Annotated in this window: 53 protein-coding genes (1 of these 53 running past the window's edge); 27 read left to right on the top strand and 26 right to left on the bottom strand. The window is 69.6% G+C overall.

The window, feature by feature from the left end:
* From AB0C21_RS08620 to AB0C21_RS08600, 5 genes are all read left to right on the top strand, one after another.
* Positions 1-837, top strand: partial view of an N-acyl-D-amino-acid deacylase family protein gene (locus AB0C21_RS08620; RefSeq protein ID WP_500203426.1) — the 3' portion only. The gene continues 726 nt to the left of window position 1, outside the view; the window shows 837 of its 1563 coding nt (coding positions 727-1563); its start codon lies beyond the left edge, outside the window; it ends in the stop codon at positions 835-837.
* A gap of 23 nt (positions 838-860) precedes the next feature.
* The gene (locus AB0C21_RS08615) at positions 861-1718 is read left to right on the top strand and encodes an IclR family transcriptional regulator (protein ID WP_500203425.1); all 858 of its coding nucleotides are present in this window, start codon (positions 861-863) and stop codon (positions 1716-1718) included.
* Positions 1715-2929: an alanine racemase gene (locus tag AB0C21_RS08610; RefSeq protein ID WP_500203424.1), complete on the top strand. Its 1215-nt coding sequence runs from the start codon at positions 1715-1717 to the stop codon at positions 2927-2929. The genes AB0C21_RS08615 and AB0C21_RS08610 overlap by 4 nt, the downstream gene beginning before the upstream one ends.
* 84 nt (positions 2930-3013) lie before the next feature.
* Positions 3014-3964 (top strand): sugar kinase, encoded by a 951-nt coding sequence (locus AB0C21_RS08605; RefSeq protein WP_500203423.1) that lies wholly within the window; start codon positions 3014-3016, stop codon positions 3962-3964.
* Positions 3965-3992: 28 nt separating this feature from the next.
* On the top strand, positions 3993-4250 hold the full coding sequence (locus tag AB0C21_RS08600) for a RidA family protein (RefSeq protein WP_500203422.1): 258 nt from the start codon (positions 3993-3995) through the stop codon (positions 4248-4250).
* Positions 4251-4253: 3 nt separating this feature from the next.
* Here the strand turns inward: AB0C21_RS08600 and AB0C21_RS08595 are convergent, their stop codons facing one another.
* The 5 genes from AB0C21_RS08595 to AB0C21_RS08575 all read right to left on the bottom strand — a co-directional run bounded on the left by AB0C21_RS08595 (position 4254) and on the right by AB0C21_RS08575 (position 8669).
* Positions 4254-4682 (bottom strand): DUF6069 family protein, encoded by a 429-nt coding sequence (locus AB0C21_RS08595; protein WP_500203421.1) that lies wholly within the window; start codon positions 4680-4682, stop codon positions 4254-4256.
* 58 nt (positions 4683-4740) lie between these two features.
* Positions 4741-5676, bottom strand: a complete 936-nt coding sequence (locus AB0C21_RS08590; protein WP_500203420.1) for a sigma-70 family RNA polymerase sigma factor — start codon at positions 5674-5676, stop codon at positions 4741-4743.
* Positions 5677-5689: 13 nt separating this feature from the next.
* Complete coding sequence (locus AB0C21_RS08585; RefSeq protein ID WP_149260619.1) at positions 5690-6073, bottom strand: SgcJ/EcaC family oxidoreductase; 384 nt, start codon at positions 6071-6073, stop codon at positions 5690-5692.
* Between the two features lie 89 nt (positions 6074-6162).
* Positions 6163-6528 carry an MmcQ/YjbR family DNA-binding protein gene (locus tag AB0C21_RS08580; RefSeq protein WP_500203419.1) on the bottom strand — a complete coding sequence of 122 codons (366 nt, stop codon included), beginning with the start codon at positions 6526-6528 and terminating at the stop codon, positions 6163-6165.
* Between the two features lie 50 nt (positions 6529-6578).
* Positions 6579-8669 (bottom strand): peptidoglycan recognition protein family protein, encoded by a 2091-nt coding sequence (locus tag AB0C21_RS08575; protein WP_500203418.1) that lies wholly within the window; start codon positions 8667-8669, stop codon positions 6579-6581.
* 211 nt (positions 8670-8880) lie between these two features.
* Between AB0C21_RS08575 and AB0C21_RS08570 the strand changes: the two genes are divergently transcribed.
* Entirely contained in the window at positions 8881-9888 is a 1008-nt protein-coding gene (locus AB0C21_RS08570) for an ATP-dependent DNA ligase (RefSeq protein WP_500203417.1), read from the top strand.
* Positions 9889-10254: 366 nt separating this feature from the next.
* Positions 10255-11421: a DUF4185 domain-containing protein gene (locus AB0C21_RS08565; protein ID WP_500203416.1), complete on the top strand. Its 1167-nt coding sequence runs from the start codon at positions 10255-10257 to the stop codon at positions 11419-11421.
* A gap of 123 nt (positions 11422-11544) precedes the next feature.
* Here AB0C21_RS08565 and AB0C21_RS08560 read toward each other — a convergent pair whose 3' ends face one another.
* Positions 11545-12135 (bottom strand): TetR/AcrR family transcriptional regulator, encoded by a 591-nt coding sequence (locus AB0C21_RS08560; protein ID WP_500203415.1) that lies wholly within the window; start codon positions 12133-12135, stop codon positions 11545-11547.
* Positions 12136-12209: 74 nt separating this feature from the next.
* Between AB0C21_RS08560 and AB0C21_RS08555 the strand changes: the two genes are divergently transcribed.
* From AB0C21_RS08555 to AB0C21_RS08545, 3 genes are all read left to right on the top strand, one after another.
* A complete protein-coding gene (locus tag AB0C21_RS08555; RefSeq protein WP_500203414.1) occupies positions 12210-13253 on the top strand; it encodes a hypothetical protein in 1044 nt (347 codons plus the stop codon).
* 357 nt (positions 13254-13610) lie between these two features.
* Positions 13611-14438 carry a TNT domain-containing protein gene (locus AB0C21_RS08550; protein WP_500203413.1) on the top strand — a complete coding sequence of 276 codons (828 nt, stop codon included), beginning with the start codon at positions 13611-13613 and terminating at the stop codon, positions 14436-14438.
* A 3-nt stretch (positions 14439-14441) separates the two neighbouring features.
* Entirely contained in the window at positions 14442-14801 is a 360-nt protein-coding gene (locus AB0C21_RS08545) for a hypothetical protein (protein ID WP_500203412.1), read from the top strand.
* A 40-nt stretch (positions 14802-14841) separates the two neighbouring features.
* Here the strand turns inward: AB0C21_RS08545 and AB0C21_RS08540 are convergent, their stop codons facing one another.
* Positions 14842-15471, bottom strand: a complete 630-nt coding sequence (locus tag AB0C21_RS08540; protein WP_500203411.1) for an LUD domain-containing protein — start codon at positions 15469-15471, stop codon at positions 14842-14844.
* Between the two features lie 158 nt (positions 15472-15629).
* On the opposite strand from AB0C21_RS08540, the gene sigJ reads away from it, so the two are divergent.
* Positions 15630-16568 carry an RNA polymerase sigma factor SigJ gene (sigJ, locus tag AB0C21_RS08535; RefSeq protein ID WP_500203410.1) on the top strand — a complete coding sequence of 313 codons (939 nt, stop codon included), beginning with the start codon at positions 15630-15632 and terminating at the stop codon, positions 16566-16568.
* Between the two features lie 6 nt (positions 16569-16574).
* Here sigJ and AB0C21_RS08530 read toward each other — a convergent pair whose 3' ends face one another.
* On the bottom strand, positions 16575-17654 hold the full coding sequence (locus AB0C21_RS08530) for an endonuclease/exonuclease/phosphatase family protein (RefSeq protein WP_500203409.1): 1080 nt from the start codon (positions 17652-17654) through the stop codon (positions 16575-16577).
* A 23-nt stretch (positions 17655-17677) separates the two neighbouring features.
* Complete coding sequence (locus AB0C21_RS08525) at positions 17678-18190, bottom strand: M15 family metallopeptidase (RefSeq protein WP_500203408.1); 513 nt, start codon at positions 18188-18190, stop codon at positions 17678-17680.
* Between the two features lie 259 nt (positions 18191-18449).
* Between AB0C21_RS08525 and vanR-Sc the strand changes: the two genes are divergently transcribed.
* Positions 18450-19136 (top strand): VanSc-type vancomycin resistance response regulator transcription factor VanR, encoded by a 687-nt coding sequence (gene vanR-Sc, locus AB0C21_RS08520; protein ID WP_500203407.1) that lies wholly within the window; start codon positions 18450-18452, stop codon positions 19134-19136.
* A gap of 33 nt (positions 19137-19169) precedes the next feature.
* On the opposite strand, the gene AB0C21_RS08515 is transcribed toward vanR-Sc, so the two are convergent.
* The 4 genes from AB0C21_RS08515 to AB0C21_RS08500 all read right to left on the bottom strand — a co-directional run bounded on the left by AB0C21_RS08515 (position 19170) and on the right by AB0C21_RS08500 (position 22119).
* The gene (locus AB0C21_RS08515; RefSeq protein ID WP_500203406.1) at positions 19170-19829 is read right to left on the bottom strand and encodes a response regulator; all 660 of its coding nucleotides are present in this window, start codon (positions 19827-19829) and stop codon (positions 19170-19172) included.
* A complete protein-coding gene (locus AB0C21_RS08510) occupies positions 19826-20980 on the bottom strand; it encodes a sensor histidine kinase (protein ID WP_500203405.1) in 1155 nt (384 codons plus the stop codon). Before AB0C21_RS08510 ends, AB0C21_RS08515 begins: the two co-directional genes overlap by 4 nt.
* Positions 20977-21810: a CPBP family intramembrane glutamic endopeptidase gene (locus AB0C21_RS08505; protein ID WP_500203404.1), complete on the bottom strand. Its 834-nt coding sequence runs from the start codon at positions 21808-21810 to the stop codon at positions 20977-20979. The genes AB0C21_RS08510 and AB0C21_RS08505 overlap by 4 nt, the downstream gene beginning before the upstream one ends.
* A gap of 141 nt (positions 21811-21951) precedes the next feature.
* Positions 21952-22119 carry a DUF8730 family Cys-rich protein gene (locus AB0C21_RS08500; protein ID WP_200841989.1) on the bottom strand — a complete coding sequence of 56 codons (168 nt, stop codon included), beginning with the start codon at positions 22117-22119 and terminating at the stop codon, positions 21952-21954.
* Positions 22120-22366: 247 nt separating this feature from the next.
* Between AB0C21_RS08500 and AB0C21_RS08495 the strand changes: the two genes are divergently transcribed.
* Both AB0C21_RS08495 and AB0C21_RS08490 read left to right on the top strand, forming a co-directional pair.
* Complete coding sequence (locus AB0C21_RS08495; protein WP_500203403.1) at positions 22367-23986, top strand: hypothetical protein; 1620 nt, start codon at positions 22367-22369, stop codon at positions 23984-23986.
* A gap of 33 nt (positions 23987-24019) precedes the next feature.
* On the top strand, positions 24020-24850 hold the full coding sequence (locus AB0C21_RS08490; protein ID WP_500203402.1) for a maleylpyruvate isomerase family mycothiol-dependent enzyme: 831 nt from the start codon (positions 24020-24022) through the stop codon (positions 24848-24850).
* Between the two features lie 55 nt (positions 24851-24905).
* Here the strand turns inward: AB0C21_RS08490 and AB0C21_RS08485 are convergent, their stop codons facing one another.
* Together AB0C21_RS08485 and AB0C21_RS08480 are read right to left on the bottom strand one after the other, a co-directional pair.
* Entirely contained in the window at positions 24906-25682 is a 777-nt protein-coding gene (locus tag AB0C21_RS08485; protein ID WP_500203401.1) for an IclR family transcriptional regulator, read from the bottom strand.
* 12 nt (positions 25683-25694) lie between these two features.
* Positions 25695-27431, bottom strand: coding sequence for an acetolactate synthase catalytic subunit (locus AB0C21_RS08480; protein ID WP_500203400.1), 1737 nt, complete (start codon positions 27429-27431; stop codon positions 25695-25697).
* Positions 27432-27587: 156 nt separating this feature from the next.
* Here AB0C21_RS08480 and AB0C21_RS08475 point away from each other — a divergent pair, with 156 nt between their 5' ends.
* From AB0C21_RS08475 to AB0C21_RS08460, 4 genes are read left to right on the top strand one after another with little or no spacing between them, the layout of a single operon-like run.
* Positions 27588-28355 carry an alpha/beta fold hydrolase gene (locus AB0C21_RS08475; protein ID WP_500203399.1) on the top strand — a complete coding sequence of 256 codons (768 nt, stop codon included), beginning with the start codon at positions 27588-27590 and terminating at the stop codon, positions 28353-28355.
* A gap of 20 nt (positions 28356-28375) precedes the next feature.
* Positions 28376-29860 carry an aldehyde dehydrogenase family protein gene (locus AB0C21_RS08470; protein WP_500203398.1) on the top strand — a complete coding sequence of 495 codons (1485 nt, stop codon included), beginning with the start codon at positions 28376-28378 and terminating at the stop codon, positions 29858-29860.
* Positions 29861-29879: 19 nt separating this feature from the next.
* Positions 29880-30851: a phosphotriesterase family protein gene (locus tag AB0C21_RS08465; protein ID WP_500203397.1), complete on the top strand. Its 972-nt coding sequence runs from the start codon at positions 29880-29882 to the stop codon at positions 30849-30851.
* Positions 30848-32464: an AMP-binding protein gene (locus AB0C21_RS08460; protein WP_500203396.1), complete on the top strand. Its 1617-nt coding sequence runs from the start codon at positions 30848-30850 to the stop codon at positions 32462-32464. Before AB0C21_RS08465 ends, AB0C21_RS08460 begins: the two co-directional genes overlap by 4 nt.
* Before the next feature lie 47 nt (positions 32465-32511).
* Here the strand turns inward: AB0C21_RS08460 and AB0C21_RS08455 are convergent, their stop codons facing one another.
* From AB0C21_RS08455 to AB0C21_RS08440, 4 genes are all read right to left on the bottom strand, one after another.
* The gene (locus AB0C21_RS08455) at positions 32512-34671 is read right to left on the bottom strand and encodes a hypothetical protein (RefSeq protein WP_500203395.1); all 2160 of its coding nucleotides are present in this window, start codon (positions 34669-34671) and stop codon (positions 32512-32514) included.
* Between the two features lie 136 nt (positions 34672-34807).
* Positions 34808-35365 (bottom strand): dihydrofolate reductase family protein, encoded by a 558-nt coding sequence (locus tag AB0C21_RS08450; protein ID WP_500203394.1) that lies wholly within the window; start codon positions 35363-35365, stop codon positions 34808-34810.
* Positions 35366-35674: 309 nt separating this feature from the next.
* Positions 35675-35989, bottom strand: a complete 315-nt coding sequence (locus AB0C21_RS08445) for a DUF397 domain-containing protein (RefSeq protein WP_500203393.1) — start codon at positions 35987-35989, stop codon at positions 35675-35677.
* Complete coding sequence (locus AB0C21_RS08440) at positions 35980-36789, bottom strand: helix-turn-helix domain-containing protein (RefSeq protein ID WP_500203392.1); 810 nt, start codon at positions 36787-36789, stop codon at positions 35980-35982. The genes AB0C21_RS08445 and AB0C21_RS08440 overlap by 10 nt, the downstream gene beginning before the upstream one ends.
* 137 nt (positions 36790-36926) lie before the next feature.
* Here AB0C21_RS08440 and AB0C21_RS08435 point away from each other — a divergent pair, with 137 nt between their 5' ends.
* Positions 36927-37325, top strand: coding sequence for an ATP-binding protein (locus AB0C21_RS08435; RefSeq protein ID WP_500203391.1), 399 nt, complete (start codon positions 36927-36929; stop codon positions 37323-37325).
* A gap of 547 nt (positions 37326-37872) precedes the next feature.
* Here AB0C21_RS08435 and AB0C21_RS08430 read toward each other — a convergent pair.
* Positions 37873-38412 (bottom strand): hypothetical protein, encoded by a 540-nt coding sequence (locus AB0C21_RS08430; RefSeq protein ID WP_500203390.1) that lies wholly within the window; start codon positions 38410-38412, stop codon positions 37873-37875.
* Positions 38413-39670: 1258 nt separating this feature from the next.
* Between AB0C21_RS08430 and AB0C21_RS08425 the strand changes: the two genes are divergently transcribed.
* Genes AB0C21_RS08425 through AB0C21_RS08415 form a run of 3 tightly spaced genes read left to right on the top strand, consistent with a single transcriptional unit; the run spans position 39671 to position 43311 of the window.
* Positions 39671-40996 (top strand): FAD-dependent oxidoreductase, encoded by a 1326-nt coding sequence (locus AB0C21_RS08425; protein WP_500203389.1) that lies wholly within the window; start codon positions 39671-39673, stop codon positions 40994-40996.
* On the top strand, positions 40993-41427 hold the full coding sequence (locus tag AB0C21_RS08420; protein ID WP_500203388.1) for a DUF7768 domain-containing protein: 435 nt from the start codon (positions 40993-40995) through the stop codon (positions 41425-41427). Before AB0C21_RS08425 ends, AB0C21_RS08420 begins: the two co-directional genes overlap by 4 nt.
* Before the next feature lie 24 nt (positions 41428-41451).
* A complete protein-coding gene (locus tag AB0C21_RS08415; RefSeq protein ID WP_500203386.1) occupies positions 41452-43311 on the top strand; it encodes a 5'-methylthioadenosine/S-adenosylhomocysteine nucleosidase family protein in 1860 nt (619 codons plus the stop codon).
* 54 nt (positions 43312-43365) lie between these two features.
* Here AB0C21_RS08415 and AB0C21_RS08410 read toward each other — a convergent pair whose 3' ends face one another.
* The 4 genes from AB0C21_RS08410 to AB0C21_RS08395 all read right to left on the bottom strand — a co-directional run bounded on the left by AB0C21_RS08410 (position 43366) and on the right by AB0C21_RS08395 (position 48683).
* The gene (locus tag AB0C21_RS08410) at positions 43366-44061 is read right to left on the bottom strand and encodes an HAD family hydrolase (protein WP_500203385.1); all 696 of its coding nucleotides are present in this window, start codon (positions 44059-44061) and stop codon (positions 43366-43368) included.
* A gap of 596 nt (positions 44062-44657) precedes the next feature.
* Positions 44658-46802, bottom strand: coding sequence for a hypothetical protein (locus tag AB0C21_RS08405; RefSeq protein WP_500203384.1), 2145 nt, complete (start codon positions 46800-46802; stop codon positions 44658-44660).
* Between the two features lie 103 nt (positions 46803-46905).
* On the bottom strand, positions 46906-47547 hold the full coding sequence (locus AB0C21_RS08400) for an SIMPL domain-containing protein (protein WP_500203383.1): 642 nt from the start codon (positions 47545-47547) through the stop codon (positions 46906-46908).
* 140 nt (positions 47548-47687) lie between these two features.
* Positions 47688-48683, bottom strand: coding sequence for a hypothetical protein (locus AB0C21_RS08395; protein WP_500203382.1), 996 nt, complete (start codon positions 48681-48683; stop codon positions 47688-47690).
* Positions 48684-49067: 384 nt separating this feature from the next.
* On the opposite strand from AB0C21_RS08395, the gene AB0C21_RS08390 reads away from it, so the two are divergent.
* The 3 genes from AB0C21_RS08390 to AB0C21_RS08380 all read left to right on the top strand — a co-directional run bounded on the left by AB0C21_RS08390 (position 49068) and on the right by AB0C21_RS08380 (position 52638).
* Positions 49068-49904 carry an LLM class flavin-dependent oxidoreductase gene (locus AB0C21_RS08390; protein WP_500203381.1) on the top strand — a complete coding sequence of 279 codons (837 nt, stop codon included), beginning with the start codon at positions 49068-49070 and terminating at the stop codon, positions 49902-49904.
* A gap of 241 nt (positions 49905-50145) precedes the next feature.
* A complete protein-coding gene (locus AB0C21_RS08385; RefSeq protein WP_500203380.1) occupies positions 50146-50646 on the top strand; it encodes a GNAT family N-acetyltransferase in 501 nt (166 codons plus the stop codon).
* 261 nt (positions 50647-50907) lie between these two features.
* Positions 50908-52638 (top strand): ABC transporter ATP-binding protein, encoded by a 1731-nt coding sequence (locus tag AB0C21_RS08380; protein ID WP_500203379.1) that lies wholly within the window; start codon positions 50908-50910, stop codon positions 52636-52638.
* Between the two features lie 61 nt (positions 52639-52699).
* Here AB0C21_RS08380 and AB0C21_RS08375 read toward each other — a convergent pair whose 3' ends face one another.
* Positions 52700-53227, bottom strand: a complete 528-nt coding sequence (locus AB0C21_RS08375) for a MarR family winged helix-turn-helix transcriptional regulator (protein ID WP_500203378.1) — start codon at positions 53225-53227, stop codon at positions 52700-52702.
* 121 nt (positions 53228-53348) lie between these two features.
* Here AB0C21_RS08375 and AB0C21_RS08370 point away from each other — a divergent pair, with 121 nt between their 5' ends.
* Positions 53349-54224, top strand: a complete 876-nt coding sequence (locus AB0C21_RS08370; protein WP_500203377.1) for an NAD-dependent epimerase/dehydratase family protein — start codon at positions 53349-53351, stop codon at positions 54222-54224.
* Between the two features lie 300 nt (positions 54225-54524).
* Here the strand turns inward: AB0C21_RS08370 and AB0C21_RS08365 are convergent, their stop codons facing one another.
* Positions 54525-54803 (bottom strand): hypothetical protein, encoded by a 279-nt coding sequence (locus AB0C21_RS08365; RefSeq protein ID WP_353820393.1) that lies wholly within the window; start codon positions 54801-54803, stop codon positions 54525-54527.
* Between the two features lie 542 nt (positions 54804-55345).
* Between AB0C21_RS08365 and AB0C21_RS08360 the strand changes: the two genes are divergently transcribed.
* A complete protein-coding gene (locus tag AB0C21_RS08360) occupies positions 55346-56863 on the top strand; it encodes a DUF4419 domain-containing protein (protein ID WP_500203376.1) in 1518 nt (505 codons plus the stop codon).
* Positions 56864-56992 lie beyond the last annotated feature (129 nt).

Below are 56992 nucleotides of genomic sequence, written 5' to 3'. Positions count from 1 at the left end.
GTCGCCCCGCACGTCTCGCACTACCACGGCCCCGGCGACGAGCTGGTCGCGCTCGTGGACGGCGCGCGCGCCGAGGGCATCGACCTGACCTTCGACAGCTACCCCTACCTGCGGGGATCCAGCACGCTGACGCTCGTCACGCTGCCGGGCCGGCTCCCCATCGCCGATCTGGACGCCACGCTGGAGGCGCTCGCCGACCCGGCCGTCCGGGAGCGGCTGGAGCGCGACTGGTTCGCGCACCGCCCCGAGGTGTGGCCCCGCATCACGCTCTCGCACGTCCCGGCCGACGAGTACCGGTGGGCGGAGGGCATGAGCCTGCCGGACGCGGCGGAGCGGGCCGGGTCCGCGCCCGGAGCGTTCTGCTGCGACCTGCTCGTCGCGACGCGGCTGGAGGCGGGCTGCGTGTTCGGGCAGCCGCCGACCAACAGCGAGGAGTCGGTGCGGGCGCTGCTGCGGCACCCCGCCCAGACGACCGGCTCCGATGCCATATACCAGGGCGGGCACCCGCATCCGCGCGGGCGGGGCGCGTTCGCCCGGATGCTCGGGCGGCACGTCCGCGAGCTCGGCGACTGGACGTGGGAGCAGGCCGCCGTCCACCTGGCCGGGCGCGCCGCCGACCGGTTCCGGCTCGCCGACCGGGGCCGCGTGCAGACCGGGCACGCAGCGGACCTCGCCGTCCTCGACCCGGCCGCCGTCACCGACCGCGCCACCTACGAAAGACCCCGGGTGCCCGCCGAAGGCGTCGAGCACGTCGTCGTCAACGGCGTCCCCGTCCTGTCCGGAGGCGTCCTCGCCGACACCGGGACACCGCCGGGACGGGCCCTCACGCCCGCCTGACCTCATCTGCCGGGGAGCACCGCATGACGAGCGAACAGGCGAAACCGCGGAACCAGTCGTCGTCGCTGCGGCGGGCGCTGGCCGTTCTCGACCACGTCCGCGACCACGCCGACGCGCGCGGGGTGTCGCTGACCCGCATCGCCGACGACCTCGGCATCAGCAAGAGCACCGTGCTGCGGCTCGCGCAGCCGCTCATCGACGGCGACCTGCTCACCCGCGACCGCGAGACCGGCTGGTTCCGGCTCGGGCACGGCGCGCTGCGGCTCGGCCAGGCGTACCTGTCGACGCTGGACATGCGGTCGGTCGCCGCCGACCCGCTGCGCCGCCTCCAGCACGTCGTGGGGGAGACGTGCCACCTCGTCGTCTACGAGGCGCCCGACGTCGTCTACATCGACAAGGTGGAGAACGAGCACAACGTCCGGATGGCGTCCCGCGTCGGGATGCGGATGCCCGCCTACCGGACGGCCGTCGGGAAGGCCATCCTCGCCTGGCTCGGCGACGACGAATTCCAGGCGGTCGTCGCGGCCGGGATGCCGGCGCGCACCGAGCGGACGATCACCGACCCGGCGCGGCTGGCCGCCGAGCTGGAGCGGGTACGCCTGTCCGGGTACGCCGTCGACGACCGGGAGAACGAGCCCGAGGTCCGCTGCGTCGCCGCGCCGATCTTCGATCACACCGACCGGGCGGTGGGGGCGCTCAGCGTGTCCGGGCTGACGTCCCGGATGACGCCGGCGCGGGTGAGGGAGGTCGGACCGATGGTCGAGCGGACGGGGCTGGAGATCTCCCGGGTGCTCGGCTCGCCCCGGCCGTCCCGCCGCCGTCCCGACCGACCTCGCCCCGACACGTCCCCGCACGACAGGCAGGAAGGGAACCAGCCGTGAGCCTCACCATTCCCGGCGAGCACGTCGACTGGCGGACCAAGGGCCTCTGGGTGCCCGGTCCGCCCGTCCCCCTGGAGGAGTTCGCCGCCGCCCGGCACCCGCTGTTCGGCGGACCGTTCACCTGGCCGGTCATGGTGGCGCGGCAGTCGGCGCTGGAGCACAACATCGACGCGCTCGCCGCGTTCTGCCGGGAGCACGGGCTCGCGTTCGCGCCGCACGGCAAGACGTCCATGGCCCCGTCGCTGTTCCAGGCCCAGCTCGACGCGGGCGCCTGGGGCATCACCGCCGCGACCGCCAACCAGGTGCTCGCCTACCGGATGTTCGGCGTCCCGCGCATCCTGCTGGCCAACGAGCTGCTCGACCCGACCGCGCTGCGCTGGCTCGGCGGCGAGGTCGACCGCGGCATGGAGTTCCTGCTGTACGCCGACTCCGCCGAGGGCGTCGCCGCGATCTCAGCGGCGGCGGGGGAGCGCCCGTTCCGGGTGCTGGTCGAGCTCGGCCATCCCAACGGCCGGACCGGCTGCCGCACCGTGGAGGAACTGGCCGCCGTCGCCCGCGCCGTCGCCGACGCGCCCGGCACCGAGCTCGCCGGTGTCGCCGGGTACGAGGGCGGGCTGCCGGACGTCGCGTCCGCCGGCGCCTACCTCGGGGCGCTGCGCGACGCGACCGTCGAGCTGTCCCCGCTGCTCCCCCGCGACGTCGTCGTCACCGCCGGAGGCAGCGCCTACTTCGACCAGGTCGCCGAGAAGCTCGCGGGCGACTGGCTGCCCGGCCACGACCTCACCGCGGTCCTGCGCAGCGGCGCCTACGTCTCCCACGACGACGGCATCTACACCGAGCGGACGCCGTTCAACCGCGTCCCCGGCTCGCTGGACGCCGCGCTGGAGATCTGGGCGCAGGTCACGTCCGTCCCGGAGCCCGGCCTCGCGATAGTCGGGATGGGCAAGCGGGAGGCCCCCTACGACGCGGGCCTGCCCGTCCCGCTCCGGATCCGCAAGGCGGACGGGACGACGGCCCCCGCGCACGGCATGCGCGTCACCGACACCAACGACCACCACGCCTACGTCGCGACCGGGGACGCCTCCCCGCACCCCGGGGACCTGATCTGCTTCGGCATCTCCCACCCGTGCACGGCCTTCGACAAATGGCAGGTCGTCCCCGTCGTGGACGACGACCACACGGTGGTCGACCTGATCCGCACGTACTTCTGAGAAGGGAGCCCCATGATCCCCCGCCTGGCGGGGCCTGCTCGCCTCGGCGGCCCGGCCCGAGCGCGCCCCGGACGGGGCGGCCCGATGAGCGTCGACCTCGTCACGTTCGGCGAGACCATGGCGCGGCTGGAGAACCCCGTCGTCGGGCCGATGCGGCACGCCCGCTCGCTCGACCTCGGCATCGGCGGCGCCGAGTCGAACACGGCGATCGGGCTGTCCCGGCTCGGCGGCAGCGCGGCCTGGTTCGGCCGCGTCGGCGACGACGAGTTCGGTCGGCTCATCACCACCGCGCTCGCCGGTGAGGGCGTCCGGCTCGGCCACACGGTGGTGGACGGCACCGCGCCGACCGCACTGCTGTTCAAGGAGCGCCGCTCGGGCACGCTCACCCGCGTCCAGTACTACCGGACGGGCAGCGCGGGCTCCCGGCTGCACCCGTCCGACGTCCCGCACGACCTGATCCGCAGCGCGCGCGTCCTGCACGTCACCGGCATCACCGCCGCGATCAGCGACACCGCCCGCCAGGCGCTGGACGAGGCCGTCGAGACCGCGCGGGACGCCGGCGTCCCCGTCTCCCTCGACCTCAACTACCGGGCGGCGCTGTGGGCGCCCGCCGAGGCCGGCGAATGCCTGCACACCCTGGTCAAGCGCGCCGACCTGGTGTTCGCCACCGAGCGGGAGGCCCGCCTCGTCGCCCCCGGCGACGACCCGGCCGCGCTCGCCACCGCCCTGGCCGCGCTGGGGCCCCGCGACGTCCTCGTCAAGCGGGGCGCCGTGGGCGTGGTCGCGTTCTGCGAGGGGCGGCTGCACGTCCAGCCCGCCCACCGGGTGCCGGTCGTGGACCCGGTCGGGGCCGGGGACGCGTTCGCCGCCGGCTACCTCGCCGAGTTCGTCCGCGGCCTGCCCGTCGCCGCCCGCCTGGCCACCGCCACGGCCGCGGGCGCGTACGCGGTCACCGTCCGCGGCGACTGGGAGGGCCTGCCCAGCCGCGCCGACCTGGAACTGTTGAAGGCCGCGGAAGACGACGTCACTCGCTGAAGCGGCGTCACCCGACAAGGAGACAGGAATGAGCAAGCGCGAACTTCGCAGTGCGGACTCCGCCCCGCCCGTCGGCACCTACTCGCAGGGCCTCGTGGTCGGCGACTTCGTGTACACGTCCGGGATGGGGCCGCTCGACCCGAAGACCGGCGAGATCGTCGGCTCGTGGACTCGTCCCTCTCCGCCATGGTGGAGGATCTGCGCGGCGCCGACGCCGCGCGGATCCTCTCCCGCGGCGTCTCGTCCATCACGATCGGCGCCGCCCACCACCGCGCCCGGACCGTGACGGTCAGCGGTCCGCGGAGAGGCGGCGGGCGAGCACCGGGATGATGATCGCCGCGGCCAGGACGTGCGCGGCGCACAGCATCACCTTCGTCGAGGCGGCCGTGGCGCCCGCGGCGACGGGCGTCGTGAACGACAGGACCGTCAGCGCGACGGCCGCCCGCACGAACGTCCGGGACGGGTTCTTGGCGAACCGCGCGAGGAGCATCGCGAGGATCGTCCCCCAGAACGTGGACATGACCGTCCCCATCGCGAACATGCCCACCGTGACCGGATCGGGGGTGTCCGCGCCGATGCTCCCGGCCTCCATCGGGATCCCGGCCGCGCGGGCGACCAGGCCGTACAGCTCGGTGGCGACGGATCCCGCCAGCGCCGCGGCGGCCCCGGTCAGCCAGATCGGGCGGTGGCCGCTGGTGATCGTCTGGGTGATGTCCATGGTGTGCTCCTTTCAGGGCTTCTGAAAGGAGGTCGAACCGGCGCCGCCGGGATCGACATCATCCGCCGAAAATCTCCGGCAGATCGAAGGCGGCGAACACCCGGGCGTCCTGGAAGACGACGTTGCGCGCGACGCCCTTCGGGGTCACGGTGAAGACCTGCAGCGTGTGCAGCCGGTACGCGCCTTCCGACAGGTGGTACGCGGCGAGGGCCGGCTGGCGGTTGGCGGACGTCCGCGCCGTCCGCCAGCCGCCGCCGCGCATCGCGAACAGCCGGGCCATGAACCGCCCGTAGTCGCGCCGCCCCCGGTACCAGAGCGGCACGGGCGGCATCTCCAGCACGGCGTCGTCGGTCAGCAGCGCCACCAGGCCGTCGACGTCGGCCGCCTCGAACGACCTCACGTACCGGTCCAGGACGGCGCCGACCGCCGCGTCGTCCGGCTCGGCGATCTCCTCCTCGGCGGCGACGCCCGACAGCCCCGCGCGGGCCCGCTGCAGGGCGCTGTTCACCGCCGCCGGGGACGTCTCCAGCAGCTCCGCCGCCTCGGCCGCGCTGAACTCCAGGACGTCCCGCAGGATGAGCACGGCCCGCTGGCGGGGCGGCAGCGCCTGCATCGCGGCCACCAGCGCCAGCCGCAGGCTGCCGCGCCGCACGACGCGCGCCGCCGGGTCGTCCAGCAGCGCGTCCGGGAACGGCTGAAGCCAGGGCACTTCCAGCGCCGGGGCCAGCGGCGCGTCCGGGTCGTCGCTCGGCCCGCCGAGCCCGGACGGGAGCGGGCGCCGGGCCCGCCCCCGCAGCGCCGTCAGGCACACGTTCGTCGCGATGCTGTAGAGCCAGGTGCGGACGGACGCCAGGCGCGGCTCGTAGCGGTCCCGGGCCCGCCACGCGCGCAGCATCGTCTCCTGGACGAGGTCCTCCGCCTCATGGACCGAGCCCACCATCCGGTAGCAGTGCACCAGGAGCTCGCGCCGGTAGGAGTCGAGTTCCTCGTCCATGGCGGGCCTCCGGTCAGCGGGCGGGCGCGTTGGCGTAGGCGGAGACGAGCCACCGCCCGTCCCGCCGCGACAGCACCCAGGTGGCGAGCCGCTCGCGCTCGGGCGGGTACTCCTGCTCCCCCGCCATGACGATGCCCGCCCTGCTGACGATGATGGCGGTGTCGCCGTGCACGCGGACGTCCTGCGGCTCGTCCACGGCCCGGGAGCCCTTGAGCGGCCCGTCGAACGCGGCGGCCATGTAGTCGCGCACCGCAGCGCGGCCCTGGTGGAACACGCCGGGCATCACCACGGTCGCGTCGTCGACGTAGAGGTCGGCGAAGGCGTCCGCGTCGCCGTCGCCCCACGCCTCGTAAAGCCGCCCGAGCACCTCGCGGACGGCCGTCTCGCTGCTGTTCATCGCCTCAGTCCCTTCTCGAACCGGATCGGTCGAGGTGTGTACCGCGGGGACCTCGCCGATTCATCGCTCCGGCGCGGGAAATCCGGCGGTCAGGATTTGAGGGCGTCGCGCTGGGCGCGGGTGAGCTTGGCGACCACGAGGTCGTAGGAGTGGTCGACCAGCTCCCACACCTCCTCGTCCGGCACCGAGCCGTCGAGGACGACCGTGTTCCAGTGCCGCTTGTTGAGGTGGTAGCCGGGCGTGACCGCGGCGTGCCGGGCGCGGAGCTCCTCGGCCAGGTCGGGATCGCACTTGAGGCTGACGCTCGGCGGCGACGCGCCCAGCGGCACCAAAGCGAACATCCGTCCGGCGACCTTGAACACGGCCACCTCGTCGCCGAACGGATACTCCTCCACCGCACCCGGTTTCCCCAGGCACTCCGCGATCACCCGATCACGCCACGAGCCGTCGTCCACCCGAGCCACTCTAGGCCCGGGCCAGAGCCCGGGCCCGGTGCCTCCCTATCTCAGCGGAGGTAGACGAGGCCGTCGATGCCGACCATGGGGCGGCCCGAGGTGCCCGCGACGACGATCTTGATGGTGTGCGTGCCGCTGCTGCTCCAGGTGCGCGTCCACAGCAGCTGGCGGTAGGCCGTGGTCGACGCCCGGGTGTCCAGCGTGCCGATCTTGACGCCGTCCACGTAGACGTACACGGCGCCGAGGTAGGAGGCGCGCTTGAAGATCAGGCCCGCGGTGCGACCGGTGAACGTCCAGCTCGCGCTCGCGCCGCGGTACTTGCTGTACATGCCGCGTCCGCCCAGGTAGTACTTGGTCGTGCTGACGCCCCAGGTGCCGGTGCGGCGCGCGGCGCCCTCGGTCTGGCCGCCGGTGTAGCGGCTCAGGCTGGAGGTGCCGGTGTTGCCCGCGGCGTCCGTGGCGGCCAGCGTCCAGGTCTGGGTCGTGCCCGGCTTGGAGACCGCGGCCCACGACGTCGTGGTGGTGGAGAACGTCTTCGCCGCGGGCGACGTGGCCTTCAGCGAGCTGAGAAGCCCGTTGTCACTGGCCTTCCAGCTGAGCGTGACGGGCCACGCGCCGCTGTTGACCGTCCCCTTGCGCAGCGAGAGCGCCTGCGAGGAGATGACCGGGCGCGTCGTGTCCGCGACGACCGTGAAGACGGGGGACGCCGAGGTCGTCCCGTCGCTGAAGGCCGCGTGGAGCTGGACCGAGTGCGTGCCCGGCGCGAGGGTCACCGTGGCCGAGGTGGCCCCGGCCGCCGGCGTCGCCGCCGTGGCGCCGTCCACGCTGACCGTGTAGGTCGCGCCATCGGCAGGTGTCCAGTTCAGGGTCGCCGTGCTCTTGGTGTAGTAGCGGCCCCCGGCGGCCGTCGCGCCGGTCACGGTGGCTTCCAGCGCCGGGACGGTGAGCTGCTTGGCGGCCGTCCGGACGGTGGGGAGCGCGGAGTAGAGCTGCGCACCGGGGCACGCGGTCGCGAACCCGTCGCGGTGCCCGGAGATCGTGTTGAACTCGACCTGCTGCCCGTAGGGGTACTTGCCGCCCGTCCCGTTGGGCGCGGCCGAGGTCAGGGTCGTCTTCGCGGTGGGGTCGACGCCGGTCAGCCCCAGCTTCCACGCGGCGATCTTCGCGGTGCCGTCCAGGGCGGCCTTGGTGGGCGCGACGCCCGGAACGCTGGGGTCGTCCGCGGCGGTGTAGGTACCGAGGACGGCGATGCCGGTGGTGTCGGTGTTGAACCCGTAGGTGTGGGCGCCGTGGACGGGGCGGTCGGTCCCCCCGGCCCGCCCCTCGAAGATCGTGCCGCACTTGTCGACGAGGAAGTTGTAGCCGATGTCGTTCCAGCCCTGGCTCTGCACGTGGTACAGGTACACCGACCGGATCACCGACGCCGACTCGGTGCAGGAGTACCCGTTGCCCGTGTCGGTGTGGTGGACGAACGCGGCCTTGACCGAGGTGTCGTAGTCCGGCGGCGCCTTGACGAGGGACTCGTCCGCGCCCCACCCGGACCGCGGCACGATGGCGGGCTTCGGCGCGGTGACGGTCCCGGCGAGGGGCGTGGTCGCCGCCACCAGCTTCATCCCGGTGCGGGCCTTACCGGCGGCCCGCGGTGTCGGCGCCGCCGCCGACGCGCCCGGGTCGACCAGGTCGACGCGCAGGCCGTCCGGCAGCGTGCGGCCCTTCTGTCCGGTCACGCGCACGTCGACGCCGTTGGACGGGCCGACCCACAGGCCGTTCGTCCCGCCGCGTCCACCCTGGTCGGGCGCGTCGGCCAGCTCCGGCTCCAGGGCGCGCCACCCCGACCAGCGGCCGGTCTTCGCGTCCCGCGTGCGGAGCCGGACCGTCCCCTTCAGCTCCTCGCGCGGCTTGTTCCACGTGACGCCGACGAGGCTGAACGGGTCGGTCGCGGCGGCGGGCAGGCCCTTGACCTTCTGCCCCGCGGCCGCCGCGGTGGCGATGTCGCCGAGGGCGCGGGCGTGCACCTTCCCGGGCCCCGCCTTGGTCGCGGACGCCGTCGTCGCCGTCGACGACGACGAGACCGTCCAGACCACCGTCCCGGCCACCGCCAGGGTGGCGGCCGAAGTCACGATCACTGTGCGCTTGAGCATTCTTCCCCGTCCAAGACCGAGCCAGTGATCATTCAGCGTCACGGCCGTCCAGAACGTCACAGCTTGCCAGGCCCGTCCCGCCGGTGGTTCCGGCACCCCCCGGTAAGGGAGCGCGGACGCGGGCAATCACCTGCCCAAACGCGCGCCAAAGGGCGGCTGGCGGCGCGGCCGGCGGGTACCAGCACAGGAGCCGGATCGGGGGTGAGGGCAGGTGCACATCCGAGGACCCGTCGCCCCCATGGCCGCGACGGCGCTCGACCGCATCCCGGAGGAAAGGGCCTGCTCGGGCGGGTGCCGCTACGAACCCAAGTTCGACGGGTTCCGCTGCGTCGCCCGCGTGGACGACGACGGCGGTGTCCAACTCTGGTCACGCCGTCTCAAACGCCTCGACGAGGCCTTCCCCGAGGTGCTCTCGGCCGTCTCCGGCGCGCTGCCGCCCGGCACCGTCGTGGACGGGGAGATCGTCCGCTGGGGACCCGACGGCCGCCTCGACTTCTCCGCCCTGCAACGCCGCCACGTCACGCGCCGCGGCCGCGCCGGCCGCGCCGTCACCGAGCCCTGCCACTACGTGGTGTTCGACGTCCTGGAGACCGGCGGCGTGGACCACCGCCCCGCGCCGCTCTCCTCCCGCCGCACCGAGCTGGAGCGCCTCCTGAACGACCTGCCCGGCACGTCCCGCGTCGTCCTCTGCCCGCAGCTCCGCGACGTCGGCGAGGCCCGCCTGTGGTTCGAGATCCTCGTCGCGCAGGGCGTCGAAGGCCTGGTCGTCAAGGCCGCGGCCGACCCCTACAAGGAGGGACGGCGCGGCTGGTGGAAGGTGAAGCACCGCACGACGACCGAGGCGATCATCGGCGGGGTGACCGGCGCCCTCGACCAGCCGCAGACCCTCCTCCTCGGCAGGTACACGACCGCCGGGACGCTCCGAGTGGTCGCCCGCACCACACCCCTGAACCCCCGAGCGCGCACCGCCCTCACCGGCGCCCTGACTCCGGCAGGCGACGAGCACCCCTGGCCGGAGCCCCTCCCGGCAGGCTGGGCGGGCGGCCTCCCCAGCACCAGGGACCCGATCCACTACATCCGCGTGACCCCGACCGCCGTCGCAGAGATCAGCGTGGACGCCGCCGTAGAACACGGCCGGTGGCGCCACTCCGTCCGCTTCCTCCGCCCCAGACCCGACCTGACCCCCGAAGACGTCCCCCAGGGCCTTGACCTGGAGTGACCGGCAGCCGGTCCGAGCCTTGATCGGGAAGTGAAGCCGCGCGGCGGCGCCTCCGGCTTCAGGTGGCGGTGAAGACGACCGCGCGGCCGGCCTCGGCGGCCTGCTCGTCGGTGATCGCGAAGTGCACTCCCAGCATGACCGGCGATCGTACGCACCGGGACCGACGGCCGGGATGACCGGCTCGCGGCCGGACGAACCGGATCACCGACCGTGATTCCCTGGCGACTCTCCCCGTCCTGCGGTAAAACAGACATTGATGTTCTTCTGAGCCTCTCGCCGACGACCGGGATCCTTCGATCCTCGCCAAGGGCCGCGGCGCCAAGGGCATCTCCAGTGCACGAGAGTCGACCTGAAAGGCATCGGCAGATGACACGTCCCACGGACGGCAAGGACCCGGCCGCCAGCGGTTTCTCCCGCCGCAGGCTCCTGAGGATGGGCGCCGGGGTCGCCCTCGGCGCGGGAGCGGTCGGTGCGGGGTGGGCCGGGTTCAGCCAGGACGAGCGGCGGGTGGCGGTGCGGACGGCCGGCGGGCCGGGCGACCCGTCCAGCCCGACCCTCGCGACCAAGGTGCGGAACCTGAGCGGCCCGGCCGAGACCGGTCCGTTCGCCTCGCCGTGGACCGACCTCGGCATCCCCGTGCGGTGCCCGGACGGCACCATGCTGTTCGTCTGCGGCGACACCTTCGGCGGCGACCACGTGCCGAACCCGGGCGAGCCCGCCGTCGACTGGCGCGCCCCGGTGGGCCTGCGCTCCGGCAACGGCGACGTGAACAACCTGCGCATCGACGGGAGCGTCGGCGGAGGCCACGCCAGGGCCCTCGTGGACGAGCCGCACAACCCGGTCGGCGACAAGGCCACCACGGCGATCCCGTCCGACGCGTTCGTCGTGGACGGCGTCATGTACATGCACCTCATGCGCGGCGTCATCTACGACACCCACCACACCGACTTCTGGCGCTCCACCGACAACGGCGAGACCTGGGAGTACCTGTGCCAGTGGCCCGGTGACCTGCACGGCGGCCAGTTCCAGCAGAAGACCTACGCGGTGGCGGACGACGGGTACTGCTACGTCCTGTCGACCGTCTTCAACCGCGAGCGGGACTCGGGGATGCTTCTGCACCGGGTGCGCAAGGAGCGGCTCGGAGACCCGGGCGCGTACGAGCCCTGGGGGTACGCGGACGGCGGCTGGCGCTGGGGCGCGCCCCCGACGACGGTCTTCGGCGTCCGCAGGTGGGGCGAGATCTGCTTCCGCGCCATGGACGGCAAGTACGTCCTCACCTGGCTGAACATGAACCCGCTGTCGATCCGGGCGATGGTCTTCCCGCTTCCGACCTCGGACCTGACCAGGACGCTGGAGCAGACGATGATCCTGCCGTCCGCTCCCGGGGCGGAGGCGGCCAACCTCGTCGCCAGCCCCTACGGCGGCTTCGTCGTCCCCGGCTCGACGTTCGGCAACTTCCACATCATCGTCAGCCAGTGGTACGACCCGACGAACTACCGGATCATGCAGTACAAGGTCAACATGCTCTCCTGAGCCGGAACCGGGCGCCGTCCCCGGACGGCGCCCGCCTCGACCGGCGACCGGCGCGCAGCCGTTCGACATTCCCCACCTGCGGACGCCGCCGACCGCGCCGCTCCCCGGCGCGGAACGGGCCGGTCAGCCGGACTCGGCGCGGCGGGCGAGTTCGGCGAGGTGGCCGGCGATGATCTCGCGCATCCGCGCCGGGGTCGTCACCTCGGGATGGGTCGCGGCATGGACGGCCAGGCCGTCGACGAGGGCGTGCAGCCGGTCGGTCTCGTACTCCACGGCGGGTTCGGGGACGTCCAGGGAGCGCGCGACGGTGCGGCAGCCCTCGCGAAGCAGGGCATAACCCTCGCTCTGCAAGGCGCCCAGGTCCGGATCGACCATCGCCCGCGCGGTGAAGGCCAGCCAGACCCGGTTCTCGACGGCGCGCTCCTCGTCCATCGGCAGCAGCTCGGCCAGCACCAGCTCGGCGCGGCGGCGCGGGTCCGGCTCGGGGGGAAGCGCCGCTATCCGCCGCTGGATCCGTTCGATGATCGCGCGCAGGGTGAACGCCAGCAGCTCCGACTGCGTGGCGAAGTAGTGCCGCAGCGAGCCCATCGACAGCCCGGCCTCGCTCGCCACGTTGCGCACCGAGGCCCGGTCCAGCCCGTCGCGCAGGATCACCCGCCACACCGCGGCCACCACGTCCCGGCGCCGCTGCTCGCCGTCCACCATTCGAGGCATCGCCCATTAGTAGCACAGTCGTGCTACCATCCGGGTAAGTAGCACGGTTGTGCTAGTTCGAACGGAGTCCTCCGATGCGCCTCGAATCCCCATCGCGTACCGATCCCTCAGCGGACGGCGGCACGGCCCGATCGCTGTTCCGCAACCGCGCCGTGGGGCTTGCCGTGCTGGGGTGGGTGTCGGCGAACGCGCTGATCCTGGCCCTGGCCGGCCGGAGGCTCCCGCTCCACCTGCACGACGCCGCGGAACGCTCCACGTCCGCCTACCTGCTGGACTTCAACGTCCGCCTTGCCGAGGTCTTCCTCATCTTCGCCCTGGTCTTCTTCCTCACCCGCCGCCGGCCCAGGCCCGACCTGGCTGCCCGTGCCCCCGAGCGCGCCACGGCGCTCCGCGAGACCCTGCTGCTCCTCGCCTACGGAGCCGGCGGCCTCGCCCTCGGCTTCGCGGTGGGACGGGCGTTCGGCTGGCACCCGTTCGGCCTGCACCTGGCGGGCTCGGTGAACGAGACGGACGACCACGTCGCGCGGTCGGAAGCGATCGCCTGGGCCGGCTACAACCTGGTGGTGTTCGCGCTCGCGCCGCTGGCGTACTTCTGGCGCCGCTACCCGGCCAGGGCGCTCAACCTCGTCTCCGCCGACCGGCGCGGCGACCTCCGCCTGATCGCCGTCGTGCTGGTGGTCGAGGGTGCCGTGCAGATCGCCGCGCTGCATCCGGAGATCTTCGACCTCACCGGCAGGCAGCTGCTGCTGGGCGTGCCGCTCACCTTCCTCCTCTACATGGCGGGCACGGTCCTGCCGACAATGGTGTTCATCTACGCGATCCTGATCCCGCGCTTCGTGAAGCTGACCGGATCCATCGCGACGACGGTGATCCTCGGCGGCCTGACCTACGCGGCGCTGCACGTGTGGGACTCGTGGGCGGAGTACGGCTCTCCCCGGGAGGCGGCGATCTCGATCGCCTTCCTGCTGCTCACCTACTTCGGCCCCGGCATGGTGAAGGCCTGGCTCACCGTCCGCACGGGCAACGCATGGGTGCACGTCTGGGCGTACCACGCCCTGGCCCCCCACACCCTGGTCGACACCCCCCACGTCACGCACATCTTCGGCATCCACCGCTGAGCCGGCGCGAGGCTTCGAACAGCCGCCGCGAGCCGCGGCGGCCGGGAGTCACCGCTCCGTGCGGGCTCCACCATGGGGGAGGGCGCGAGGTGGGCGCTGTGGTGAACCCGGCGAAAATGGTTTCGGGGCAGCGGGCGTTTTTGGTGACTCCGGTGGGTTGCCTTTTTTGTCCGGCGATTTTTTGTCGGGTGTTTGCCGGGGCGGCTGATCATGTGGGCGGGGCCGGGGAACCGTCAAGTCGGCGAACGGACCTCGACCGCAGTTTTTCCAGAAACCGGTAGTACGCGCTCATCGGCGGCCCGCTCGTCTGAGGTCCCCTTCGGGGGAGCGGGAATCACCGACGCAACAGGAGAGCGAATGCGGGTATTCAGAGGCGGCGCCATCTCGGCCGCGATCCTCGGCCTCACCGTCACGCTGACGGGAACCGCGGAGGCCGCCCATTCCGAGAGCGTGCCCTCACCCCGGGCGGACGCGTGCACCGCCCCGCTGGCGGTCGGCGCAAGGGAGATCATCAGGCAGGCCGAGGACTGCGCCCGGCAGCCGGAGCAGCCGCAGGCGGTGCCGACGACCGCGGAAGGCTTCGCGAAGGCCGCGGAGGAAGCCGGCCACGGCACGGGGAAGATCTGCGGGCCGCCCTATGTGAAGCGGGACCCGCGCCTGGGGCCCGTGCGGCTCCCGCGCCACGGATACTTCGGGTTTCTGCTGCGCGGTTACGACCGCTACGGCCCCCTCTCGCCCTCGCAGTTCCTGTACCAGTACTGGGACGAGAGCAAGGTCCCGCCCGGCTGGCGCTACCCGCCGGACGACGGCTTCGCCCACCAGCTCAGGGACATCAACAGCCGCCCGGCGCGGTTCAGGGTGCGGCTTCGCGCCGGCCAGTTCATCGACCGGTTCGGCGCGGAGACCGGCCGGTTCCTGTCGCCCGCCGGGGCGTCCTTCGCGTCGCGCGCGCTGCCGCCGGACAGCCTCAACACGCGCGCCGACGACCCGAAGCACCTGTGCAACTACCACGTGTACCGCGTGGCGCGGTCCTTCTCGGTGGACGGGGGCCCGGCCGAACCCGCGTTCCAGCAGCCGGGACGGGGGCTCCAGTACGTCCTCATGGGGGCCTACGTCCGCGGTGCGCCGAGCATGCTCTCGGTGAAGTGGCTCGTGCACAAGAAGTACCTGCGGCGGGTCTACTGACCGTTGGACCGCCACGATCTCGAAGCGGCGCTGACCGGCGCCGGTTTTCGGGAGTACGAGATCGAGGGCGTCCATGAGCCGGCCTGGCGGCCCAGCGAGTACCTCTACCTGCGATGGCGGGAGGGCCGCTGGGCCGTCGGGCTCTGCGAGCGCGGCGAGTACGTGCAGATGCGCGGCTTCACCGATGAGGACGAGGCATGCCGTTTCTTCTACGGCCTCGTCACTTCCTCGAAACCGCCTCCACCGCCGGGCGAACTGCCGAGCGTCGAGGAAATCGAGGAATCGCAGCGCATCGCATGGGAGGAATACCGCCGCGCCCGCGACGCTCAAGGAGACGGCGAGCGTCCACCGGACGAGAATTGACGGCCGTCGCCATTCCGAGGAGCACCGCCCGATAAGCGGTTCAGAATCCGATGGCCTCGCGGAGCAGAAGGACGGTGCCGCGCCCGGGACGGTGTTCCGCGTTGAGAACGAGAAGGCGGTTGATGGCACTGGGCCACCCGTAGGCCTCCTGTGTGCGGGCGCTTTCCAGCGGGAGGCAGTGCTCTTCGACGCGCCGCAGTGCGGTGTCCAGGTCGGGTACCACCTTCTGCGCCCCGACGACCCAGATCGCCCGGTCGGCGCCGCCGGCGTAGCCGGGCAGTTGGCTGCCGCTGCCCGACGCGATCACGAGGGAGCCGGTCTCGGTGACCGCGTGCACGCTGCCCACGATGACGTCGGGGTCGGCGAGCAGCCGCCGGATGTCGTCCGCCTGGGTGGCGCGGTCCATGGCCAGGGCGCGCGGCTTGACGGCGTCGTACCGTCCACTGCCGTTGATGTCCTCGTCGATGCCGGACAGGCGAAGGGTCTCGCTGGCCCCGGTGAAGACGCTGGCGCCGTCGGGTATCAGTGCTTTGATGCGGGTACGCGCGGCGGCGGCGTCGTCGAGGACTTCGACGGTGAAACCGTGGGCGGCCAGCGCGGCGGCCGCCCGCTCCAGACGCTGCTCCGGGGCGGGGTCGGTGAACGATGCCGCCGGGATCGGGGTAGTCATGATGTCTCTGAGCTTCCTGTCCGCTGAACGATGTGTTCGTCTCAGCAGTCCGACAACACGGCTCCTCGGAATGTGAGGCGGCGCATCGGCCTCACAATCCGGTGCGCTGTCCGGTCGAACCGGTGAAGGCAGAGCCGACCGAGGGAGCCGTCAGCACCATGACCACCCGAAACGGGCCAGGCCAGGACGGGCCCGATCCCTGCCTGGACGCCCTTATGCGGGAGCGGCGTCATCTGACCAATCTCGCGTACCGGCTCCTGGGCTCCTTGGCCGAGGCCGAGGACGCCGTGCAGGAGACGTACACCCGCTGGTACGCCATGTCGCGGGAGCAGCAGGACGCCATCGAGTCCCCCGGCGCCTGGCTGACGACGGTCGCCGGCCGCATCTGCCTCAACATGCTCGGCTCGGCGCGGGCCCGGCGGGAGACCTACGTCGGCGAATGGATCCCCGAGCCGCTGCCGGACCGTACGGAGTGGATCAGCGGACGGCCGGGCGGCGCGACCCCCGACCCCGCCGACCGGGTCACCCTGGACGAGTCGGTCAGCATGGCCTTCCTGGTCGTCCTCGATTCGATGACCCCGGCCGAGCGCGTCGCGTTCGTGCTGCACGACGTCTTCTGCCACCCCTTCGCCGAGGTGGCCGAGATCGTCGGCCGTTCGCCGGCGGCCTGCCGCCAACTGGCCTCCTCGGCCCGCCGCCGCGTCCGCGAATCGCGGGGCGCCGCGAGCCCGGCGGCCCGGCAGGCCGGCATCGTCAAGGACTTCAAGCGCGCGTGGGAGGCCAAGGACATCGGCGCCCTGATCGGCCTGCTCGACCCCGACGCCACGGCGACCGCCGACGGCGGCGGCCTCGCCCTCTCCTTCCTGCACCCCATCGAAGGCGGCGAGCAGATCGCACACGCCTGGGCCGAGATCGCCCGCCGCAGGCCCGACGACATGACGTTCCTGGAACGCACGGTCAACGGCAGGCCGGGACTCGTGGCCCAGCAGGACGGCGCCACCGTGACGGTCTTCGCGTTCGACGTCGTGGCCGACCGGATCAAGCACATCTGGGTGATTCGCAACCCCGAAAAACTCCGCCACTGGCCGACGACCTGACGGACGTCACCAGGTGATCTCGGCCGCCACCGGGAGGTGGTCGCTGCCGGTGGCCGGCAGGATCCATGCGGCCCGCGGCTGCACGCCTCTGACCAGGATCTGGTCGATCCGCACCATCGGGAACGCCGCAGGCCAGGTGAAGCCGAAGCCGTCCCCGGCCTCCTCCTGGGCCGAGCGCATCCGCGAGGTGATGCCGTCGAACGCGCGGTCGTCCATGGTGCCGTTCAGGTCGCCGAGCAGCACGACCCGTTCACTCCGCTCGGTGGCCATGGCCTGCCCCAGCGCCTTCGCGTTCCTGTCGCGGTGGGCCGTCCAGAAGCCCGCCCTGGGATTCACGCGCGCGGACCCCAGGTGGGCCACGTAGACCGCCAGCGGGCCGTGGTCGGTGGCCACCGTGGTGCGCAGCGCCCGGTTGTAGGGCATCTTGGCCTCGGCCGACTTGGCGGCCCCCAGCGGTCCGGCGTCCGTCTGGATGTCGACCGGCCGGGTGTCCGACAGCGGCAGCTTGCTCCACAGCCCGACCGTCCCCTGCACCGTGTGGTGCGGGTACTCCCTCGCCAGCTCCTTCTCGTACGTGCCGATGGCCTCCTCGGGCAGCTCCTCCAGTGCCAGCACGTTCGCCCCGGAGGCGGCCAGGTCGCGGGCGGTGCGGACGGGGTCGGGGTTGCCGGCGCCGACGTTGTGGCTGGCCACGACGAAGCCGCCGCCCGGACGGGACTTGTCGCCGAGCAGGCCGCCGAAGAGGTTCAGCCACACCAGGACCGGCACCAGCAGCGCGACCGTCGCGGAGGCGGAACGGCGCCACAGCGCCCCGGCCAGCAGCACCGGGACGAAAAGGCCGAACCACGGCAGGAACGTCTCCGCCAGGCTGCCGAGGTTCCCGATCCGGTTCGGGATCTCCGCGTGCAGCAGCATGAACAGGCCCAGCAGCAGCGCCAGTGCCGCGAGGATCAGGCCGCGCTTCCAGGGCTCCGGCCGGGAGGCGACGCGGGCGGCCCGCCGGACGGCCGCGCGCCAGTTGCCGGAGCCGGTGTCGCGGCCGTCGGCGTCGTCCTGTCCGGTCTCCGCCGAGTCCACCCGGGCCATCGTCTGTCCTCGTTCACTGCCGCTCACTGGTGCATCCTCGGGTCTTGGGTGGGGTCGGCGTACGGGTGCGGGCAACCCCGGTCGGCCGCGTCGGCGCGCAGCTCGTAGTGCCAGGGTTCGTTCCGGTAGACCTGGCACAGCCCGAACCCGGCGCCGTGCCGGGACAGCCACGCCGCCGCATCGGGGTGACCGATGTCGACCGCGTCGCCCGACACGTGAAGCGACGTCGCCGGGGTGGCCACCCATCGGGCGGCTTCGGCCTCGGACCCGTACTTGGAGACCGCGTCGCGAAGAAGCCGGTTCTGGTACGCCGGGGAGCGCCAGCCGCTGTTGACGTAGAACTCGATCCCGTCGTCCGCGGCGTCCGTCGCGGCCCGGCGGAGGGCCTTCAGCAGGCTCGGATCGAGGTTGGCCACGGCCGGAAACGCGTCGTCGAAGACCGTCACGCCGTCGGGGACGACCCCGTCGGCCTTGCCGACCGCTCCGTGCTGCTCCCTGCGAGGAGCCTTCGGGGGCGGTGCGGTCGAGGGGGCCAAGGGCGATACGACCGACGAGGACGTCAATGGCGGTGCGGGGGAAGACGAGTCGTTCTGGGACCGGTAGCCGAAGGTCGAAGCGATCGCCGCTGCGACGACTATCAGCCCGGCGACGAGGAGCCGGCGGACCCGGCGGGTCGTACTTCGCGCTGATGGTGGTGTTCCAGACATACCAGCCAGTCAAGGCAGCGTGGCGTTGCAGGCGCGTATGCGGTTTTCGATACGCCGACGATATGCACCGGCTTCTAGCCTCGATGGCATGCGCGTGCTGATCGTCGAGGACGAGCCCTTCCTGGCGGAGGCGATCCGCGACGGCCTGCGCCTCGAAGCGATCGCGGCCGACATCGCGGGCGACGGCGACACCGCGCTGGCGATGCTGGGCGTCCACGCCTACGACATCGCCGTCCTCGACCGCGACGTCCCCGGACCCTCCGGTGACGAGATCGCCAGGCGCATCGTCGCCTCCGGAAGCGGCATGCCGATCCTCATGCTGACCGCGGCCGACCGCCTCGACGACAAGGCCTCCGGGTTCGAACTCGGCGCCGACGACTACCTCACGAAGCCCTTCGAGCTGCAGGAACTCGCGCTCAGGCTCAGGGCGCTCGACCGCCGCCGCGCCCACAGCAGGCCCCCCGTGCGGGAGATCGCGGGCCTGCGGGTGGACCCGTTCCGCAGGGAGGTCTTCCGGGACGGCCGCTACGTCGCGCTGACCAGGAAGCAGTTCGCCGTCCTCGAAGTCCTCGTCGGCGCCGAAGGCGGTGTTGTCAGCGCCGAGGAACTCCTGGAACGCGCGTGGGACGAGAACGCCGACCCGTTCACCAACGCCGTGCGCATCACCGTCTCGGCCCTGCGGAAACGCCTCGGCGAACCCTGGATCATCGCCACCGTGCCAGGCGTCGGCTACCGCATCGACACAGGAGCGGACGCCGGAGACGAGCGCGAATAGAGGCGCTGCGCACCGAGGGGTGCGCTGCCCGGTTCAGTTCACCAGGCCTCGGCGGTAGGCGTAGACGACCGCTTGGACGCGGTCGCGCAGGTCGAGTTTGGTGAGGATGCGGGAGACGTACGTCTTGACGGTCTCCTGGCTGAGCACCAGGGTCGCGGCGATCTCGCTGTTGGACAGGCCGTCGGCGATGAGGCGCAGCACCTCCATCTCACGCGGCGACAGCACGTCGACGGCCGGCGTCTCCTCGGCGGGTCGGATCCGCGCCGCGTACCTGCCGACGAGCTGCCGCGTCACCTCGGGGGCCAGCAGCGCGGCGCCGGCCGCGACGGTCCGGATGCCGTGCAGCAGCTGCGCCGGCGGGGCGTCCTTGAGCAGGAAGCCGCTCGCTCCCGCGCGCAGCGCCTCGTACACGTACTCGTCCAGGTTGAACGTGGTCACCACGAGCACCTTGACGGGGTCGGCGACCCCGGCGCCGGCCAGCAGGCGGGTCGCCTCGATGCCGTCGAGGACCGGCATCCGGACGTCCATCACCACCATGTCCGGGACGAGCCGGCGGGCGAGGTCGACGGCGGCGCGGCCGTCACCGCACTCGCCCACCACCTCCAGGTCGGGCTGCGCGTCGATGATCGTGGAGAATCCGGTGCGGATCAGCGCCTGGTCGTCGGCGACCAGGACCCGGACCGGCGTGCTCACGAAGGGCTCCCCGACGGGATGCGGGCCCGCACGACGAAGCCGCCGTCCGGCCGCGGGTCCGCGCTGAAGTCGCCGCCGAGGGCGCCGACCCGGTCGCGGAGCCCGGCGAGGCCCCGGCCGCTCCCGCCCGGGGACGCGGCCGGCGACCCGGAGGCGTCGGTGCCGACCTCCACGCTGATCTCTTTGTCGCGGTAGTGCACCCGCACCACGGTACGGCTGCCGTGGGCGTACTTGAGGGCGTTCGTCAGAGACTCCTGCACGACCCGGTAGGCCACGAACTCGGCGCTTCCGGCCGACTCCGCCGGCTCGCCCGCGGTGCTGAACTCGATCGGCTGCCCGGCCTGGCGCGTCTGCTCCACGAGCGCGGGGAGCTCGCCGACGGACGGCATCCGGGGATCGGTTCCATGATCGGGGTTGAGCAGTTCGAGCAGGTGCCGCAGGTCGGTGATGGCCCGGCGGCCGGTGTCGCCGACGGCGCCCAGGGTCGCGTCGAGGCGGTCGGGGGCGGCGGTCAGGTACCGCGCCGCCTCCACCTGGACGACCATCGCCGTGACGTGGTGGGTCACGACGTCGTGGAGCTCGCGGGCGATGCGGGTGCGTTCGGCCGCGCGGGTGGCCTCGGCGACGCGGCGGCGGCGTTCCGCCTCGACGGCCCGGGTGGAGCGCAGCCACGCCCCGACGCCCCACGCGAAGGCGGCGGCCAGGTAGAACGTGGCGAAGCCGTCCAGGCGCTCGGGGGAGCCGATCCGGTCGAGCGCGAACGCCAGCGCCACGTAGCCGGCGGAGAGGCCGGCCGCGACGGCGTACCGGCGGCGCTCCAGGTGGGCGCCCGCGCTCACCAGCGCGAACGCCAGGGCGCTGCCCGTGAACGAGTGGTAGGCGCGGAGCTGTTCGGCGGCGAACCCCAGCGACACGAGGACGACGCAGACGGCCGGCCAGCGCCGGCGCACGGCGAGCGGGAGGCAGGTGAGGAGGATGACCGGGACGGCCAGGGCGTCGAACGGGCGGGCGGGCAGATCGCCGACCTGCGTTCCGTGGGCCTGGAGCGCCGGGACGAACGACCCGGCGACCAGCAGCACCGGAAACGGCAGGTCCCGCACCGTGACGTCCAGCCGTCGCCACCGCTCCCGGCCCCGCCGGATGTCGATCACTGGGCGAGCGTAGCGGTGGCGGCGGCCCGGGTGGTCCGGCGCAGGGGGACGATGGTGCCGCGCCGGCGTGCCAGCCACACGAACACGATCGTCAGGACCGCGCCGGCGCCGACCGAGTACAGGCTCGCCTCCGGGCCGAACTCGCCGCCGCTGAGCAGGGTCGGGCCCGAGGTCACGCCGTTGAGCAGGCCGTCCGGGGCGTCCTTGCCGGAGACCTCGGTCCCGAAGATCCCGCCGCCGGCGAAGTTCCAGGCGAAGTGCAGGCCGATCGGCACCCAGAGGTTGCGGGTGGCGACGTAGGCGGCGGCGAGCATGCCGCCGGCCTCGATGGCGATGGCGAGCGAGCTCCACAGGGTGGCGTTCGGGTTGGGCAGGTGCATCAGGCCGAACACCAGGCCGGTCAGCGTCAGCGCCACCCAGGTGCCGGTGCGCTCCTCGATGACCCGGAACAGGACGCCGCGGAACATCACCTCCTCCGTCACCGCGGCGGCGGCCATGAAGCCGAGCAGCGCGACCGCGCCGCCGGCGGAGCCGAACCCGTCGATCCGGTAGTGGCCGAGGAAGGCGATGTTCACGATGACGGCGCCGAACATCGCGAAACCGATGAGCATCCCGCGGGTGAGGGCGCCGGCGGCGCCCTTCGGCGCCAGCTCCGTCGGCTCGCGGTGCTCGGTCCGGCGCACCACCCAGCGGTACGTGTACAGGCTGACCAGCGCCGCCGCGGCGCCGAGGACGAGCGTGAGGGCGGGGTTCCAGTCGGCGCCGTTGACGCCCGCGCCGCCGGCGGCGGCGACGACCACCACGACCACGAGCTGCTTCAGCAGTCGCATGCTGACTCCTTCGGGGGTTCCGCGGCCGGAGTGCCGCGGCTTCGCCCGAAACGCTATGGATCCACCCCCTCCCGGATCTTCACCACACGGTGGACATCCGCCTGTAGCTCGCACGGGGGACAAGCCTCCGCGCGCCGGATGTCAGCTGCGGCGGAACAGGCGCGTCCAGGCGTTTCCGGCGGGGGCCTCCTTCTCGTCGCAGTTGCAGCGCTGGGACCGGGGGACTCCCGCGAGCACCTGCTCGACGTGCTGGCCGCACCCCCGGTAGGTGGCGCGCTGGCACTTCCGGCAAACGGCGCGCTGGCACATGGGCTTCTCCTTCGGTTCGGATCCCGGGCCGGTGGCCCTTACTCCATGGTGATGCTTCTCTGTCCAGATGATACCCCAGGGGGTATGTGGAATCGCAGGCCCGGACGATGCGGCCGTGGGCCTCACCTGGGGCGGGACCGGGCCGTCCGGCCTCCCCAGGGGACCGGAGATCAAGCTGTGATCTTTAGGCGGTGATCCGGCGAACGGGGCGGAGCGTCCTCCGGGATGAGCAGCCCTGGAGGACTCCGTGCAGCGACGTGTTTCCACCCTGATTTCCGCCGTTGTCCTGGCGGCGCCCGTTGTCGTGGTCGCTGCGCCCGCCGCGCATGCGGCGCCCTATGCGTTCGTGCACGCCGCGATGGATCGGGATGATCCCGCGCATCCGGTCACCGTCACGGTCGACGTCAAGGGCGAGGACGTGGCGCGAGTGAAGGCCTGGTTCACCGATTCGCGGTTCGGTGACAGCTGGGCGTCGCTGGGGGATCTCCGGCTGATCGAGGGGACCGCGCAGGACGGCACCTGGCAGGGGACCCTGCCGATCTCCGTTGAGGAGCACCCGGGGGATCACTGGGCCGTCGCCTACGTGGAGGACGCGAAGGGCGGGCTGCTCGCTCAGGCCGGCAACGTCTTCTCGGCGTGCTATTCGGCGGTCTACTCGGATGTCACGGCGACGCCGGCGGTCGTCGACGCCGACCATCGGACGGTGACGGCGTCCGGTGCCATCTCCTACCGGACGTCCAAGAACGCCCCCTTGCAGCCTGCGGGCGGGCTGCCGGTGAAGCTCCTGGGGACCGCGGGGACCACCGAGACCGGCGCCGACGGGCGGTTCACCGTGCGGGGCGATGCCGAGGTACGTCCCCAGCTCTACAACGACGCGAAGGGCGTGGTGTGCCAAGCCTGGGGGACGACCCCGGTCACGGTCCGGCAGACGGCCACGGCCATCTCGGCTCGGGTCAGCGTCGCCAACCCCGTTCCGGCGGGCGGCACGGTCACCGTCAAGGGGGAGCTGGTGCGCGCGGGGAGCAGCGGGCCGGTGTTCCTGGGGCCGGGTGAGGACGTCGAGGCCTGGATCATCCCGTTCGACGGCGGCGACACCAGGTACATCGGGAGGGTCGAGAAGCTCGGCGACGGCGGTTCGTTCGAGTTCACCTTCACGGCGACCTCGGGTGAGCTGCTCGTCCAGTACGCGCCCAACTCGACCGGCCTGTTCACGCGGAGCGAGATCCGGCAGCCGCTGGAGGTCGGGCAGGCGCGGGCCGCCACCGCGTTCAGCGGGGCGAACGCCGGGCCGGAGCCCGTCGCGCTCAACGGGACGGTCACGACGTCCGGGCGGCTGGTGGCGGGCGGCACGGCCGTGAAGGGCGCCACCGTGGACGTCGAGTTCTCCACCAACGGCACGTCCGGGTGGACGCGCGTGGGCCGGGGGACGACCAGCTCGACCGGGGCGTTCTCGGTGGGGGCGCCCGCCACGCGCGACGGGTACTGGCGGGTGCGCTACGCGGGGTCGTCCGCCTACCGGCCGGCGATGAGCGGGACCGACTTCGTCGACGCGCGGTACCGGACGGCCATCACCTCGTTCAACGCCGGCCCGGAGCCGGTCCGCAAGGGGCGGACGCTGACGGTGCAGGGCAAGCTGAGCCGGTACGTGGGCGGGTGGAAGCCGGGGTCGGGCGCGCCGGTGAAGATCTACTTCCGGCGGGCGGGGGCCTCGTCGTGGGCGCTGGCCGGGACGACCCGCAGCGCCTCCAACGGGACGTTCCGCAAGTCCTTCACCGCCAAGCTGGACGGCACCTGGCGCGCCGTCTACGCCGGCAGCTCCACGTACCTGTCCGCCACCAGCGCCGGGGACTACGTGGACGTTCGCTGATCGGGACGGGACGGCGGCCGGTACGGTCAGCTGATGATGATCTTTGGCCCGGCCGTCGACGTCCGTCCGCTGTTCCCGCGCGAACGGCAGGCCATGCTCGACCTGCTCAGGGCCCTGAGCCCGGCCGGGTGGGCCATGCCCACGGTGTGTCCCGGCTGGGACGTGCACGACGTGGTCGCTCATGTGCTCAACGACTACATGCGGCGCCTGTCGGGCAGCCGCGACGGGCACGGCGGCGCGATCTTCGCCGACGACGAGACGCTCCCCGCCTACCTGGCCCGGACCAACGACGAGTTCGTCCGGGCGTCCCGCCAGCTCAGCCCGCAACTGATGATCGAACTGCTGGAGCACCTGGGACCCCGGCTCGACGCCGTATGGGCCGCCCAGGACCTCCACGCCCCCGCCGACCTGAACGTCTCCTGGGCCGCCACCGACATCGACAGCCCCGCATGGCTCGACATCGGCCGCGACTACACCGAGTTCTGGGTCCACCAGCAGCAGGTGCGCGACGCCGTCTCCGTCCCGGGCGCCGATGAACCCGATCTCATGGCTCCGGTGTTGGACGTCTTCGCGCGCGGCCTGCCGCACGCCTTGCGGATGCACGAACGCCCCGAAGGCACCACGGCTCACCTGGAAGTACTCGGCCCGGCCGGAGGACGATGGGGCATGGTCCGGCAGGACGCGCGCTGGCAGATGACCCCGCCCCTGGGGGAGCCGACCGCTCACGTCTCGATGGACCAGGACACCTTCTGGCGCCTGGCGACCCGAGGCATCACCGAGGAGCAGGCCCGCCGACGATCGACGGCGACCGGCGACGCGGGCCTCACCACGGCCATCACGGCCCTTCTCGCGGTAGTCGCCTGAGGGGACCCGCCCGGCGCCCGCCTGCCGACGGCGGACGCGGTCCGGACCTCGTCGGCTATGGCGCGAGGCGGAGGACCGCCGTGGCCTTGCCCGCCGAGTCGAGCACCGTGCCGACCAGCGTTTCCCGGGCTTCCCCGAACCGGGAGGTCGGTGCGACGATCCCGACGGCGCCGGCGATGGAGCCGTCGTGCTTGAAGAACGGGGCGCCGAGCGCCGTGATGCCGGGGCTGGAGTCGATGTCGACGGCCCAACCCCGCTCCTGGACCTCCTTGAGCTCCTGGAGCAGGGCCGTGCGGGAACGCCGCTGCGCGGTCGGGGACATGCCGGTCAGGTTGCGCTCGATGATCTCGTCCCGCAGGTCGGCGTCGGCATGGGCGAGGACGGCCTTGCCCGACGCGCGGTGCGGCTCGTTGCCCGTCAGGCCGACGTAGAGGCCGCTGACCCGCAGCGGCTGCGACCCCTCGACCAGCACCTTCAAGATCACGTTCCGGTCGTCGAGCGTCGACAGGAACGAGGTCTCGGCGGTGGCGGCGGCGAGTTCGGCGACGATGCCCGCGAGCTTGTCACTGGTGTTGAAGTTGAGCTGGTAGGACCGGAACAGCGCGCCCACGCCCGCTCCGAGGCGGAGCGTGGCGTCGGCCCGCCGCTCCAGGTAGCCGCGCGCGAGCAGGGTCCTCATCAGGTGGTAGCAGGTCGTGATGTTCAAGCCGAGGCCGGCGGAGACCTGCTGCACCGTCGGCGCGGTGTCGGCGGCGGCCACGTACTCGAGGAAGCTCAGGGCCCGCTCGACCGTCTGCAGGGTCTGGCCCGGCTTGTCCGAAGCGCTGTTCACTATTTGAAACTATCAGCTCGCCTGGTGGGTGCGGGCCCGGTGCAGCGGGGCGTTGAGACGGTCGGCGAACGCGTCGAACGACCGGACGGGCGGATAGGCGTCCGGGTCGACGATCACGTCCAGGACCGTGACGCGGTCGGATTCCATCGCCTTCCGCAGTGCGGGGGCGATGCCGTCCGGACCGTCGACCGTGATCCCCGTGGCCCCCGCGGCGGTCGCGACGGCGGCGTGGTCGACGGGCTCGAACTCCACGCCGGTCGTCGTCTCGCCGAACACGGCGTTCTCGGCATGCCGCTGGGCTCCCAGTACCGAGTTGTTGAGCACCACCACGGTCACCGGAAGGCGCTCCCGCAGCGCGGTCTCCAGCTCGGACCAGACGTGTGCGAATCCGCCGTCGCCGACGACGGCGATGACACGCCGAGCGGGCGCCGCGATCTTCGCTCCCAGGGCCAGGGGCAGCCCCCAGCCGAGCCCGGCCAGCCCGCGCGGCATGAGGAAGCGCTGCCCGGGCCGCTTGGCCAGGAGGTAACTGGCGACCCAGAACGAGGAGTAGCTGGCGTCGGTGACCACGATGTCGTCGGGGTCCAGCAGCCGGTCGATCTCGGCGAAGAGGCGCTCCGGCGCGATGGGGGTCGCGTCGGATTCCAGCAGCGGGGCGACGACCTCGAAGTGCTGCCGGCGCCCGGCGGCGATGGCGGCCTTGAGCTCCTCCGAACGCGAGGCGCGCAGGGTGAGATCGGTTTCCGCCAGGGCGGCCGTGAGGTCCTGGAGCGCGGCCCGGGCATCACCGAGCAGGCGTACGGACTCGTAGTTGCGCCCCACTTCGAGCGGGTCGACGTCGATGTGGACGTAGGTGGCGTCGGGGGAGGTCAGCGTCCAGCTCTCGGTGCCGTTCTCGTTCGTCCGGGTACCGACCAGCAGGACGACGTCGGCTCCGCCGATCAGGTCGAGGTGGAAGTGCGCGGGCCCGCGCTCGCCGGTGACGTTGGCGGCGACCCCGAGCGACAGCGGACCCGACTCGTCCACGGCGCCCTTGCCCATGTTCGTCGTGACCACGGGCAGGTGGGCGGTCTCCTGCAGCGCGCGCAGTTCGGCCACCGCACCCGAGCCGTGCACGCCGCCGCCCGCGACGACCAGCGGGGACCGCGCCTCCGCGATCAGCCGGGCCGCGCTCGCCACCGCGGCGGCGTCCGGCCGGGGACGGTCGAGCGGGAACGCCCCGAGATCGGCGGTGCGCGGGAACCGTCCGGGCACGGCCGGCTTCCCGAGGACGTCCTTGGGGACGAGCAGGACGACCGGCCCGGGCCGTCCGCTGTTGGCCATGGTGAACGCCTGGTCGACGGCGTCCTCCACGCGTGCGGGGTCGTCGATGCGCCGCGTCCACTTCGAGACGCTCGCGAACAGCGCGAAGTGGTCCATCTCCTGGAACGCGTTGCGGTCGCGACTGCCTGACGGCACCTCCTGCACCAGCACGAGCATCGGCACCGAGGCCTTGAGGGCTTCCCCCATCGGGGCGACGAGCAGGGTCGCGGCGGGGCCGTTCTGGGCCGCCACCACCCCGACGCGGCCGGAGATCCTGGCGAACCCGTCGGCCATCGCGCCGCCGGCGTTCTCGGTCCGGTACAGGATCTGGCGGATGCCGATGCGCTCGGCGGCGAGCATCAGCTCGGTCGGATTGCTCTGGCCAAGGATCGTCCCGACCCCGTGACGGGCCAGTGCACCTGCGATGACGTCAGCGACTGTGGTCATGTCCGTACCGTTGCAAACTCTGAATCAGACGTCAAATACTGAATCTTTCAATATTTGCAATCCTCTTCACATATTGACGCACCTGTGAGGTGGCTCATACTCTCGGGACCGTGAGCGCGCCTCGGCTCTCTGAGCAGGAAAGATCTGGAGGTCCCCATGACCATCGACACTGGTGAACCGCAGCTGAGCCCCGTGCTCTGCCTGCACTCGCTCTTCCTCGACCCGCGCGCCTTCGACGGCCTCGTCGCCGCCGGGGCCGGGCGGTTCCGGTTCGTCGCGCCCGAGTTCCCCGGCCAGGCGGGCCGCGTGGACGAGGCCGACGCGACCGTGACCATGGATCAGTGCACCGACGACATGCTCGCCCTCGTCGACCGGCTCGGCCTGGACTCGCTGTCGATCGTCGGGCAGTCGATGGGCGGCGACGTCGCGGTCCGCATGGCGGCCCGCCGCCCCGAACTGGTCGACAGGCTGGTGCTGATGGGCTCGTCAGCGGGAGCCGAGACCGACGAGAACCGCGAACTCTTCGGCGCGTTCGTCGACAGGTTCGAGCAGGAGGGGTTCACCCCGGAACTCGTCGAGTTCGTCAAGGGCATCCTGTTCGCGCAGACCGTCCTCAACGACCCGGCGCGCTCTGACATCCACCAGACGTGGACCGAGCGCCTCGGCGAGCTCTCTCCCCGGCTCGCCCACGCCGCGCGGGGCGTCGTCGAACGCGAGAGCGCGCTCGACCTGCTGCCTCGGATCACCGCGCGGACGCTCATCATCTCCGGCACCCAGGACCAGGCCCGCCCGCCCGCCTGGTCCGACGAGATGTTCGAGGCGATCCCCGACGCCGAACTCTGGCGCATCAAGACCGCCGGCCACAGCCCTTGCATCGAGGACCCGGACGCCGTCATCCCCCGCATCCTCGACTTCCTCGCCTAGTGCGGAACGGAGAAGGACACATGACCACTCCCCCCAGGCTCACGGCGGACTTCCTCGCCCGGCGGCACGGGCTGTTCATCGACGGCGAGTTCGTCGACGCCCTCGACGGGCGGACCTTCGAGACGATCGATCCGGGCACCGGAAAGGTCCTCGGCGAGGTGGCGGAGGCGTCGGAGCGGGACGTCGACCGCGCGGTGGCGGCCGCCCGCCGCGCCGCGGACGGCCCGTGGGCGGCCATGTCGCCCAGCGAGCGGGGCCGCATCGTGCACCGCGTCGGCGACCTGATCGCCGAGCACGCCGAGGAGCTCGCGGAACTGGAGTCGCTCGACAGCGGGAAGCCGGCCTCCGCGGCCCTCGGCGTCGAGATCCCCCTCGCCGCCGACATGTTCTGGTACATGGCCGGCGCGGCCCGCCGGATCACCGGGACGACGGTCACGCCGTCCGTCCCCTACATGCCGGGCCAGGAGTTCCACGCCTACACGACCCGTGAACCGCTGGGCGTCGCCGGGCAGATCATCCCCTGGAACGTTCCGATCCTCATGGCCGCGTGGAAGCTCGCCCCGGCGCTGGCCACCGGCAACACGGTCGTCCTGAAACCCGCCGAGCAGACGCCGCTGACCGCCCTGCGGATCGGTGAACTCCTCAACGAGGCGGGCGTCCCGCCGGGCGTGGTCAACATCGTGCCGGGATTCGGCGAACGGGCCGGGGCGCACCTGGCCGCCCACGACGGCGTCGACAAGATCGCGTTCACCGGTTCAACGGAGGTCGGCCGCAGCATCGTGCGCGCCGCGGCGGGCAACCTCAAGCGGGTGTCGCTGGAGCTGGGCGGCAAGTCGCCGAACATCGTCCTGGACGACGCGGACGCCGACGCCGCGATCGCGGGAGCCGCGCTGGCGATCTTCTACAACCAGGGCGAGGTGTGCTCGGCCGGCAGCCGCCTCTACGTCCACGAGTCCCAGTTCGACCGGGTCGTGGAAGGCCTCGCCGAACACGCCAGCGGCATCCGGGTGGGCTACGGCCTCGATCCGGACACCGACATGGGTCCCCTGGTGTCCGCGGAGCACTTCGACCGGGTCCGCCGGTACCTCGACCTGAGCAAGGACTCGGGAGGCCGGACGCTGACCGGCGGCAGCGCGCTGGACCGCGACGGGTACTACGTCCAGCCGAGTGTGATCGCGCGGCCCGACCGCGACCACCCGATCGTCCGGGAGGAGATCTTCGGGCCGGTCGTCACGGCGCTGCCGTTCAGCGACATCGACGATCTGGCGGCCCAGGCCAACGACACCATCTACGGCCTCGCGGCCGGGGTGTGGACGCGCGACCTGTCGAAGGCGCACCGGCTGGCCAAGCGGCTGAAGGCCGGAACCGTGCACGTCAACACGTACCACGTCTTCGGCTCCGAGCTTCCCTTCGGCGGTTACAAGCAGAGCGGCTGGGGCCGGGAGAAGGGCGACGCCGTCCTGGAGCAGTACCTCGAAACCAAGTCCGTCGTCGTGGCGCTGTGAGATCCGAGGGCTGACGAACATGACCGACATCCAGACAGTCGCGGGGCCCGTCGACTCCGGTGCGCTCGGCCGGACGCTCGTCCACGAGCACGTCTTCGTCCTCGGTGAGGAGTACCGGCAGAACTACCAGGACGACTGGGACGAGGACGAGAAGGTCGAGCAGGCGGTAAGCGACCTGAACGAACTCAAGTCCCTCGGCATCGACACCATCATCGACCCCACGGTCCTGGGGCTCGGCCGGTACATCCCGCGCATCCAGCGCATCGCCGAGCGGACGAACCTGAACATCGTCGTCGCGACCGGGCTCTACACGTTCAACGACCTTCCGCACCAGTTCCTCAGCCGCGGGCCGGGCCTGCTCATCGACACCGAGGAACCGCTGACCGAGCTGTTCGTCAAGGACCTGACGGAGGGCATCGGCGACACGGGGGTGCGCGCCGCGACCCTCAAGTGCGCCATCGACGCCCAGGGCCTCACACCCGGCGTGGAGCGCACGATGAGGGCGGTCGCGCGGGCGGCCGTCGAGACCGGTGCGCCGATCACCGTCCACACGCACGCCGGTTCCGAATCCGGACTGGTCGCGCAGCGCGTCCTCGCCGAAGAGGGCGCCGACCTGAGCCGGGTGGTGATCGGCCATGCGGGCGACAGCACCGATCTGGACTACCTGTCCCGGCTGGCGGACGCCGGCTCGCTGCTGGGCCTCGACCGTTTCGGGCTGGACGCGTTCCTGCCGCTCCAGCAGCGGATCGACACCCTCGTGGGCCTCGTCCGGCGCGGCTACGCGGAGAGCATCGTCGTCTCGCACGACGCGTCCTGCTTCATCGACTTCGTCACGGTGGAGGAACGCCCTCAACTGGGGGAGAAGTGGAACTACCGCCTCATCTCCATGGAAGTCATTCCCGCACTGCGTGAGGCGGGAGTCGACGACCGCACCATCGAGATCATCCTCGTGGACAACCCGCGCCGGTACTTCGAGGGGACGAAGGCATGACCACGGCAGAAGAACTGTCCGCCGCCCACTGGCACGCGGACCCGGACCAGGGCCACGCGGACGGCACCATCGGCGACGCCCTGACCAGCGCCGCCTCACGATGGACGGATCGCACGGCACTCGTCGAGGGCGTCGTGGGAGAGCCCGCGCGCCGCTGGACCTTCGAAGAACTGCTGGACGATTCCGTCCGCGTCGCCCACGCCCTGCTCCGGCGGTTCGACCCCGGCGAACGGCTGGCGGTGTGGGCCGGGAACCGCCCGGAGTGGATTCAGCTCGAATTCGGCGCCGCGCTCGCGGGACTGACCCTGGTCACGGTGAACCCCGCCTTCCGGGAGGCGGAACTGGCGTACGTGCTGGAGCAGTCCCGCGCGGCGGGCATCGTCGTCCAGCCGCGGTACCGATCCGCCGAACTGCTGCCGATGGCCGAGGCCGTGCGGGACGGCACACCGGTCCGTGAGGTGATCTCACTCGGGGGCTGGGACGAGCTCCGGGCCGCCGAGAGCAGCGCACGCGACGGCCTGCCGCACGTCGCGCCGGAGGACCCCGCCCAGATCCAGTACACCTCGGGGACCACCGGACGTCCGAAGGGAGCGCTGCTCAGCCACCGCGGGCTCGTCGCCAACGGCCGGCGGTACGCGACCGTCATCGGCGCACGTCCGACCGATGTCTGGGTCAACCCGATGCCCCTTTTCCACACCGCGGGGTGCGGGCTGGTGACGCTAGGCGCCCTCCAGACCGGCGGCCGCCACGTGCTCCCCGCCGGGTTCGACGCCGACCTCATGCTCGACCTGTTCGAGGCCGAGCGGGGGACCGTCATGCTGAGCGTGCCGACCATGCTGATCCGCATGCTCGAACGCCAGGCCGGCAGGCCGCGCGACGTGTCGAGCTGGCGGCTGACCACGCTCGGAGGCGCGCCCGTCCCGATCGATCTGGTCCTGCGCGCCCAGCGTGACCTCGGCGTCGAGGTCGGCATCGGGTACGGCCAGACGGAGGCGTCTCCGTACATCACCCACACCGCCGCCGAGGACCAGGACGCGGAGACCCTCTCCACCGTGGGACGGCCGCTGCCGGGAACCGAGGTCAAGATCGTCAGGGCCGGCTCCGGCGAGGTGGCCGGGGTCGGGGAGATCGGTGAGATCTGCACCCGCGGCATCTGCGTGATGACCGAGTACTTCGACGACCCCGCCGCGACCGCCGAGGCCATCGACGCCGACGGCTGGCTGCACACCGGCGACCTGGGGACCATGGACGCGTCGGGCCTCGTCACGATCCAGGGCCGCCTCAAAGACATGATCATCCGTGGCGGGGAGAACATCTTCCCGCGCGAGATCGAAGACGTCCTCTACACCCACCCCGGAATCAGCCTGGTCACGGTGATCGGACTACCGGACGCCGAATGGGGCGAAACCGTCGCCGCCTTCGTGGTGGCGGCCGAAGGAGCACGCCTCACCGAAGCCGACCTGGACGCCTTCTGCCGCGCCCGGCTGGCCTCCTACAAGGTCCCGCGCAGCTGGCACTTCCGAACCGAACTCCCGCAGACCGCGTCCGGAAAGATCCAGAAAGTGGCCCTCCGCGAGGAACACCTGGCAGCCCTCCCCACCGGCCACGCCTAGGGCGATGTCGCACCGCCCGGTCCACTGGAGGCGCCGTGCTCGGCGGGTCAGTGCGACGGGTGGAGGTTGTGCGTCTCTTCCAGGGACCAGGTGCCGTGGCCTCCGGTGACCTGGAGGAGCGTTTGGGAGCGGAGTTGGATCTCCGTGTCGCCGTCCGGGGAGGCGAGCGTCCGGATCGGGGTCAGGGTGGCGTCGAGTTCCAGGAGGCCGAAGGCGTCCCCGCTGCGAAACAGCACAGGTCCCGGAGGTCCCAGGTAGCGCACCACTGCGGTCCGGTCACCCGCTGTCGAGTGCTCGAACGGCCGGACGCGGCCGGTGGGCGGCACCGTGGTGGCGTCCTGTTCCGCGGCTTGGGCGGGGGCGTCAACGTCTGCCTGTTCTAGGGGCGTCACGTCGATCCGCCAGTGCGCCCCGGCGGTTCTCACTCGTAGTACTGCCTGCGTCGGGACAGCGAACGTACTCCAACTGGGCGGGGGGTCGTCCTCCGGCACCGGGTTGAACGCGGCGGCGGACACGACGGGATCGCTGCCGTGGAGCGCGTCCAGGTTCGGCCCGTGCAGGTGGACCTGGTGGAACTGCCCGTCTGGGCATGACACGACGGCGATTCCAGCCGGGCCCTGGTAGCTGAGCACGTCGGGTCCGCTGCCCGTGACAGAGGCGGTGAACCCGCGAGCGCGTTCCGGTCCGCTGATCGTGACGGTCCACCGCCCCTCGGACTCCACGTACAGGACCCTCTTCGTGAGCGCTTTGTCGGATACCAGCCGGTCGTCCAGGACGGTCATGGCGGGCGGGGAGCCGGGACCGCACGCCATGACCGGGGTCCCCCGGCCGAACTCGGTACGTCGAAGCCAGGCCCGCAGCGTTCCCGCTCCCTCGTTCACGAACTCGGCCAGCACCGGCTCGGGAAGCGGGCCCCTGACCTTGACGCGTGCATCGCCGGCGCCGCGGTGCGTGCGGACCGTGCCGTAATGGGCGTGATCGACCGACGCGAACTCCGACGGCGGGAGCGTCTCACCATGCCCCAGCCAGCGGTCGAGGTCGGTGGCCACCCTGCGCGGCTCCTTCACCCGGAGGCACAACCGGCGGACCGGACGCCCCCGTTGAGGCATGCCCCTCCGCGGGTCCAGATCCTTCAGGATCAACACGATCCAGAACCAGTTCCCCCACCGCAGCCGGCGCGCGGGAAGAGAGATGTCGTCCCGCATCCGCAGGACGAGGTTGAGTTCTTCCCGGAACGGCGTCAGTTGGGCCACGCCCCCCTTGACCTGCCGCCGCAGCGGCTCGTCGCCGTAGCGGACCGCCGCGATCGCGGTGCGCGGGATCCGCAGCACCTTCCACAGCAGCACCGCGTCCCAGATGACGATCTCATCGTCGGTCACCCACATCCGGGGCCTGACCAGCATCAGCCGGAGCGTCTGGATCGCGACGCCCACGAGGGCGACCGCGAAGAGCGGCGCCCACGAGGCCGCGACCCACTCGGCCCAGGTGATCTCCCTGTTGACCGAGACCCAGATCAGGCCGAACAGCAGCAGCGACGCCACCAGTGACAGAAGGCCGACCGCCCCGGCCAGGGTCCGGCCCCTGGACCTGGCCATCTTCACCCTGACCCTGGAGGAGCCGGGCCGCGCCGACCAGCCCCACCGGTCCCGGTCGACGAGGTCGCGCAGCGCGGACCTCCCACGTGCCCTCGCCTGCCGTCTGCGCGCCGCGCGAGAAGCCCGTGTTCCGTGAACGCCCGACAGCACCGCGGCGTTCAACCCCACCCCGATGCCTCCGGTGGCGGCGGCGAGGAACCCGATGCCGATGGGAATCCCCCACTCCGGCGACCCGCCCTCCAGTTGGACAAACCACACTGAACCGACGTCGCGGGCGGGAAACGTGTTGTTGGCGTAAACGGTACGGCCGCCGACCCCTCTCAGTTCAACATCCTCGATGGTGTACCCAGGGAGGCTGTTGCTCACGAACGTGCCGTTCCAGGAACATCCACCTCGTCCGCACCTCTGAGTTTGCGCGGTGAACAGGCCCGGAACCCCCTCGCCCCTCGCCGCGCGCCGGGTGGCCGCGCCTTCCCCGGCCGTGCCGACGACGGCGAAGGTACAGATCATCAGCAGCCAGACGCCGATCAGGACTCGGAGGAAGGCGAGCCATTCGAGGTTCTCGATGCTGTACCTTTTCGCGGCCCAGTCGACCTCGCGTTCTCCGCTCATCCCCGCTCCCGTCCAGACCGCCGTCGGGGCCCCGAGCCGGACGGCACATCCGCGAATCCAGGATCACACGGCGGGCCAGGAAGATCGAGCGCCCGGACGATGCACCCCGCAGGATCTCCGGGGGTCCTCACAAGCCCTACTTGTCGGCTGCCGCATACACCAGTTCGAGGACGCCGGACGGGAAGGCCGTGCTCTTCAGCAAGCGCAGGTTCGCGGGCCGATCCAACTCGGGGAACAGCGGTGCGCCCTTGCCGGTGGCGGCGGGCAGCACCCACAGCCGGTACTCGTCGACCACACCGAGTTTGATCAGGGAGTGCATGAACGCGGTGCCGCCTGTGGCGACGAGGTCCTTGCCGGGCTCGGCCTTGAGCTTGGCGATCTCTTCCGCCGTGTCACCGCCGGCGATCCGGGTCTCGGGCCAGTCGTCGGCGGACTTCAGGGTGCGGGAGAACACGACCTTGGGAATCTCGTTCATGGCCTGGGCGGAGGGGTGGTCGGAGCCGGGCCAGTATCCGGCCATGATCTCGTAGGTGTTGCGGCCCATGAGGAAGGCCCCGGCCTCCCATAGCCGGCTGACGAAGTACTTCTCCTGCTCGGGATCGTCGATGCTCATCATGACGTCCCTTATTCCGTTGTCCCCGTCAGCGCTCTTACCGTCGAGTGAGACGTAGAAAGCCAGAATCAACTTCCGCATCCGGTGCCTCCATGTGCTTCTTCCCGCGCCGGGACGGCTTCGGCGTCCACCGCCCGATCCGCTCGTGGTCAGTGGCTGACCACTCCCGCACTCAGACCGCCGGTCCCGCCAAAACTCATCGCACGCCAGGCCTCGACACCTCTGACGGTTGCATCAACGACGGTGGCGTAGGAATTCCGCAGGTGCTGGCCTAGAGCATGGCCAAGGCGCGGGGGCGTAGCAGCGGTAGAACGCCAGTTCACCGGCGCGGTGGTTGCGGCGGACCAACAGCCACCGGCAGCCGGGCCACTGGTGGTCGATGCGGGACGCTCAGTGCGTGCCCGAGGCGGACAGGACGGCAGTGCGCAGCGCCGCGCGGCTCACCAGCAGGACGGGCCCATCCGGGTCCTTACTGTCCCGCACCGCCACCACCCCGGCCGCGCCCGCCATCTCGACGCAGTCCCCGCCGTTCTCGCCACTGTGGCTGCCTTTGCGCCATGGGAGCCCCGTCACCTCGACGCAGTTGCCGCCGTTCTCACCGCTGCGGCTGCTTTTGCGCCATGTGATCTCTGCCAGCTCGATGCAGTTGCCGCCATTGGAGCCGCTGTAGCTGCTCTTGCGCCAGGCGACGTCTCTCAGGTCCATTTTTCTCGGATGACCCTTTCGATCAGGTCACGCGACATCGGTTGCGTGAGTGCCCGTGAACGGAGGTCGACCAGGGTGCGCGCCAGAGTGGATAGTTCGGCCGGGTTGTCCGTCGTGATGCCGCGGATCGCTGTCTCGATGTACGCGACCTCGCTGCGATCTTCCATCGTCGCGACCACGAAAGCCCCCATGTTGCCGTCATGTTCGCCGCTTCCCAAGACTACTTGAAGCGTGACATTGGGCAACCGGCTCATAGCGATCAGGTGCTCCAGTTGTTCCTTCATGGTCTCGGGGGTGCCGACGGCACGATGAAGTACCTGTTCATCGATGAGAAGGACGAGGGTTGGCGAGGCCGTTTCGCCCTCCGGAGTGAGGATGGCCTGCCGCTGGAGCCGTGCGTCAGCGGCCTCCTGATTCTCATGGAGGATCGCCAGGGCGTAGGCCAGGGTTTGCGCCAGACCGGGGATCACTGAGTGCTCGTAGCAGACGAGCATGGCCGCGTCTGCCTCGACCTGGGGCCAGTCGAACCAGATCGGTACCGGGTGCCCGTCCTTATTGAGGTCCTCCCACAAACTGATGAGAGAGCCGTCCGCTTCCAGGTACTCGTCCACGGCCACGACGAACGATCGCGTGGCGCGCTTCTTTCCGTTCTCGATGCGGCTGACCTGGGGGCCGCTCACCTTGGTCAGATGAGCGATGGTCTCTTGTTTGACGTCCTTGGCCTCCCGTAACCGTCGCATCTGACGGCCGAATGCGACTAGGGCGGGGGACTCTCGGGGGCGTTGGCGGCGTGGGGGCATGACTCCTGCCTCTCAACGGCATCTGTCGAGTTGAGCGTTGGGTCTACCGCTGGCTGCCACCTTGCAGCGGTAGGCAAATCATAGCCCGAAAATAGCTCACTGTGTGCTTTAGAACACACACAGTGAGGAGAAGGATCATGGGCGAGGCGGCGCGTCACGAGAACGAGTTGGTGGTGAAGAACGACCTCAAGGTCGTCGCCGAGGTGCGGCGGTTCGTGCGTCTGGTCACCGGCCAGTGGGACATGGACGACTTCGTCCCGTGCCTGGTGGCGAGCGAACTGGTCACCAACGCTCTGCGCTACGCCTCCGCGTCTAACGACGACGTGACCTTCCGCATCGGCCGCACCGACGACGGCGCACTGTGGCTGGAGGTCCAGGACGCGACATACGACCTGCCGCGCATGCAGGAGACGGACACGATCAGCGAAGCGGGCCGCGGCCTGTTCATCGTTGACCAGTTCGCACGCTGCTGGGGCATCCGCCCCCTGTCCAACAACGCCGGCAAAGTCGTCTTCGCAGTCCTAGACCCCTCATAAAGACCAGCGGAGGGGCGGCCACCCCCGACCGTGACGGGAGAGCTGTGGGCACGTGGAGAGGCGAATGCGGATGGAGAGTTCGGCGATCTCACGAGTGCGTTCGTCACCCGGCTCCGGTGACTACGAGTTGCTCCTGGTAAGGGAGTCGAAGAGGTTCTCGGCGGCGGTCAGGTCGCCCGCCGAGAGCAGGAGTATGCCGATGCTGTGGGGGATGCCGAGGGCGAGTTCGCTGTCGGCGGTGACTTGTCGAGGAGGCGGCGAGACTGGTCGATCGCGACGGTGTTCTGGCCGAGATCGGTGCGGCAGTGGGCGGTCTAGCGATGGGATTCCAGCGCGCGGTCGCTCGACGGCCTCGTGGTGCGCGGGAACATGGCATCCGGAGCGCCGTCAAGGAGGTGCCTGACGGAGGGTGCCACATCCACCGACTGCCAGGTTGAAGGAACATCGTGGCAGGTGCACTGACAGGCCGCGCCCGAACGCCCCGCTACCGAGTGGACCACCGGCGTGGCTACGGGCTGCGGCCGTGTCCACGAGCGGATGCGGGTAGTCACATTTTGAGGTCGGCGTACAGGACAATTTGGACGAGCAGCCCGCCGACGAATACCGCTTCGGCGATCGAGGCCACCATGAGCAAGGCCGTCACCGAGGAGGACGACCAGAAGATCGCAAACGCGACGGACGGCGCGAGGCAGAACGTCACCAGGTCCACGATCAGCTGGCTGTACTTGCGGGAGATCCGGTAACGGTCACTGCGATGTGCGCTCTCCCAGCCGAAGACCGGCGCCGACTCCCCTGTGGCCTCCATCAGCCGAGGTGCCAGTTCCGTGCGCACGTACCGGCCGATGGACGAGATCTTCTCGTCATTGACAAGGTACGTCCAGCCGAGCACCACCGAGACGGGCGGCAGGAGAAGCAGGTAGGCCGTGTCATGAGCGGAGAGCGTCGCCGATATCACCGCCGCCATCGAAGCGAGCGTCGCGTAGATGAGGTTGTCGCGGAAGCCGATCCTCGTCTTCTGCTCCTCCTTGATCCGTTCGTATTCCGTGGTCATCAGCCTGGCGCTCGTCATGTCGTCGATCTGTGCCACCGAGAACCTCTCACCGCTACCGGGACTGGGGAACGGAACGCATCGTGGGGCAGCGGTGCCGGACGACCCCGCCGTCACCATGGTGTGTCAGGAACCGCTGCAACGCTCAGAGTGTGGATGCCTTCGGCCTCGGAGCGACCGGCCTCCTCGAAGGTATGCACCGCGCGCTTCTGACTGGCGAGGCCCCCTGCCGATCTGCATTGCGGTCGAGGCACTCGCCGAGCCCATGGAGTGCCCGGACCTCTCTCCGAAAGTGGTCGGCACCCCGGTGCACGGCCAGTGTGGTTTCTCCACCTCAGGAAACGCCGCCGATAAGGAAATGATCACGGTTGCGGAGCTAGCGTGAGCCGGTGTGTCCGCCACCTCCCTCAAGTGGTTCAGGTAGCGCTCTCGGGCGACAAGGTCGGAGATGTCTGCTGGGAGATGGCAGGGACGCACCTTACGAGCCTCGTCCCAGGATAACGACTGTGACGGAGGGGGGTGGTGATGCTCCTCCTTCTTCCCGCCCGCCTCACGGAGGAGCGCCCTACTACTGAGATCGACGTAGGCTCCCGACTCCATTAAGCCCCCACTCATTCAATAATAGCCATAACACAGATCGGCTGAGGTGAGGAATACCACTGACGACGCTTCAGTGAAAGCCGGAGGACGTGCTGACCGAAATCGACTCCAATGTGAGGCCGAAAAAGGTTATTGTCGTGCTGCAGGCGTTGTCCGTGGATCCGGACCCGTACACCTCCTCCCGACCGAGCAAAGCGAAGTCGGTCCGCATTACCTTCTCCGCCGGACCGGACGCTGGACCGCGGTCCGTCGCTGCACCGGCTGCTGGACGAGATCGCGATTCGCGACCAACGACTCCTGGCCATGATCGCCCAGGGGCCTGGGGCAGCCTCCGCGGACGCGTCATTCTCGATCAGGGCGGGGCCGTGATCCCACACGGGAGTCCTGACCGGCGACTTCCGTCGAGCGAGATGCCAGGTCATGCGGCCGGCTGCGCCAACGAGCCCGCCTCAGGAGGCAAGATCGGTGATCTAGGAACTTCGTGTGAATCACTTGGCCATTGGCCAATACGGGCCAGTGGTGGGCTGCATCGTGGCAATGCTGTACGAAAGCCTGCATGATTTGGTTGGGTGCTTAGGGGTACGCTCTCCTAAACCGGAGGCGTAGGGCGTGTGATCGGGAGCCGGATGCCCCCTGGTTGCTTTGGGTGGTTCTCTCCTGCTGTCATCGCGATCTACTCGCCACGCTGGGAGATGACATGGCGAAAGTGATCGAGCAAGAGCGCGTCAATCGGCGTCCGGACGTGTTGATTGTTGGGGCAGGCCCCAGCGGCCTGGCCGCGGCATCGGGCCTATCATCGACCGGCCTCAGCGTGGTCATAGTGGACCAGGGAAGACAACTCAACCTGCGTTATGCAGAGAGATCGTCAGATCTCGCATCGGGGGTCGGCGGCGCCGGCCTCTACTCGGACGGCAAGTTCTCCTTCTATCCCTCCGCGACGCATCTCTGGTCTCTCCAACCTGCCGGAACACTTTCCGTCGCATATAAGAAAACAGAGAAGTTGCTGGCAACTATTGGAATGGACGTTCCGCTGTCTCCTCAGGATGCCCGGGGGCCGGTCGGCAACGCGGAAACGTCCCTCCATATCAAGCGGTACCCTTCCTTCTACGCATCACTTGAAGAACGTCGGCACCTGATCAAAAAACTTCTCGCATCCAGCGATTGCCAATTAGTGCTGAACACCAAGGTGATTCGCGTCCAGCGGGATGGGATGAGACGCCTCATCGTTGAGATGCAAGCCGGCGGTGAGGGACGCATCGTCGCAGTGACTCCTCGCCATCTCGTTCTGGCGATGGGCCGGTTCGGGCCGATATCTCTAGAACTGCCAGGCGCTGTGACGGAACACGTCTTTCGTCGGGTTGAGTTAGGTTTTCGTATCGAGCAGTCAAAGGAGACCTTTTTTCTTCGTAATGATCCCGCCCTCGACCCGAAATTGATCGCCAAGAGCGGCCATGGGGCGTACTCGTGGCGTACGTTCTGCTGTTGCCGCGATGGTGAAATCGTCACTACCCAGTTCGATCGATGGACCACCGTGTCGGGACGGGCCGACTGTGCCCCAACTGGGCGTTCGAGTATCGGCTTTAATCTGCGCCTAGAGGACGCGATAGAGGCGGGCAGGGTCTGGCCGCTGATCACCACCCTGGTCCAGGCGGCCAGCGCGGTCGTACGCGAGCCCTATGGCGACTTCATGATGGAAGGCACGGGCCGTGCCCCGGGCCCCATTGCCCAGTTGTTCGGAGAGGGAGTCTCGATGCGGCTTCATGAAGGGCTGCGGCGGCTTGCCGGACGGTACGGTGACCGGGCATTCACGGACGCGATGCTGGTTGGACCCGCCATTGAAGGAGTCGGGTTCTATCCCAACGTCTCTAAAAACCTGCAGTTAGGGTCATATCCGATATGGGTTCCCGGTGATGGGGCTGGACTGTTCCGCGGAATAACAGCCGCACTTGTAAGCGGCTTCTTTGTAAGTAATCAAATAGTGGACGCTGTAGCCGATTCGCACAATGAAGAGAGTGGAAAGTGAGTGTTGTCGAGACGCTGCCAATCATCTATACTGCGCATTCGAAGCTAAGCTTCTTCTGTCGTGACACGATCTGTGAATACGTATTGCGGAAGCAATGTGTTCCATTGAATCCCTTCCGTTTGTTTGACTATTTTCTGGGCGACCGAGTTGAGCGCGACCTGGTCCGTCGTGGGAACAACAACGTCGTACGAATCGCCGATGAGACGTGGGTGTTCGGCGAGGTCTCGAACGGCGTCCTGTTCGAGATTCAGTATGCCACCGACCTGGGTAAGCCCGTCCGCTACTTCACCATCGGAACGCGGCGGGAAGACATCAAAGAGATCGAGGTCGGCGACGTGAGGTTCGAGCGGGGCGCGCTCAAGTCCGTTGGGTTCACCGAATCCGAAGGACGGCGCGCGATCGAGGCATCACTGTTGACCCAAAGGCGCTGATTCATACTGGACCCTGGACCGCACGTGATCAAAACCGAGCGGCCGCTCTACCTCAATTTCCTGGATCGAGAATTGGGAGACGCGGTTGACTTCTCCTTAACTCACGCGACCATGGAATATGCGCTGAAGGTCCTCATGCTGGGGACATCCGCGCCGCTATACTGTGGCATTTCGCTGATCTGGGAGAATACCGGCCTCTCGGTCGATTCACGTAGGCTTCTCACTGCAGCGTCCGAGGCTGGGGCGCTTCACCCGGTCAGTTACACGAGCACCGTCGAGGCTTTCTATGAATCCAGACAGCGACTCTATCGCCACGATGCGCGGCGGTACCCCCTGTACTTCGAGGCGGGTATCAATAATCTCCGCGCCATCTCCCCATCGATTCACAAGGAGACCGACACCACCGAGGACCTGACAGACAAGCTCACTGCTTGGTCGGTCAGCACCCCCCGCTCCCGGACCGAGGTAGAGCGCGCGGCGATGGCCGTTACACTCAGGGCGCTCAACGAACGCGATTCCCAAGCTCTCACGTTCTCGTACTTCGAACGGCATGTGTCCGCATTGGACTCGCGTATAGCTGCCGAAGAGGTTGTTCGCCGGGAGATCTCCTTAGCTTACTGCCAACACTATCTGGAGTTCGCGAACGGTGACGTGCCCACCGGAATAGCTGGTCTCGGCTTCTTTGATGCTCGGCTGTCTCGGGAATTCCCCTTGTGTGACATTCCGCTACTTGCATCCCTGCTTGGCAGTGCGGGGCTACGCGAATATATCGCTCGACCGTGGAGCTCTTTTGCCGAGAATTGGGATCTCATTCTCGCGTCACGGGATGTGGGGGCGCATTATCGACTGACTAGTCTGATTCGCCTGTTATTGCGAACATTGGACCAAGTGCTCACTGCCGAGGACGGCATGGCCGCAGCCTCTCATTTTGCTCGCCGCAGCCGTATGTCCGCGGTTATACGTGCTCTTCAGCATGGCTCGGCCGAACGCCATCACATGGTGGACCGGCGCGGCGGACCTGGTGTCGAGGAGGCCGTCATCGCCCTGGAGAGCATGGTTGCTCGAATGATGAACCACCCCCAGTTCGAGCTGGCCGTTACGATCAATCGAAAAGAAGTCATGAACGATAGAGTGGACATCCTCCTGGTCACTGCTACCCAGGTGGAGACTGAAGCAGTTCTAGATGCTTTCAAGATCGTGGATCGGGAAAGGCTGGGTCGGCGGTTCATCGGGGAGAATACCTATTTAGATCTGAACACTGCAGGTGGCGCCCGTGTCTTTCTTGTACAGTGTGAGATGGGAAGCGGAGGCCCTCAGGGGGCCACGCTGACTATAAATGACGGCATTGCCGCTCTACAGCCTGGTGCGGTCATCATGGCCGGGATCGCGTTCGGTGTCGACCGCGGGAAGCAGCAGATCGGTGATGTATTGGTGTCGGCGCAGATTCTCGGATATGAACTCCAGCGCCGCGGTAGATCTTCGTCGGGTACCGACATCGTTGTCCGCGGGGATCGTGTAGGCGCCTCACCCCGTCTTCTAGGTCGTTGCCGAAGCGCCTCCCTCGACTGGCACTCGGCAAGAGTGCGATTCGGGCTTCTGCTTTCCGGTGAGAAACTCGTCGATGATATCGATTACCGCGATGAGCTTTTCGCCCTCAGCCAGGGCGAGGCGATAGGTGGTGAGATGGAGGGTGTGGGACTCTACGCGGCTGCACACCGCCGAAAGGTGGACTGGATCGTGGTCAAGGGCATATGCGACTGGGCAGATGGAAGGAAGCGGTACCAAAAGGAGCGAAGGCAGGCCTTGGCGGGCAGGGCCGCGGCGAATTTTGTCCACCACATGATTTCGCTCGGTGGACTAGTGGCATCTAATCCCGGAAGCTAAGTTGAACAGGCGAGGACTACACTTCCTCTATCAAGCCTCTGGGGCGCAGATTAGTCACTCGTTTGCCAACTCGTAGGCGTCCCACAGACTATCGCCGTCGTATATGTGTGTGGCAATCGAACGCACATGGTGGTCCGCATTGATTGCGATCGACTGCTGAGCCACCTCAAACAGTGGACGATCGGACCGTGAGTCGCCATAGGCTACGATCGAATTCTGGGCAAATCCAAAATAGTCACAGTAGTGCCATGCGAGTGCTGGTTTGTCTCGTGGGGTAAGGATCTGCTCAAGAAGCAATGGCTCGGCGTGGTCGCGCGGAAACTTTGAGGCGACCACGGCGTCGAATCCGAGTTCCAAAAAGTGGTCCGCAAAGAAATCTGGTGACATGGTGATGACGATGGCTCGTCCGCCGTTCTCGTGTATCTTGTCAACAGTTTTCCGTACATGTCGCAGCTTGGGTGCCATGCGGTAAACGTTGCGCACTGTCTCTGGGTGAACGATTCCCCAAAGGTCAAATACTCCGCGGGCGAAATCCCAGGTGTCGATCTGACCCAAGGCGAACGCGTTTTCAAGCGACAATACTGCCTCAAGTGTGCCGGTATGCCGAGCGATTTCGATATTCGCCGAAGTCTTGGGCAGGAGAGTGCCATCCATGTCAAATACATGCAACACAGCAGGCTCCGCATCACCGGTGTAATTGACTGTGTCTCGATGGTAGCTTGGACCGGCGGTTCCCACCACCTCATGCACTTATTCGCCTTCAGTGTCCGGGAGTTGGTAGGTTATGTCACTATCGTTCGAGTTTGGGTTGTTGTATCAGATTTCTTCTTGTGTCGAGACGCAGACTATCTGAAGGGACGGAGCCTAACTGGATGCGACTCTCGTAACTGCAGCCGCTCAGTCTCGATCGGAATTTGTGCCTAGTGACGTCCAAAGGTGGAGCCGTCGACGGGTGTCACTTTACCGACCACCCGGACGGCTGTGCGGAATGAAGCCTTAGTACTGAGGAAATTAGAACCTCAGTCCGCAGGTCACGGGACGGTCGCGTCCGCGCGGCGTTCCTCGGGACGGTGATGCTGCGCGACTCACCGCCGTGCTCACGTTATTGGGGGTGTTCTGGCGTCGGGGAACGCCGGGCTCTGCACGGCGCTGCCGGGATCACCCTCTCCGACCAGTTCGGGAGCGCTGGGGCCGAGGCGGGGGGCGATGACGTCAGGGACGCCGCCGGAGGTGCTTGCACCGCTCAACGTGTCGCCAATGGCACAGCCCGCTGCCTAGCCAGCCCTCCGAAGGAGTCAACGATAGTTCCCCGCCGTGGTCTGGACTCGCAGTGTGGGGAGGGCGCCTCACTCTTTGGCGGCGTTGAGCATGGCCCGGACCCGCGTGACCTCCCATGGGGCGTCCTCCACGGGCCAGTTCGCGCTCAGTTCCTCAAGCATCGCGCGGTGGTCCTCGATGACCTCTTCCCACATCAACCCCCAGGCCGCCGCGGCTTGAACCTCCACTTCAGCGCAGCGCGTCGCCCGGACGAGCGCGTCCACGGAGTTGGTGCCCGGAGACTCGTCCAGCAGTTCCAGTGCCCTGACGCGGTCGTGCAACGGCACCTTCTCGTCGCAGGCGACATTCCCGAGCGCCTCGACAAGCCGGGGGTCGGCCTCCTCCGCGTCCTTGAACACCGCCTCCACCGCATCGAGAGCCCGGCTGCGAACGTGGTCGTTCGTTCCGGCCTCCACGACCTCGGCCAGCAGGGACAACTCTTCCGCCGCCACGACGTCCAGCGCTGACAGTGCGCTCAGGTACTTGGCCTCGTACCCGTACCCATCACTGGGCTCGCCCGAGGAGGGAGGCTGCAACGTCACCTCCCGGATGCGGTCCAAGACGAGTGCCCGTTCCGGCTCGCGCGCTACCTCACCGCCCCGCTCCACGGCGCCGTCAGGGCTCGACCAGTGGTCAAGGGCGATGCCCACGGCCGCCTCGTCGCCGCTTTCGAGCAGCGTCCGAAGCGCCTGGTGATAGGACTCGTCCACCGTGGGAGCCCTCAGCCGCCTGTGGGCGCGATACAGGACCGGGTCTGTCAGCCGGTGCCCTTCCCAGTGGACGCTGTGCGGCCTGCCGAAGATCAGCTCGATGGGGTCCTGGCCCCAGGGGCGCTGGGGAGGCCGGTCGCCCCAGCTCTCGGCCACCTCCTCCAGGAGGGCGCGATGCCGGTCGAGACCTCCCGTCCTGACCAGGAAGTAGGACGCGTGGGCCTGCACCTTCGGCTCGCCCTCGCGGAGCGCCCGCAGGAGAATGTCGTCCGCACCCGCGCCGAGGCTTTCGGCCAGGACGCGGATGGCCGTCTCCTTCGTCAGGGAGAAGCCGAGGGACGGGTCGAAGACCAGGCCGCCGAGGGCGCCGACGAGCCTCTCGTCCTTCACCTCGGCCTCGTCGAGCACGCCGTAGGCCACCCAGACGGCCTTCCCGCGCACCTCGTCCGAGTCGGTGCGCCTGAGAACGTCCAGTAGGAGGTCGGCGTCGCCGGGCTCGGCGTGCTGCGCTCCGATCATGTTCAGGGCGCTCACCTCGGCGGGAGTCATCGGCCCCCGGAGCACCTCACGTGCGCGGGCCAGCACCTCGGGCAGGTGGGCCTCGGCACGTTCCTCGTCCTCCAGGACGCGGCGCAGCCCTTCCCAGGACTCGTAATGGTCCAGCGCGATGCCAACGGCGACCGGGTCGTCACTCCGAAGCAGGGTGGTGAATGCCCTCAGACACCCGTCGTCGGAGAGCGGGAACATCAGCTCGTCATGGGCCTTCCGCAGGACCGGATCGTCCAGCTCGGAGTCTTTCCAGTAGGTGCTGTGGAAGCCCTTGATCGCTTCGCGCGTGTAAGCGGCCTCCCAGCCCGCGTCCTCCGGCCAGGACTCCACGAGCCGCCGGACGCGGTCCCGGTGGACACGAAGACGCAGAGGCGTCGCAAGACACCCGGCCGCGTACACCTGGAGGTCGAGTTCGGGCGACTCACTGAGGCGGACAAGGAGGTCATCGACCTCCGGGAGATCGAGATCGTCCAAGGCGCCCATGGCCTCCCTGCGATCCCGCACATCGAGACCCTCGTCCAGCACTCTGGCGGTGACCAGCGCCAGCAGCCGCCGGTTCGGCTCCTCGCCCGCCGCAAGGGCGGTGCCGGCCGCGAGAAGCGCCATCTCCCGCCCCTCGTCGTCCGGGGCGCCTTCGAGGGCGTCGGCGATCAAGTCCGCGTCCTCCGCCTCCGCGAGATGCCACAACGCGGTCAGAGCGCTCGCGTGGCTGCGACCGGACGGGGGCTGTGCGAGGAGGTCCCGGGCTGCGAAGCGCACCTCGCCGGCCAGCGGCCAGTAAGGATTGTCCACACCCCACCTGGTGTCAGCCTGCGCCGACTGGTAGTCGTCCAGAGCCTCCCGGACGACGTCCACGTCATCACTTTCCAGCCTGGCGCTGAACTCCCCGAGCCGCGACCTCTCCCCGCCGCTCACCGGACCCACTCCATGATCATCAAGCCAGGCTGGCAGAACCGCCCGGAACATGTCCCCACATTTTCCGCTCACCCGTGACGCCGCGCGCCGGACCCGCGGCTGGTCAGTCGTGGTTGATGGAGAACCCCAGGATGACCGCGGCGGACACCACGACATGTCCGGGCGCAAGATCCTCGGGGGACGCCTCGCCGCCCGAGCCGTGCCCGTGATACCGCCCGGACCCGATCTGCTCCGGATCGACGTCGTCGATGTGCAGGACGGCCCCCAACCGCACTCCTGCGGCCTCGGCGAACAACTCGGCCTTGCGCCGGGCAGCACCGACCGCCTGCCGACGAGCCTCCGCGCGCAACTCGCCCTTGCCGGACACATCGAAGTCGACCGCGTCTATCTGATTGGCGCCCGCCGCGACCAGATCGACGAGCAGGGGCTGGACATCGTCAAGAGCACGGGACTCGACGGCGAACGAGGCCTGGCACTCGTAGCCGACGAACTTGCGTTCCGACCCGCCGTAGCTCCATGAACTCTTCAAGTCGAGCCGCGACCGCTCGACGGCCGCGTCCGATATCCCATGCTGCCGCAGCGTCTGCCGCACCGCTTGCACAGCCTCGCTGGCCGCGGCGAACGCCTCGGACGGCGTCGGCTTTACCCGGGTCACCATGAACCTGGCCCGCACGAGGTCCGGCATCGCCTTCACGCTCGATGCCCCGTAGGCGGTCACGCCCCACGGACGTTCGATCATCTGCATGCCCGTGATCTAAGCAGCGCACCCTTCGCGCCGTGGCCCGACGAAGATCATTGTCCAAGAACGGACACGTTCACAGGCGGTGCACACACCGACCGCGATCCTCCTCGGTCGTCCGATCCGGGAAACCCGGGGGAGAGTTCCTAGAGCTCGTATGGGTCCCAGGAGGCGGCGTAGCGCAGCAGCGAGCTGGCCAGGTCGGGGTGGGCCGTCGCCCAGCGGGTGTCGAAGACGAACCACTGATCGAACCCGAAGAAGTCGTCGATGTACCGGGCGACCTGCGCGATGTGCGGCTCCACCCGGACCAGGGATTCGGCGGGCCGCGCCGGGCCGGGCATGTCGAGCGTTTCGCGGTGGGCGGCCTCGTGGGTGAGCGCGCGGTCGATGCCGGCGGGCGACGGGGCGTATCCGCCCAGCCGGGCATAGCGTTCCATCGCCGGGCCGATGCCCTCTTCCCCGGGAGCGACCAGGGCCCGCAGCAGCCGGGCGTCGTACGACCAGCCGACGGCGTCGGCACCGTCCGCGCCCCGCAATCGTGCGGCGAGGTCCGGCAAGGTCAGCCCTGGGAAGACCAGGGCGGGCTGCTCCAGGTTCCGACCGTGGTCGGGCGATTCCCAGCACAGGCGGACCGAGAAGACCGACTCGGGCCCGGGCGGGGCAAGCCGGACGGTACGGGCCGGTACGCGAGGATCGAAGGCCGCACCGGACGCGACGGCATCGGTGGGCAGCGGCCAAGTGTCGTGCAGCAGGAACGCGAGCCGCTCGGGTGAGGCGGCGGCGGCCTCGCCGGTGACGAAGTAGTAGGCGAGGTCCACCTCGTCGTCATCGGTACGCACTCTCAGGGCATGCTCGCCGAGCCGGATGAAGTCGTCGTCATCATCACCCTCCACCCACAGGTACCCGTGCAGCAGCTCGCGCAGTTCGTCGACGCTCCGCGGCTGGGGCAGGTCCCGCTTCCGGGCCTCATCGAAGATCGTGTCGAGGCCGTAGACGTCGCCGCCCAACTCGCTCTCGATCCATGCTTCCGGGTCGTCGCAGTTCCAGCCGCGGCGGAACCAATCGAGCACAGTGGCGTCGGGCACCGTGACCACCCGCTTGCTGAACGGCGATTCCTCGCGCCACCGGCACACGAAATACACGCCCCCGACCCTAGCCGGCGGTTGCCGGCTGGGAATGGCCGACGCCATAACGGCAAGGGCGGAAGCGGCGATCCAGCGTGAGGCTCTCCATGGCCCCCGATGATGTCCGACGCCCCCGTCGTTTTGCTCCCCGCAGGGGGGACATGGCCCGATACGCCAGCGAGGCGTGCGGGCGCCCGCGCCGACCACTGCGGCACCCGCCCCCGATCCGCCCGCTCATCGCCACCAGCAAGCGACCAGCGGCAGCAACCCGCCGCTGCAAGATTTTCGGCGGAATTTCCGGAGGCGGTGTCGAATCGGGGCGGCGGCGTTCGTAGCTGGGGTGAGGCGCCGCTCCATGGCCGGGGCCGGAAGCCCATCCCTTCTACTGACAGGTGAGGAACGATGACCGATCTGACGGCGACTGGCGGAGACAAGCCCTTCCGATTCGGGGTCGTCGCCCCGCTCACAACAGACCTGCCGACGTGGCGAGACCAGTTGAGCCGCATCGCCGACAGCGGCTACTCCACGCTGCTGATGCCCGACGTCCCGCAATGGCAGCCGGCGCCTGCGCCGACGCTGGCCGTCGCGGCCACCCAAACCGACCTGCGGGTCGGGACTTGGGTGTACGCCTCCCCGCTGCGCCCGGCCTGGAGCACCGCGTGGGAGGCGCACTCGCTGTCGGTGCTCACCGACGGTCGGTTCGAGATGGGCGCCGGCACCGGCAGGCCCGGCATCGAGGACGAACTCCGCGACCTGGGACTGCCCGTCGTGCCACCGGGCGAGCGGCTGGCCCAGGTGCGTGAGACCGTGACGGCGCTGCGAGATCTCGACGGCCCCGACCTGCACACGCCGGTGGTGATGGCCGTGCGCGGGACGAAGGCCCGGGCAATGGCGGCCGACCTCGCCGACACGGTCGCCATCGCACTGATGCCGGGGGACGAGCGCGACGAAATCACCCGGGTGGTACGCGACTTCCGCTCCCGCGCCACCCGAGATGTCGAGCTCGCGCAGCACGTGGCGGTGGTCGGCGACACTCTCGCGCCGTTCATGGCGTCCCCCGACACCGACCCTGCCGCGCTTCATGCGGCGGACTCGCTGGCGGTGCTTCCGGACGACCCCGCGGCGGCCGCCGAGGAGATCCAGCGGCGACGGGAGGAACTCGGCTTCTCCTACTTCGTCTTCGGCGCCGTCTCCGCCGACACGCTCGCTCCGGTCGTAGCCGAGCTGGCCGGCCACTAACCCGGCGAGCCCCCGAACAGGGCCACAGCCAGCAGTCGCGCGGCCTACGGCCCTTGGGGGCAATCCCGCCGAGACCGCCTGACCGCCGCCGCGATGGCCTCAGACGTGGAAGAGGCAGGCGTCGAGCCCGCGCGTACCTGATACCCCAGCCGTAGATCGTCAGGTGCCTCGGTCTTGGAGGCTGTCCAGCGCCGCCGGAAACTCAGGTGGCCTCGACGCGTCATCCGGCTAAAGTCGGGCGGTGCCCGAGCCGAAGCGGCTTCAAGTCGGCCACGCCCCGGCGGTCCTGGCCTTCGAGTTGGCGAACCGCGCCTACTTCGCTGCCTCGGTCTCCGACCGCGGTGACGAGTTCTTCGACGAGTTCGCCGACCGGTACCGCGCCTTGTTGGCTGAACAAGAGGCCGGCATCAGTGCCTTCTACCTGCTCGTTGCCGAGGACGGCTCGGTTCTGGGCCGGTTCAACCTGTACCGCCTTGGGGACGGCACTGCTGACCTCGGTTACCGGGTCGCGCAGCACGTCGCCGGCCGCGGCGTGGCGACCGCGGCCGTCCGGGAAGTGTGCCGGCTGGCGGTGGCGCGGCACGGGCTGCACACGCTGCGGGCCGCCACCTCCCGTAACAATGCCGCGTCCCAGCGAGTGCTGATCAAGGCCGGGTTCGTCCCGGTCGGACCGGCCGACCCGGCCGACCTCGGCGGTAAACCGGGCATCTGGTATCAGCACGACCTGCTGCTCCAGCCGTAGTCAGCGCTAAGCGTGCTTTCCCCGCAGAGGACGCTTTTCTGAGATGCCCGCTGATCGTCTGGGCGCCTGCAAAATGCGGTCGCTTCGCCTGGACGGTCTGAGGCAGCATGGGAGGGCGGAGGCGTAGAGGGGCGGGTGGCTGTGCCGAAATTACCGGGTGGGTCCAAGGGCGAGCAGTCGGTCAGGCAGCGGGCTGTTCTGCTGGCTTTGCGCTGTTACTGTGGCGTTCTGCGCCGTCAGTGGCGCATCTCGCTTCCGGCGATGACCTTGCCGGCGCTCGGGAACACCTGCCTGTACTACCTGACCCCGCTGGTGGTCGCCGCCCTGGTGGGGCACCTGGCCGAAGGCGGGGAAAGCGACCTCGCCGCCCTCCTGCCCTACGTCCTCGGATTCGCCGGCATCATGCTGGCGGGTGAGGTCCTGTGGCGAGTGGGTCTGCACTTCCTCAACCGGACGGACGGCCGAGGAATCGAATGGCTCGCCATCGACGGCATGGACGAGCTGCTCGCCAAAGACACCGCGTTTTTTCACGACAACTTCGCCGGTGCGCTGACCAAACGGATACTGAGCTTCTGCGGCGGCTTCGAAAGCTTCGCCGACACCCTCACTTTCTCGGTCGTGGCCAACGTGATCCCGCTGTCCTTCGCATCGGTGATCCTGTGGCGGTACCACCCGCTCCTGGTCGTCGTCCTCGTAGGACTGATCGTCTTCACCGGCTTCCTCGTCATCCCGTTCATCCGTCGCCGCCAGGTGCTGGTGGACAAGCGCGAGGCCGCCAAGGTGCGGGTGTCGGGCCACATCGCCGACGTGCTGACCAACATGGAGACGGTCCGCGCGTTCGCCGCCGAGGAGCGGGAGGCCGCCGAGTTCCGCGGCCGGGTCGTCGAGCAGCACCGCCTGGCGCTGCGCTCCTGGGATTACGGCAACCTCCGGGTCGACACGATCGTCGCCCCGATGTCGATCCTGACCAGCGCGCTGGGCCTGCTCGTCGCGGTGGCACTCCGCGGCGGGCTCGGGGTCGAGGCCGTCGTCGTGACGTTCTCCTACTACAGCAACGCGACGCGGATCATGTTCGAGTTCAACCAGATCTACCGGCGGATGGAGAGCACGCTCACCGAGAGCGCGCAGTTCACCGAGCTGCTCATGCAGCCGCCGACCGTCGTGGACCCGCCCGACCCGCAGCCGCTCCGTCCGGTCGACGCCTCGGTCCGCTTCGAGCGGGTCCTCTTCGCGCACGGCGACGGCCCGCCCCTGTTCGAGGGCCTCGACCTGGACATCCCCAGCGGCGCCAAGATCGGCTTGGTGGGCCGGTCCGGTGGCGGCAAGACCACCCTCTCCCGGCTGCTCCTGCGGCTCATGGACGTCGACGGCGGCCGGATCCTCATCGGCGGCCAGGACATCGCGCGGCTCCGCCAGAGCGACCTGCGCAACCTCATCGCGTACGTCCCGCAGGAGCCCGCGATGTTCCACCGGTCGGTGCGCGACAACATCGCCTTCGCCCGGCCGGGCGCCACCGAGACCGAGGTCCTCCGAGCCGCGCAGGCGGCACACGTCACCGAGTTCGTCGAGAGCCTTCCGGACGGGTTCGAAACGCTGGTCGGCGAGCGGGGCGTCAAGCTCTCCGGCGGTCAGCGGCAGCGCGTCGCCCTGGCCCGCGCCATTCTGCGGGACGCCCCGATCCTTCTCCTGGACGAGGCGACCAGCGCGCTCGACTCCGAAAGCGAACTCCTCGTCCAGGAGGCGCTGTGGCACCTGATGCGCGACCGCACCGCACTGGTCGTCGCGCACCGTCTGAGCACGGTCGTCAGCATGGACCGCCTGGTCGTCCTCGACCGTGGCCGCGTCCTTGAGGAGGGCTCCCACCTGGAACTCCTCCAGTCCGAAGGCCCTTACGCCCGTCTCTGGCGGCACCAGTCCGGCGGCTTCCTCACCGACGACGCCACCCCGGACACCGGCCGCACCCCAAGCCCGACCGGAAGTCCCAGCCAGTAACCGGCAGCCGCGGTGTAACTCGATCTTGCGGGGTCCAGTTGCGGGCGGCGGCGGCCAGGTCTCAAACGTCGGCCGGTGGCCGTGTGCTGTCTCCGAGAGAGATGAGCAGGCAGCGGAGCAGCGAGGCGAGCTGGTCGCGTTCGGGGGCGGACAGGCCTTCAAGGAGCCGGTGCTCGTTGGCCACGTGGTGTTCGACGCCTCGGTTGACCAGGCGCAGTCCCTCTTCGGAGAGGGATATCAGGACCCGTCGTCGGTGCGACGGATCCACCTGGCGCTCGACCAGCCCTTTGTCCACCAGCCGATCGATCCGGTTGGTCAGTGCCGCCGAGCTCACCATGGCCGCGCTGCTCAACTCTCCGGCGCTGAGGACGTGGGGCGGGCCGGAGCGCAGCAGCGTGGCCAGCACGTCGAACTCCCAGGGCTCCAATCCGTGCCGGACGAACTCGTCCTTGATGGCACGTTCGAGCAGCCGCGACGCCCTGGAGAGGCGGCCGATGACCGCCATGGGGGAGCAGTCGAGGTCTGGCCGCACCTCCCGCCACTCCTGAATGATCACGTCGACTCCGTCCTGCCGGGGCGTGTCGGTCACGGGCGTTCCTTCCGGAGGGGTGGCTTCGCCTACAATCTAACTCTTCGACATCGAAAAGTTTGACATCTAGGACAGAGGAAGCTTAAAGTTTCGACATCGAAATTTTCGAGGGAGGGATGACATGCGGATCCTGATCGTTGGAGCTCGCGGGTACCTGGGGTCGGCCGTCGCCGAGAGGCTGTCAGGCGCGGGGCACCAGGTGGTGGAACTCGCCCGCCCGGGCAGCGACCGGAACGAAGCCGGGTACGAGCGGCGCATCGGCGACCTGCGTGACCCGGACTCGCTCACTGAGGCGGTCACCGCCGACATCGGCGCGGTGATCAATCTGGCCACCCCCACCGGGGACGCCGCCATCGACGCGGCGGCCGTCGCGGCGCTGACCGGCCCGCTGCAGGGCACGGGACGCGCGTTCGTCTACACGAGCGGCGTCTGGGTCCTGGGCGCCACCGGGGCGTCAACCGCCGACGAGGACACACCCACCGCCCCGATCCCGATCGTGGGCTACCGTCCCGGCATCGAACGCCAAGTGCTCGCCACCGCCGAGGAGGGCGTCCGCGCCGCCGTGATCCGCCCGGGCATCGTGCACGGCCGCGGCGGCGGCATCCCCGCCCTGCTGGTCGACCTGGCCCGCAAGCACGGGGCGCCCATGATCGTCGCGGACCCGGCGGTGCGCTGGCCGATGGTCCACGTCGACGACCTGGCCGACCTTTTCGCCAGAGTGGTGGAGCACGCGCCCGCCGGAACGCTGTGGCACGGCGTGACCCAACCGGCGGTTCCGGTCCGGGAACTGGCCATCGCCGCCGGCCAGGCCGCCGGGCACTCCGGAGAGCCACAGATCTTGCCGCTGGACCGGGCGCGAGAGGAGTTCGGCACGCTGTTCGCCGACGCCCTGGCACTCGACCAGGCCGTCAGTGGCGAGCAGGCACGCAACCGGCTGGGCTGGCGGCCCCAGCACCCCGACCCCGTCACCGACCTGGGAAACGGCTCCTACCGATAGTCCGGCCCGTACCGGACATCGACCCCTGACGCGGCGAGCGATGACAGGTTTGATGGCCTTGACCCAGACGAGTCGGCGGTATTCGTCGGGTCGTGGCCGTGGTCGGCCAGCAGCCGCCCGGGCCGGCGGGGGGCGTCCGACGCGATCTCGGATGGATGACGTCGTTGCGGTTGACGCCGGTCAGCGCCAGGGCGAGCAGGTGCCGTGCCTGTCGGTCAGCCCGTGGTGCCCAGAGCCCGGTCGGCCGCGGTCGACCGGGCTCGGCCCCGTTTCGGGCCGAGCCCTTGATGAGATGACCTCTTAGCCGGAGTCCTGAACGCCGAGCGCGCGCACGATTCCGCCGGCGATCATCGTGATGATCCCGGGGTAGTAGAAGACGATCGCGATCACGATGCTGAGCACGATGAACTGAACGAACCGTGTGATCTCCCGGGTGAACAGGAAGAACAGGGCCACGATCCCGACGATCACCAGGAACAGCGGCCCGAAGATATTGCGCAGCCACTCGGCCAACTGCTGGGTGTTCGGATCGTCCTTCGGCGCGGCCAGCACCACGGCCACCTTCACACCTTGCAACATGTCGTCTCTGCTCCCTGCCCGGCTCCTGTGCTCGTTACCATCTCACGCGGCCAGGGGCCCCACCGCGCAACCGGGGCCGCGCCGGCCTTCAGCGCTCGATGGAGCCTTGCCGCGCGGCCGCCAAGCGGATCTCGGGCCGCGATCGGGTGCTCACGATAATGGGTTCGCTCGCGCCCCGGATGAGCGCACCGAACCCGGCCGCGCCCGCACCATCGGGTCGTCCGGCCACCGTCGAGCCATTGTCCGATCCTCTCTGCGATACCGGGCCCATTGTGCGCCGTTGGCCGTTTCCGGCAAAGCGCATCGGGCTGGGCGTCGGCGGTCGGTCGTACGTCGCGTCACCTCGCTACATGAACCGGATGAGGCACTCCCGTCATTCGGCAACACTAGCCCCGATCGACGCATATGCGCCCGGCTGAGCCCGCCACCAGGGGAGGGACGCCACCGGCGCGCCGCGGCACCGCCCACCACCTCACCGAACGTGCGGTCGGCCGTGAGCGGGCGGCGAGTCGGCCGGGCGAAACAGGGCTAAAGTCCGGTGAGTGGTGACCTTCAAGGTCGATGACGTCGAGCCCGCCGCCGAGCGCCTGCCCACGCTGCCGCTTGGCGACCAGTTCGCCGAAGCGCTGGTGGTGGGTGGCGACCCGACCCTGCCGGTCATCAAGAGCAACGGCGTCCACCCGCTGCTCAGCGCAGTCGGGCGCGCGTTCGCCGAGCATCGCCCGCTCGTGCTGTCCCCGGACGCGGTATGGCTGACCATCATGCAGGGCTTGGCCCAGCATGTGCGCATGCACGCCGAGGAGTTGCGCCCCCTGCTGGTGGGCCACGTCGGCCGCAAGCGGCTCACGGTGACGGTGGACGGGCCGATGCCCCAGGATCCCGGCTCGTGGCAGCACGCCGTCGAGTCGTTCAGCGAGCTGCTCCTCGCCGAGGCCATCGGCGCCGGCGAGTTCGACTGCGACTTCTCCACCAGCACCGACGTTGACCGTATGGCCGGACGGGTCGTTCTGCTGGACGTGTACGCGCCGTACTTCGCACTGTGGATGATCTTCGTCTGCGGCATCCCGTCCATCACGCTGACCGGCACGGTCGAGGACTGGCGGACGATCCGCACCCGCGTCGACGCGATCGCCGCGCTCGGTCTGGAGACCTGGTACCGGTCACTCGCAGCCATCACCGACCAGTTCGTCAGGGCCGCGGAAGGCGATGTGGACACCGCCTTCTGGCGGCGCATCTACAGCCCCATCGACGCTTACGGGGGCGAGGTGATCACCGGCTGGGCCGCGCGGTTCTACCCGTACCTGACCGGTGACGGCGAGCTCACCGAGCCCAATCCGCTGCTGGAACTGCCGATCGACGAGCCCCGCGACGTGACGACCCGCCCCGGTGATCTCTATGACGGTCCGGGCATCGGCAGCGCCGCGGTGCCGGCCACGTTGTCGCGGGTGAGGATCGACGTCAACGACCGGGTCGGGTGCGCCAACCGGGCCGTGGCCCTGCATGCCGGTCTGATCGGCGTCGCCCAGGACCCGGACGGCGCGCTGCGCCCCCTCGCCGGCTGGTACCTGGCACCGGCGACGGTCGAGATCGACGATGTGATCGACCGGATCGTCCGCGACCATGCGGCCGATCCGCCGCGGCCTTACCGCTGGTTCCGGGCCTCTGCCGACCTTGCGGCGCTCTACCGCCGCATCGGCTCGGCCACGATGTTCGACGGCGCCTGGCGGCTGCGCCCGGCCGGCGACCACCGCTGGGTATGGCGCGGAGAAGGCCGCTGCCAGATCAGGACGGTCATCGATCTGGCGGACGGCCGGTGCATCGGCGCGGCCTTCGACGACGAGACGGAGAGCTTCCACTGGATCGTCTGCCGCATCGAGGAGGTCGACGATTCGACCCAAGCTCCGTGGGGCAGCAAGTTCCGGCTGGTCGACGAGCCCGCCGACGTCCCGGTCTACGGCACCTCGCTGGCACTGATACTCGATGCCGCCCTGGACTCCGGCGGTGACATCTCCCACCTGGAAACCGGCCGACTCGTCCAGCTTGACCCATCAGCCCTCTGATGAACGCGCGAGCGGTTCAGTCTCGGGGAACGGCTGAGCCGGCCGCTCTCGGAGAAGCGGACGCGGCGTGATGTCCCGCCCTGGCGCCGCCGCCTGCGGAGACGGGATCCAGACCGCGAATAGTGTGGG

Source organism: Spirillospora sp. NPDC049024, assembly GCF_040649235.1.
Classification (GTDB): domain Bacteria; phylum Actinomycetota; class Actinomycetes; order Streptosporangiales; family Streptosporangiaceae; genus Spirillospora.
The sequence above is the reverse complement of the archived record's forward strand: the minus strand, read 5'-3'. Positions and strand labels throughout refer to the sequence as shown.

Excerpts from the sequence above, each read along its gene's own strand:
- AB0C21_RS08615 (WP_500203425.1), top strand. The coding sequence starts at position 861 with ATGACGAGCGAACAGGCGAAACCGCGGAACCAGTCGTCGTCGCTGCGG.
- AB0C21_RS08605 (WP_500203423.1), top strand. The coding sequence starts at position 3,014 with ATGAGCGTCGACCTCGTCACGTTCGGCGAGACCATGGCGCGGCTGGAG.
- AB0C21_RS08600 (WP_500203422.1), top strand. The coding sequence starts at position 3,993 with ATGAGCAAGCGCGAACTTCGCAGTGCGGACTCCGCCCCGCCCGTCGGC.
- AB0C21_RS08595 (WP_500203421.1), bottom strand. The coding sequence starts at position 4,682 with ATGGACATCACCCAGACGATCACCAGCGGCCACCGCCCGATCTGGCTG.
- AB0C21_RS08590 (WP_500203420.1), bottom strand. The coding sequence starts at position 5,676 with ATGGACGAGGAACTCGACTCCTACCGGCGCGAGCTCCTGGTGCACTGC.
- AB0C21_RS08585 (WP_149260619.1), bottom strand. The coding sequence starts at position 6,073 with ATGAACAGCAGCGAGACGGCCGTCCGCGAGGTGCTCGGGCGGCTTTAC.
- AB0C21_RS08575 (WP_500203418.1), bottom strand. The coding sequence starts at position 8,669 with ATGCTCAAGCGCACAGTGATCGTGACTTCGGCCGCCACCCTGGCGGTG.
- AB0C21_RS08565 (WP_500203416.1), top strand. The coding sequence starts at position 10,255 with ATGACACGTCCCACGGACGGCAAGGACCCGGCCGCCAGCGGTTTCTCC.
- AB0C21_RS08560 (WP_500203415.1), bottom strand. The coding sequence starts at position 12,135 with ATGCCTCGAATGGTGGACGGCGAGCAGCGGCGCCGGGACGTGGTGGCC.
- AB0C21_RS08555 (WP_500203414.1), top strand. The coding sequence starts at position 12,210 with ATGCGCCTCGAATCCCCATCGCGTACCGATCCCTCAGCGGACGGCGGC.
- AB0C21_RS08550 (WP_500203413.1), top strand. The coding sequence starts at position 13,611 with ATGCGGGTATTCAGAGGCGGCGCCATCTCGGCCGCGATCCTCGGCCTC.
- AB0C21_RS08540 (WP_500203411.1), bottom strand. The coding sequence starts at position 15,471 with ATGACTACCCCGATCCCGGCGGCATCGTTCACCGACCCCGCCCCGGAG.
- sigJ (WP_500203410.1), top strand. The coding sequence starts at position 15,630 with ATGACCACCCGAAACGGGCCAGGCCAGGACGGGCCCGATCCCTGCCTG.
- AB0C21_RS08530 (WP_500203409.1), bottom strand. The coding sequence starts at position 17,654 with ATGGCCCGGGTGGACTCGGCGGAGACCGGACAGGACGACGCCGACGGC.
- vanR-Sc (WP_500203407.1), top strand. The coding sequence starts at position 18,450 with ATGCGCGTGCTGATCGTCGAGGACGAGCCCTTCCTGGCGGAGGCGATC.
- AB0C21_RS08505 (WP_500203404.1), bottom strand. The coding sequence starts at position 21,810 with ATGCGACTGCTGAAGCAGCTCGTGGTCGTGGTGGTCGTCGCCGCCGCC.
- AB0C21_RS08500 (WP_200841989.1), bottom strand. The coding sequence starts at position 22,119 with ATGTGCCAGCGCGCCGTTTGCCGGAAGTGCCAGCGCGCCACCTACCGG.
- AB0C21_RS08490 (WP_500203402.1), top strand. The coding sequence starts at position 24,020 with ATGATGATCTTTGGCCCGGCCGTCGACGTCCGTCCGCTGTTCCCGCGC.
- AB0C21_RS08480 (WP_500203400.1), bottom strand. The coding sequence starts at position 27,431 with ATGACCACAGTCGCTGACGTCATCGCAGGTGCACTGGCCCGTCACGGG.
- AB0C21_RS08475 (WP_500203399.1), top strand. The coding sequence starts at position 27,588 with ATGACCATCGACACTGGTGAACCGCAGCTGAGCCCCGTGCTCTGCCTG.
- AB0C21_RS08470 (WP_500203398.1), top strand. The coding sequence starts at position 28,376 with ATGACCACTCCCCCCAGGCTCACGGCGGACTTCCTCGCCCGGCGGCAC.
- AB0C21_RS08465 (WP_500203397.1), top strand. The coding sequence starts at position 29,880 with ATGACCGACATCCAGACAGTCGCGGGGCCCGTCGACTCCGGTGCGCTC.
- AB0C21_RS08460 (WP_500203396.1), top strand. The coding sequence starts at position 30,848 with ATGACCACGGCAGAAGAACTGTCCGCCGCCCACTGGCACGCGGACCCG.
- AB0C21_RS08455 (WP_500203395.1), bottom strand. The coding sequence starts at position 34,671 with ATGAGCGGAGAACGCGAGGTCGACTGGGCCGCGAAAAGGTACAGCATC.
- AB0C21_RS08450 (WP_500203394.1), bottom strand. The coding sequence starts at position 35,365 with ATGCGGAAGTTGATTCTGGCTTTCTACGTCTCACTCGACGGTAAGAGC.
- AB0C21_RS08445 (WP_500203393.1), bottom strand. The coding sequence starts at position 35,989 with ATGGACCTGAGAGACGTCGCCTGGCGCAAGAGCAGCTACAGCGGCTCC.
- AB0C21_RS08440 (WP_500203392.1), bottom strand. The coding sequence starts at position 36,789 with ATGCCCCCACGCCGCCAACGCCCCCGAGAGTCCCCCGCCCTAGTCGCA.
- AB0C21_RS08435 (WP_500203391.1), top strand. The coding sequence starts at position 36,927 with ATGGGCGAGGCGGCGCGTCACGAGAACGAGTTGGTGGTGAAGAACGAC.
- AB0C21_RS08425 (WP_500203389.1), top strand. The coding sequence starts at position 39,671 with ATGGCGAAAGTGATCGAGCAAGAGCGCGTCAATCGGCGTCCGGACGTG.
- AB0C21_RS08400 (WP_500203383.1), bottom strand. The coding sequence starts at position 47,547 with ATGCAGATGATCGAACGTCCGTGGGGCGTGACCGCCTACGGGGCATCG.
- AB0C21_RS08390 (WP_500203381.1), top strand. The coding sequence starts at position 49,068 with ATGACCGATCTGACGGCGACTGGCGGAGACAAGCCCTTCCGATTCGGG.
- AB0C21_RS08380 (WP_500203379.1), top strand. The coding sequence starts at position 50,908 with ATGACCTTGCCGGCGCTCGGGAACACCTGCCTGTACTACCTGACCCCG.
- AB0C21_RS08370 (WP_500203377.1), top strand. The coding sequence starts at position 53,349 with ATGCGGATCCTGATCGTTGGAGCTCGCGGGTACCTGGGGTCGGCCGTC.
- AB0C21_RS08365 (WP_353820393.1), bottom strand. The coding sequence starts at position 54,803 with ATGTTGCAAGGTGTGAAGGTGGCCGTGGTGCTGGCCGCGCCGAAGGAC.